General features: G+C 70.2%; 50 protein-coding genes, 3 tRNA genes and 1 pseudogene (1 of these 54 only partly in view). 31 read left to right on the forward strand and 23 right to left on the reverse strand.

Annotation, left to right across the window (positions count from 1 at the left end; translation table 11 throughout):
• From ACH47Z_RS14970 to ACH47Z_RS14980, 3 genes are all read right to left on the reverse strand, one after another.
• Positions 1-62 carry the start of an SCO family protein gene (locus ACH47Z_RS14970; RefSeq protein WP_399073649.1) on the reverse strand. 592 nt of this gene lie to the left of the window's left edge, so the window shows 62 of its 654 coding nt (coding positions 1-62); it begins with the start codon at positions 60-62; its stop codon lies beyond the left edge, outside the window.
• Between the two features lie 105 nt (positions 63-167).
• Positions 168-905 carry a YcnI family protein gene (locus ACH47Z_RS14975; RefSeq protein ID WP_399073650.1) on the reverse strand — a complete coding sequence of 246 codons (738 nt, stop codon included), beginning with the start codon at positions 903-905 and terminating at the stop codon, positions 168-170.
• Between the two features lie 116 nt (positions 906-1,021).
• Positions 1,022-1,870, reverse strand: a complete 849-nt coding sequence (locus ACH47Z_RS14980; protein WP_399073651.1) for a hypothetical protein — start codon at positions 1,868-1,870, stop codon at positions 1,022-1,024.
• Positions 1,871-2,136: 266 nt separating this feature from the next.
• Between ACH47Z_RS14980 and ACH47Z_RS14985 the strand changes: the two genes are divergently transcribed.
• Positions 2,137-2,586, forward strand: coding sequence for an ATP-binding protein (locus tag ACH47Z_RS14985; protein ID WP_399073652.1), 450 nt, complete (start codon positions 2,137-2,139; stop codon positions 2,584-2,586).
• A 28-nt stretch (positions 2,587-2,614) separates the two neighbouring features.
• On the opposite strand, the gene ACH47Z_RS14990 is transcribed toward ACH47Z_RS14985, so the two are convergent.
• The 3 genes from ACH47Z_RS14990 to ACH47Z_RS15000 form a co-directional block, all read right to left on the reverse strand.
• Complete coding sequence (locus ACH47Z_RS14990) at positions 2,615-3,985, reverse strand: PLP-dependent aminotransferase family protein (protein WP_399073653.1); 1,371 nt, start codon at positions 3,983-3,985, stop codon at positions 2,615-2,617.
• A 67-nt stretch (positions 3,986-4,052) separates the two neighbouring features.
• Positions 4,053-5,540 (reverse strand): aminopeptidase P family protein, encoded by a 1,488-nt coding sequence (locus ACH47Z_RS14995; protein ID WP_399073654.1) that lies wholly within the window; start codon positions 5,538-5,540, stop codon positions 4,053-4,055.
• 149 nt (positions 5,541-5,689) lie between these two features.
• Positions 5,690-7,072, reverse strand: coding sequence for a PP2C family protein-serine/threonine phosphatase (locus ACH47Z_RS15000; RefSeq protein WP_399073655.1), 1,383 nt, complete (start codon positions 7,070-7,072; stop codon positions 5,690-5,692).
• Between the two features lie 610 nt (positions 7,073-7,682).
• Between ACH47Z_RS15000 and ACH47Z_RS15005 the strand changes: the two genes are divergently transcribed.
• Positions 7,683-8,348 carry a bifunctional DNA primase/polymerase gene (locus ACH47Z_RS15005; protein WP_399073656.1) on the forward strand — a complete coding sequence of 222 codons (666 nt, stop codon included), beginning with the start codon at positions 7,683-7,685 and terminating at the stop codon, positions 8,346-8,348.
• 54 nt (positions 8,349-8,402) lie between these two features.
• Complete coding sequence (locus ACH47Z_RS15010) at positions 8,403-9,134, forward strand: hypothetical protein (protein ID WP_399073657.1); 732 nt, start codon at positions 8,403-8,405, stop codon at positions 9,132-9,134.
• Positions 9,135-9,378: 244 nt separating this feature from the next.
• Here ACH47Z_RS15010 and ACH47Z_RS15015 read toward each other — a convergent pair whose 3' ends face one another.
• From ACH47Z_RS15015 to ACH47Z_RS15025, 3 genes are all read right to left on the reverse strand, one after another.
• Positions 9,379-10,341, reverse strand: coding sequence for a DUF5926 family protein (locus ACH47Z_RS15015; RefSeq protein ID WP_399073658.1), 963 nt, complete (start codon positions 10,339-10,341; stop codon positions 9,379-9,381).
• A gap of 158 nt (positions 10,342-10,499) precedes the next feature.
• Positions 10,500-11,144, reverse strand: coding sequence for an ATP-binding protein (locus tag ACH47Z_RS15020; protein WP_399073659.1), 645 nt, complete (start codon positions 11,142-11,144; stop codon positions 10,500-10,502).
• 169 nt (positions 11,145-11,313) lie between these two features.
• Positions 11,314-12,153, reverse strand: coding sequence for a glycerophosphodiester phosphodiesterase (locus tag ACH47Z_RS15025; RefSeq protein ID WP_399073660.1), 840 nt, complete (start codon positions 12,151-12,153; stop codon positions 11,314-11,316).
• A gap of 260 nt (positions 12,154-12,413) precedes the next feature.
• On the opposite strand from ACH47Z_RS15025, the gene ACH47Z_RS15030 reads away from it, so the two are divergent.
• Both ACH47Z_RS15030 and ACH47Z_RS15035 read left to right on the forward strand, forming a co-directional pair.
• The gene (locus ACH47Z_RS15030; protein WP_399073661.1) at positions 12,414-13,946 is read left to right on the forward strand and encodes a S1C family serine protease; all 1,533 of its coding nucleotides are present in this window, start codon (positions 12,414-12,416) and stop codon (positions 13,944-13,946) included.
• A 117-nt stretch (positions 13,947-14,063) separates the two neighbouring features.
• Positions 14,064-14,148, forward strand: a tRNA-Ser gene (locus ACH47Z_RS15035).
• 59 nt (positions 14,149-14,207) lie between these two features.
• Here the strand turns inward: ACH47Z_RS15035 and ACH47Z_RS15040 are convergent.
• A complete protein-coding gene (locus ACH47Z_RS15040) occupies positions 14,208-15,080 on the reverse strand; it encodes a bifunctional DNA primase/polymerase (RefSeq protein WP_399073662.1) in 873 nt (290 codons plus the stop codon).
• Between the two features lie 358 nt (positions 15,081-15,438).
• Here ACH47Z_RS15040 and ACH47Z_RS15045 point away from each other — a divergent pair, with 358 nt between their 5' ends.
• The 7 genes and pseudogenes from ACH47Z_RS15045 (at position 15,439) to ACH47Z_RS15075 (ending at position 21,534) form a co-directional block, all read left to right on the forward strand.
• Positions 15,439-15,750, forward strand: coding sequence for a hypothetical protein (locus ACH47Z_RS15045; RefSeq protein ID WP_399073663.1), 312 nt, complete (start codon positions 15,439-15,441; stop codon positions 15,748-15,750).
• Between the two features lie 304 nt (positions 15,751-16,054).
• Positions 16,055-16,395, forward strand: a pseudogene (locus ACH47Z_RS15050) (acyl-CoA dehydrogenase family protein); the annotation flags it as partial.
• Positions 16,392-17,324, forward strand: a complete 933-nt coding sequence (locus ACH47Z_RS15055; RefSeq protein WP_399073664.1) for a bifunctional MaoC family dehydratase N-terminal/OB-fold nucleic acid binding domain-containing protein — start codon at positions 16,392-16,394, stop codon at positions 17,322-17,324. The pseudogene ACH47Z_RS15050 and the gene ACH47Z_RS15055, both read left to right, overlap by 4 nt.
• 50 nt (positions 17,325-17,374) lie before the next feature.
• Positions 17,375-17,794, forward strand: coding sequence for a MaoC family dehydratase (locus ACH47Z_RS15060; protein ID WP_399073665.1), 420 nt, complete (start codon positions 17,375-17,377; stop codon positions 17,792-17,794).
• A complete protein-coding gene (locus ACH47Z_RS15065) occupies positions 17,791-18,957 on the forward strand; it encodes a lipid-transfer protein (protein ID WP_399073666.1) in 1,167 nt (388 codons plus the stop codon). Before ACH47Z_RS15060 ends, ACH47Z_RS15065 begins: the two co-directional genes overlap by 4 nt.
• Before the next feature lie 156 nt (positions 18,958-19,113).
• Positions 19,114-19,707: a SigE family RNA polymerase sigma factor gene (locus ACH47Z_RS15070; RefSeq protein ID WP_399073667.1), complete on the forward strand. Its 594-nt coding sequence runs from the start codon at positions 19,114-19,116 to the stop codon at positions 19,705-19,707.
• Between the two features lie 171 nt (positions 19,708-19,878).
• Positions 19,879-21,534, forward strand: a complete 1,656-nt coding sequence (locus ACH47Z_RS15075; protein WP_399073668.1) for a long-chain fatty acid--CoA ligase — start codon at positions 19,879-19,881, stop codon at positions 21,532-21,534.
• 40 nt (positions 21,535-21,574) lie between these two features.
• Here the strand turns inward: ACH47Z_RS15075 and ACH47Z_RS15080 are convergent, their stop codons facing one another.
• Both ACH47Z_RS15080 and ACH47Z_RS15085 read right to left on the reverse strand, forming a co-directional pair.
• Positions 21,575-25,918, reverse strand: coding sequence for a PAS domain-containing protein (locus ACH47Z_RS15080; RefSeq protein ID WP_399073669.1), 4,344 nt, complete (start codon positions 25,916-25,918; stop codon positions 21,575-21,577).
• A 268-nt stretch (positions 25,919-26,186) separates the two neighbouring features.
• Entirely contained in the window at positions 26,187-26,666 is a 480-nt protein-coding gene (locus ACH47Z_RS15085; RefSeq protein ID WP_399073670.1) for an SSI family serine proteinase inhibitor, read from the reverse strand.
• 163 nt (positions 26,667-26,829) lie between these two features.
• Between ACH47Z_RS15085 and ACH47Z_RS15090 the strand changes: the two genes are divergently transcribed.
• Together ACH47Z_RS15090 and ACH47Z_RS15095 are read left to right on the forward strand one after the other, a co-directional pair.
• A tRNA-Ser gene (locus tag ACH47Z_RS15090) sits at positions 26,830-26,920 on the forward strand.
• A gap of 239 nt (positions 26,921-27,159) precedes the next feature.
• Positions 27,160-27,232, forward strand: a tRNA-Arg gene (locus tag ACH47Z_RS15095).
• A gap of 94 nt (positions 27,233-27,326) precedes the next feature.
• On the opposite strand, the gene ACH47Z_RS15100 is transcribed toward ACH47Z_RS15095, so the two are convergent.
• Positions 27,327-27,521: a DUF1918 domain-containing protein gene (locus ACH47Z_RS15100; protein ID WP_399073671.1), complete on the reverse strand. Its 195-nt coding sequence runs from the start codon at positions 27,519-27,521 to the stop codon at positions 27,327-27,329.
• A 444-nt stretch (positions 27,522-27,965) separates the two neighbouring features.
• Here ACH47Z_RS15100 and ACH47Z_RS15105 point away from each other — a divergent pair, with 444 nt between their 5' ends.
• Positions 27,966-28,289 carry a hypothetical protein gene (locus tag ACH47Z_RS15105; RefSeq protein ID WP_399073672.1) on the forward strand — a complete coding sequence of 108 codons (324 nt, stop codon included), beginning with the start codon at positions 27,966-27,968 and terminating at the stop codon, positions 28,287-28,289.
• Between the two features lie 224 nt (positions 28,290-28,513).
• Here the strand turns inward: ACH47Z_RS15105 and ACH47Z_RS15110 are convergent, their stop codons facing one another.
• The 3 genes from ACH47Z_RS15110 to ACH47Z_RS15120 all read right to left on the reverse strand — a co-directional run bounded on the left by ACH47Z_RS15110 (position 28,514) and on the right by ACH47Z_RS15120 (position 30,358).
• On the reverse strand, positions 28,514-29,350 hold the full coding sequence (locus tag ACH47Z_RS15110; RefSeq protein WP_399073673.1) for a protein kinase: 837 nt from the start codon (positions 29,348-29,350) through the stop codon (positions 28,514-28,516).
• A gap of 69 nt (positions 29,351-29,419) precedes the next feature.
• Positions 29,420-29,863, reverse strand: coding sequence for a glycine-rich domain-containing protein (locus ACH47Z_RS15115; protein WP_399073674.1), 444 nt, complete (start codon positions 29,861-29,863; stop codon positions 29,420-29,422).
• Between the two features lie 252 nt (positions 29,864-30,115).
• Positions 30,116-30,358, reverse strand: a complete 243-nt coding sequence (locus ACH47Z_RS15120; protein ID WP_399073739.1) for a hypothetical protein — start codon at positions 30,356-30,358, stop codon at positions 30,116-30,118.
• A 107-nt stretch (positions 30,359-30,465) separates the two neighbouring features.
• On the opposite strand from ACH47Z_RS15120, the gene ACH47Z_RS15125 reads away from it, so the two are divergent.
• Positions 30,466-31,212 carry an XRE family transcriptional regulator gene (locus tag ACH47Z_RS15125; RefSeq protein WP_399073740.1) on the forward strand — a complete coding sequence of 249 codons (747 nt, stop codon included), beginning with the start codon at positions 30,466-30,468 and terminating at the stop codon, positions 31,210-31,212.
• Between the two features lie 2 nt (positions 31,213-31,214).
• On the forward strand, positions 31,215-31,685 hold the full coding sequence (locus ACH47Z_RS15130; RefSeq protein WP_399073675.1) for an NUDIX domain-containing protein: 471 nt from the start codon (positions 31,215-31,217) through the stop codon (positions 31,683-31,685).
• 222 nt (positions 31,686-31,907) lie between these two features.
• On the opposite strand, the gene ACH47Z_RS15135 is transcribed toward ACH47Z_RS15130, so the two are convergent.
• Complete coding sequence (locus ACH47Z_RS15135; RefSeq protein ID WP_399073676.1) at positions 31,908-32,636, reverse strand: hypothetical protein; 729 nt, start codon at positions 32,634-32,636, stop codon at positions 31,908-31,910.
• A 1,135-nt stretch (positions 32,637-33,771) separates the two neighbouring features.
• On the opposite strand from ACH47Z_RS15135, the gene ACH47Z_RS15140 reads away from it, so the two are divergent.
• On the forward strand, positions 33,772-34,980 hold the full coding sequence (locus ACH47Z_RS15140) for an acyltransferase family protein (protein WP_399073677.1): 1,209 nt from the start codon (positions 33,772-33,774) through the stop codon (positions 34,978-34,980).
• Positions 34,981-35,163: 183 nt separating this feature from the next.
• Entirely contained in the window at positions 35,164-35,985 is an 822-nt protein-coding gene (locus ACH47Z_RS15145) for a transposase family protein (protein ID WP_399073678.1), read from the forward strand.
• Positions 35,986-36,716: 731 nt separating this feature from the next.
• On the opposite strand, the gene ACH47Z_RS15150 is transcribed toward ACH47Z_RS15145, so the two are convergent.
• The 3 genes from ACH47Z_RS15150 to ACH47Z_RS15160 form a co-directional block, all read right to left on the reverse strand.
• Complete coding sequence (locus ACH47Z_RS15150; protein WP_399073679.1) at positions 36,717-37,958, reverse strand: PP2C family protein-serine/threonine phosphatase; 1,242 nt, start codon at positions 37,956-37,958, stop codon at positions 36,717-36,719.
• 323 nt (positions 37,959-38,281) lie between these two features.
• Complete coding sequence (locus tag ACH47Z_RS15155) at positions 38,282-38,641, reverse strand: nuclear transport factor 2 family protein (RefSeq protein WP_399073680.1); 360 nt, start codon at positions 38,639-38,641, stop codon at positions 38,282-38,284.
• 25 nt (positions 38,642-38,666) lie between these two features.
• Positions 38,667-39,452, reverse strand: coding sequence for an SDR family oxidoreductase (locus tag ACH47Z_RS15160; RefSeq protein ID WP_399073681.1), 786 nt, complete (start codon positions 39,450-39,452; stop codon positions 38,667-38,669).
• A gap of 99 nt (positions 39,453-39,551) precedes the next feature.
• Between ACH47Z_RS15160 and ACH47Z_RS15165 the strand changes: the two genes are divergently transcribed.
• Both ACH47Z_RS15165 and ACH47Z_RS15170 read left to right on the forward strand, forming a co-directional pair.
• A complete protein-coding gene (locus ACH47Z_RS15165; RefSeq protein ID WP_399073682.1) occupies positions 39,552-40,070 on the forward strand; it encodes a winged helix-turn-helix transcriptional regulator in 519 nt (172 codons plus the stop codon).
• Between the two features lie 821 nt (positions 40,071-40,891).
• Complete coding sequence (locus tag ACH47Z_RS15170) at positions 40,892-41,314, forward strand: DUF6086 family protein (RefSeq protein ID WP_399073683.1); 423 nt, start codon at positions 40,892-40,894, stop codon at positions 41,312-41,314.
• A 20-nt stretch (positions 41,315-41,334) separates the two neighbouring features.
• Here ACH47Z_RS15170 and ACH47Z_RS15175 read toward each other — a convergent pair whose 3' ends face one another.
• Positions 41,335-41,529, reverse strand: a complete 195-nt coding sequence (locus tag ACH47Z_RS15175) for a hypothetical protein (RefSeq protein ID WP_399073684.1) — start codon at positions 41,527-41,529, stop codon at positions 41,335-41,337.
• Positions 41,530-41,803: 274 nt separating this feature from the next.
• Here ACH47Z_RS15175 and ACH47Z_RS15180 point away from each other — a divergent pair, with 274 nt between their 5' ends.
• On the forward strand, positions 41,804-43,333 hold the full coding sequence (locus ACH47Z_RS15180) for a hypothetical protein (RefSeq protein WP_399073685.1): 1,530 nt from the start codon (positions 41,804-41,806) through the stop codon (positions 43,331-43,333).
• 55 nt (positions 43,334-43,388) lie between these two features.
• Here ACH47Z_RS15180 and ACH47Z_RS15185 read toward each other — a convergent pair whose 3' ends face one another.
• Both ACH47Z_RS15185 and ACH47Z_RS15190 read right to left on the reverse strand, forming a co-directional pair.
• Entirely contained in the window at positions 43,389-44,423 is a 1,035-nt protein-coding gene (locus ACH47Z_RS15185) for a sphingomyelin phosphodiesterase (RefSeq protein WP_399073686.1), read from the reverse strand.
• 203 nt (positions 44,424-44,626) lie between these two features.
• Positions 44,627-45,118 carry a MarR family transcriptional regulator gene (locus ACH47Z_RS15190; protein WP_399073687.1) on the reverse strand — a complete coding sequence of 164 codons (492 nt, stop codon included), beginning with the start codon at positions 45,116-45,118 and terminating at the stop codon, positions 44,627-44,629.
• Positions 45,119-45,205: 87 nt separating this feature from the next.
• Here ACH47Z_RS15190 and ACH47Z_RS15195 point away from each other — a divergent pair, with 87 nt between their 5' ends.
• The 9 genes from ACH47Z_RS15195 to ACH47Z_RS15235 all read left to right on the forward strand — a co-directional run bounded on the left by ACH47Z_RS15195 (position 45,206) and on the right by ACH47Z_RS15235 (position 55,639).
• Positions 45,206-45,553, forward strand: a complete 348-nt coding sequence (locus ACH47Z_RS15195; protein ID WP_399073688.1) for an HGxxPAAW family protein — start codon at positions 45,206-45,208, stop codon at positions 45,551-45,553.
• A gap of 66 nt (positions 45,554-45,619) precedes the next feature.
• Positions 45,620-46,582 carry a Bro-N domain-containing protein gene (locus ACH47Z_RS15200; RefSeq protein ID WP_399073689.1) on the forward strand — a complete coding sequence of 321 codons (963 nt, stop codon included), beginning with the start codon at positions 45,620-45,622 and terminating at the stop codon, positions 46,580-46,582.
• 121 nt (positions 46,583-46,703) lie between these two features.
• Positions 46,704-47,576: a DUF2797 domain-containing protein gene (locus ACH47Z_RS15205; RefSeq protein WP_399073690.1), complete on the forward strand. Its 873-nt coding sequence runs from the start codon at positions 46,704-46,706 to the stop codon at positions 47,574-47,576.
• 87 nt (positions 47,577-47,663) lie between these two features.
• A complete protein-coding gene (locus ACH47Z_RS15210; RefSeq protein ID WP_399073691.1) occupies positions 47,664-48,029 on the forward strand; it encodes an antibiotic biosynthesis monooxygenase family protein in 366 nt (121 codons plus the stop codon).
• 100 nt (positions 48,030-48,129) lie between these two features.
• The gene (locus tag ACH47Z_RS15215) at positions 48,130-48,870 is read left to right on the forward strand and encodes a response regulator transcription factor (protein WP_399073692.1); all 741 of its coding nucleotides are present in this window, start codon (positions 48,130-48,132) and stop codon (positions 48,868-48,870) included.
• Positions 48,867-50,513, forward strand: coding sequence for a sensor histidine kinase (locus ACH47Z_RS15220; protein WP_399073693.1), 1,647 nt, complete (start codon positions 48,867-48,869; stop codon positions 50,511-50,513). Before ACH47Z_RS15215 ends, ACH47Z_RS15220 begins: the two co-directional genes overlap by 4 nt.
• A 14-nt stretch (positions 50,514-50,527) precedes the next feature.
• On the forward strand, positions 50,528-51,988 hold the full coding sequence (locus tag ACH47Z_RS15225; protein WP_399073694.1) for a glycosyltransferase: 1,461 nt from the start codon (positions 50,528-50,530) through the stop codon (positions 51,986-51,988).
• Positions 51,985-54,186, forward strand: a complete 2,202-nt coding sequence (locus ACH47Z_RS15230; RefSeq protein ID WP_399073695.1) for an ArnT family glycosyltransferase — start codon at positions 51,985-51,987, stop codon at positions 54,184-54,186. Before ACH47Z_RS15225 ends, ACH47Z_RS15230 begins: the two co-directional genes overlap by 4 nt.
• A 67-nt stretch (positions 54,187-54,253) precedes the next feature.
• Complete coding sequence (locus ACH47Z_RS15235) at positions 54,254-55,639, forward strand: MFS transporter (protein WP_399073696.1); 1,386 nt, start codon at positions 54,254-54,256, stop codon at positions 55,637-55,639.
• Positions 55,640-55,711: the final 72 nt, after the last annotated feature.

Below are 55,711 nucleotides of genomic sequence, written 5' to 3' on the forward strand. Positions count from 1 at the left end.
GCGGAGAGGCTCAGGGTGGCGGCGGCGAGCAGCGCGGCCGCGGCGAATGTCTTCTTGCGCATAGAAAAATGTCCCAGATGTGAGAACTCCGGTGCGCACCGGGGGCGTACGAGCGGGGTGTGAGAGTGCGTCTCGTACGACCCCGGTGCGCGGTCCGGAAGGGGAGGCTAGGCGGTCCGGCGGCGGCCCGCGAAGACGCCGTAGGCGACGCCCGCGGCGCCGACGACGATGCCGACGATGCCGAGCACGCGCGCGGTGGTGTCGGTGTCATGGGAGCCGGAGTCCGTGGCGGCGGCCGCGGTCTCGGTCTTGTCGGCGGTCTCCTTGGCGTTCGCCGTGCCGTGGTGGTCGTCGCTCGCGGCGGACAGCTGGAGCACGGGGGCCGGGTTCTCCGGCTCGTCCTGGCCCGCCTGCGGTGCCTCGATCCAGCGCACGACCTCCTTGTCGGAGTACGTCTGGAGCGCCTTGAACACCAGCTGGTCGGTGTTCTCGGGCAGGGCGCCGATGGAGAGCGGGAACTTCTGGAAGTAGCCGGGCTGGACGCCCTTGCCGTCGGCGGCGGTCCAGGTGACCTTGGTGACGGCCTCGTCGATCTTCTCGCCGTGCATGGTCAGCGGCTTGTCCAGCTTGACCTTAGTGACCTGCACGTTCCAGCCGGGGAGGGGCTGGGGCATGACCGAGGCGAGCGGGTGGTCGGCCGGGAAGGTGACCTCGAGCTTGGTGGTCGAGGCGTTGTCGCGTTCGTTGGGGACCTTGAAGTCGACGACCGCGTAGCCGCCCTTGGCCGCGGTGCCCTCCGGCTGTACGGAGACGTGCGCGAAGGCGGGGGCGGACAGCGCCAGGACGGCCGTACCCGCGACGGCGGTGGCGGCGGTGACCCGAGAGGCGATACGAGAAGCCTGCATGGCAGGAGCACTCCACTGTTGAGAGTTCCGGTGACGTTGAGAGGTGCGCGCACGCGCGCGTGCCGCGCGACGGCGGCCTCTTCACCAGGGGGATCTCTCTGGGGGCGCGCGTCGCGTCAGGCGGCGAGGAGGAAGGCGGTGGCGGGTGGGCCGCGCCGGATCACCGTGTGCTGGAGTGCGGTGGTGTGCGGGGCGGGTACATCGTTCCGGTCGGTACGACGGCCGCGCCGGGCGGGCTCGGCGGCGGGCAGCAGCCCGGCGCACAGGGCGGACGCCAGCGCGAGCGCCCCGCGCAGGGAGCGTACGAGCGCCCCCTCGGCGACACCGTGCGCCGACAGCTCGATCAGCCGTAGCAGGGCCAGATCGCCACGGCGCAGCAGCCAGCCGGCGGCGACGGCCGCGAGGACGTGGCCGAGCAGCATCGGCAGCGAGGGCAGCAGCCCGGCGGAGGAGCCGGTGATGTCGGCAGCGTGGGCCAGGGCGCCCCGGCCGGCGACGGGCCGGCCCGCACGGTCGATCAGATGCGCGTCGAGCAGCAGGTGGAAGGCGTGCCCGGGGGTGAGGCCGGTGGCGCTCGACCCGCACAGCAGCCGGGTGGCCTGCTCGACGAGCGAGGAACCCGTGACGCCGCTTGTGCCGGTGGCGTTCATCGACCCCATGGCCATGCCGCCGGAGGCCATCGTGGCCCCGTGCTGGCCCAGCCCGAACAGCGTGTGCAGCGCGGTCTGGCCGAGCGCGAGGAGCGCGGCGATGCCGGGCAGCGAGCGGGCCCGCCCGGCGAGCGGCACCACCACCAGCAGACAGCCGAGGAACCCCGCGCCGAGTGTCCACAGCGGCACGCCCGTGCAGGCGGCCAGGCTGTGTCCGCACGCGGCCAGCACGACGCAGACCGCGGCGAACACCGCGGCCCGCAGCATCCGGAGCCCAGCTCCGGGGTGCGCCGTGCGCGCGTGGGGGGCAGTCATGGCGGCCTCATCATCCCACTGCCCTTACCGGCGCCCTACGGCAGGGCAGGCCGTGCACAGGGGCCGTCCTACGGCAGGGCGCCGGTAAGGGCAGTGGAAGAGCGCCGGAGCCGGGCTATGGAAGGGTGCCCGAGGCGTCCCTCATACACCGATTCGTCCCGTGGCGCATCGGCTGTATGGGCGGTGTCACGTCAAGGGTGTGCTTACGGCCATGTATGGGCGGCAATACGTATCGGTATGTCGAGCCGCGGCCAGGAGGCTGGAGCATGAGCATCTGGTGGTCACTCCATCTGCGCCGCGAGGCAGCGAGCGTGCCGCTCGCCCGGCGGCTGCTGATCGGCACCATGGAGACGGCGGGCGTCGACCCCGAGATCTCCTACGACCTGTCCGTCGCCCTGACTGAGGCCTGCGCGAACGCCGTCGAGCACGGCGGGGGCGCCGCCCGCGACGGAGCGGTGGAGGCGTACCGGGTGACGGCGTACCTCGACGGCGAGAAGTGCCGTATCGAAGTGGCCGATTCGGGGCCGGGGTTCACCCGCGTCCACGACGTCCGCCACGCGCGCGTGGACGCCGAGAACGGCCGCGGCCTGTGTCTGATCCGGGAACTGGCCGATCACGTCCACATCGGTGCCAGGCCCGGCCGGGGCGGCGGCACGGTGGTCAGCTTCGACAAGATCCTCAAGTGGAAGAAGGATCCCTCGCTGCTCACCGCCTGACGGTCTCTCCTCGGTCGGTGGGCGCCCTTCAGCCCCCCAACACCTTCGCCAGCGCCTCCAGCGCCTCCGGATAAGCCCGTTCCCGGGGCGTGCCGTAGCCGACGACCAGGCCCTGGGGGCGGTCGGTCGCGCTCGGGGTGTGCCAGTGGTCGCTGAGGGAGCCCAGGGCCAGGCCCTCTGCCTCCGCGCGGGCCAGTGCTTCCGCCTCGTCGGGTACGTCGATCAGCGCGTGCAGCCCGGCCGCGATACCGCGTACGCCGCGGGCCGTGCCGAGGCGGTCCAGGAGTTGGTCGCGGCGGCGCCGGTAGCGCAGTCGGCACGCGCGTACGTGCCGGTCGTAGGCGTGGCTGTCGATCAGTTCGGCGAGTGCGAGCTGGCCGATGGTCTCGGTGTGGTGGTCGCTGTGCAGCTTGGCGTCGGCGACCGGGTCGACCAGGTGGGGCGGCAGCACCATCCAGCCGAGGCGCAGCCCGGGACCGAGCGTCTTGGAGGCGGTGCCCAGGTAGACCACGTGGCCCGGTGCCATGCCCTGGAGCGCGCCGACGGGCTGGCGGTCGTAGCGGAACTCGCCGTCGTAGTCGTCCTCGACGATCAGCCCGCCACGCGCGCGTGCCCAGTCGCCGAGCGCCCGCCGCCGCTCGGGGTGCAGGGTCACCCCGGTCGGGTACTGGTGCGCCGGGGTGACCACCACCGCGGCCGCGTCGCCCAGTTCCTCGGGACGCACCCCGCGCGCGTCGACCGGCACCGGGCGTACCGTGCCGCCGTTGTGCCGCACCACCTCCCGGTGGAACGGCAGCCCGGGGTCCTCCATGGCGACGGTGGCGCCGTCGAGCACGCGCGTGAGGAGCGCGAGGCCCTGGACGTACCCGGAGGTGATCACGATCCGCTCCGGGGGCGCGATGACCCCGCGGGCCCGGCCCAGGTAGCCCGACAGGGCCGTGCGCAGTTCGACGCGGCCGCGCGGGTCGCCGTAGTCGTACGCCAGGGAGGGCGCCGTCGCGATGGCGCGGCGCAGCGCCCGCAGCCAGGCCGCCGCCGGGAACGCGCCGACGTCCGGGCTGCCGGGGCGCAGGTCGAAACGCGGTGCACGCGCGTGTGCGGCGGCCTGCGGGCCCGAGGCGTCCAGGGCGGGCGGCAGTTCGGCGACCCGGGTGCCCGAGCCCTGCCGGGCCGTCAGATAGCCCTCGGCCACCAGTTGGTCGTACGCCGCCTTCGCCGTGCCCCGGGAGACGCCGAGGTCGGCCGCGAGGCGCCGGGTGGCCGGCAGCCGGGTGCCGGGCGTGAGCCGGCCGTCCCGGATGGCGTCCCTGAGCGCCCGCTCCAGTCCGATCCGCCGGCCGTCCCCCGCGTCGGTCTCCAGGTGCAGGTCCACACCCGCACCGGACCAGAAGTCGTCCATGAACACCCTCCCCCTAGGCATGCCAATGGCCGGGCACCTCCCCGGTACCCGGCCATTGAAGCGCAGATCAGCCCTTCAGCGAGGCCATCCACGCCTCGACCTCGTCGGACCGGCGCGGCAGCCCGGCCGAAAGGTTTCGGTTGCCGTCCTCCGTGACGAGGATGTCGTCCTCGATCCGGACGCCGATGCCCCGGTACTCCTCCGGCACCGTCAGGTCGTCGGCCTGGAAGTACAGGCCCGGCTCGACCGTCAGCACCATGCCCGGCTCCAGGACGCCCTCCACGTACGTCTCGGTGCGCGCGGCGGCGCAGTCGTGGACGTCCATGCCGAGCATGTGGCCGGTGCCGTGCAGGGTCCAGCGGCGCTGCAGGCCCAGCTCCAGGACGCGCTCGACCGGCCCCTCGACCAGGCCCCACTCGACGAGCTTCGTGGCGAGCACGTGCTGGGCGGCGTCGTGGAAGTCGCGGTACTTGGCGCCCGGCTTCACGGCCGCGATACCGGCGTCCTGGGCCTCGTACACGGCGTCGTAGACCTTCTTCTGGATCTCGCTGTACGTGCCGTTGACCGGCAGCGTGCGCGTGACGTCGGCGGTGTACAGCGTGTGCGTCTCCACGCCGGCGTCGAGCAGGAGCAGGTCGCCGGAGCGGACCGGGCCGTCGTTGCGGACCCAGTGCAGGGTGCAGGCGTGCGGGCCGGCGGCGCAGATGGAGCCGTAGCCGACGTCGTTGCCCTCCACGCGCGCGCGGAGGAAGAACGTGCCCTCGATGTAGCGCTCGGAGGTGGCCTCCGCCTTGTCGAGGACCTTGACGACGTCCTCGAAGCCGCGCACGGTCGAGTCGACGGCCTTCTGCAGCTCGCCGATCTCGAACGCGTCCTTGACCAGCCGGGCCTCGGAGAGGAAGACGCGCAGCTCCTCGTCGCGCTCGGCGGTGACCTTGTCGGTCAGGGCGGCCTCGATGCCGGCGTCGTGGCCACGCACGACGCGGACCGGACCGGTGGCCTCGCGGAGCTTGTCGGCCAGCTCGCGCACGTCGGCGGCCGGGATGCCGTAGAGCGCCTCGGACTCGGTGAGGGAGTGGCGGCGGCCGACCCACAGCTCGCCCTGGCCGGAGAGCCAGAACTCGCCGTTCTCACGGTCGGAGCGGGGCAGGAGGTAGATCGTCGCCTCGTGGCCGTCGTCCTTCGGCTCCAGCACCAGGACGCCGTCCTCGGTCTGGTTTCCGGTGAGGTACGCGTACTCGACGGAGGAGCGGAAGGCGTACTCGGTGTCGTTCGAGCGGGTCTTCAGGTTGCCCGCCGGGATCACCAGGCGCTCGCCCGGGAAGCGGGCGGAGAGCGCGGCGCGGCGGCGCGCGGTCTCGGCGGCCTGCGCGATCGGCTCCAGGCCACGCAGCTCCGTGTCGGCCCAGCCGGACTTCATGTTCTCGGCCAGCTCGTCGGAGACGCCCGGGTACAGGCCGTTCTTCCGCTGCTTGATGGGCTCCTCGGACTCAGTTTCCGGGCCCGCTGCGGTAGCAGCCTCATCGGGCACAGCCGGGTTGAGCTCGTCGGCCACGTGTTCCTCCTCGGTACGGCGTGTGATCTCCCCCGGGCCCGCGACGCTCACGCTTGTGGCCGAGCGGGGGGCCTCCATCATCGTACGGTCGTACCAGGAGCGGACCAGGGTCGGATGACCTGTTATGCCCGGTCATGCATTCCGGATGCTCAGTCGAAGCGGGCGGCCAGCAGCACCACGTCCTCCTCGCTGTCTGCCGCGTCCAGGCCGTCGGGCAGGACGGTGCGCAGGACGTGGTCCGCGACGACGCCGGGGTCGTGGCGCAGCGCGCGCGGGATGCTCGCGGCGGCCGTGTGCAGGCGGGCGAAGGCGCGGTCCATGGGGTCGCCGGTACGGTGCAGCAACCCGTCGGTGTAGAGCAGGACCGTCTCTCCTGCCTCGGCCTGGATCTCCACGCTGGGTGCCTCCCAGCAGGCGAGCATGCCGAGCGGGGCGGAGACGGAGGTCTCGGCGAACTCGGTGCGCCGCCCCCCGATCAGCAGCGGCGGGCTGTGGCCGGCGCCGGCCAGGGTGACCTTGCGCAGGGCGGGCTCGCAGTAGGCGAACAGGGCGGTGGCCGAGCGGGCCGGCTCGGTCAGCCGCAGCAGCAGCTCCAGGTCGGACAGGACGGCGACCGGGTCCTCGCCCTCCATGACGGCGTACGCGCGCAGGGAGGCGCGCAGCCGGCCCATGGCGGCGACCGCGCTCGGCCCGGAGCCGGTGACCGAGCCGACGGACAGGCCGAGGGCGGCGTCGGGCAGCGGCAGCGCGTCGTACCAGTCGCCGCCGCCGCGCGGGCCGGTGCGGTGCCGCGCGGCGAGTTGTACGCCGGCCACGCGGGGCAGCCGGGAGGGCAGCAGTTCCTCGGTGATGGTCGCCACGCGCGCGCGCGTCTGTTCCACCTCCAGCAGCCGGGCGAGGTGCTCGGTGGCGTGGCGGACGTAGAGGCCGGCGAGATGGCGCCGGCGCTTGTCGGGCTCGGCCGGTTCGTCGTAGAGCCAGACGGCGGCGCCGAGGCGGCCGGCGGAGTCGGTGGCGAGGGGGAGGGCGTAGCTGGCGGCGTAGCCGAGGCGGGCGGCCACCTCGCGGTGCCGGGGGTCGAGGCCGTCCTCGGCGAGCAGGTCGGGGTGGACGATCTCGGTGGCCGAGCCGGTGTCGTACGGCAGCGCGCCGCGCGGGACGGTCTCGATGTGGCCGAGCTCGGCGCGGCCGAGGCCGAGGCCGAGGGTGGTGCGGGGGCCGAGTCCGTCGGCGGGTTCGAGGACGACCAGGCCGCGGCGGGCGCCGACGAGGGCGGCTCCGGCGCGCAGCAGCTCGTGCAGCGCGGGGTCGAGTGCGTTCGTGCGGGACAGGCGCTCGGTGAGTTCGTGCAGGGTCGTGAGGTCCGAGACCCAGCCGGCCAGCCGGTCCTGGAGGAGGGTGCCAGGGGCGGGGGTGTTCGGCGCGGGGACGGGAGCGGCGTCCGGGGTGGGGGGAGTGGGCGCGACAGTGTGTGCGGGCGTCGGAACCGTTGGATCGATTCCGGCCACTTTCGGAGGGTGAGGAGCGTTCATGGCGTCCGGCCTTCAGACCGGTGCGTATTGCTCAAAAGCATCGCAAACCCCCATGGCATTCTGCGCCGCTAGCAGTGCCTCCACATGTACACGCACTCGTGAGGGGATGTCCAGCATTGTCCTGCGGGGATTCCTGGTGTCCGTGGGGCGGACGAGGTTTTTCCCGAACCCCTTGCCTTACCGCCAAGTTGGCTGAAAACTGCCTCAGGTATCGGTTCATTGCGGTCGACTGGCCTTGCTCCACGGAGCGTCACAGCGGTCGTGATGGGTACGTACTCGGTGAAGGCCAGGGGTGGTTGGGGACCACCCGGAACCTGGCGACGGACCCGGGCGTCATAGCCACCGACGGCCGAGCCCCATCCTCCCTGGCGGAGGCGGAGAGCAATACGCGCGACGGCAAAACGCCATACTTCGCCACCCCCGCGCCGCACCCGTGCTCATGACCGACGCACTAGGGACGCGGACGCGACCCATGCTCGACCCCTTGGGGATCCCCCTGCCGTGCGCGGGGGTGTGATGCGCCAACAGGTACGCACAGTGAAGTGATCGACACATGATGTGATGTGGACCACGGTGTTGCCAGCGGTGCAACGGAAAGGAACGAGCGCTCATGCGCGAGATCCTCGGAAGGCGACGCAGGCTCCTGTCCAGGCGGAACGACGGGAGGCCTGAGCTGATCGACGCGGCCCTGACCTTCGCGACCGAGTGGCAGTGGCCCGTACTCCCGGGAGTGGCCCCGGACCCGCAGGGGCGGGCCCGCTGCGCCTGCCCCGACCCGGAGTGCACGGTGCCCGGAGCGCACCCCTTCGACCCCGGCCTCCTCGCGGCCACCACCGACGCCCGCATGGTGCGCTGGTGGTGGACCAACCGGCCGGGTGCGCCGATCGTCCTCGCCACCGGAGGCAAGGCCCCCTGCGCCGTCAGCCTGCCGGCGCTCGCCGCCTCCCGTGCCCTGGCCCTGCTCGACCGGCGGGGCATGCGCCTCGGACCGGTGATCGCCGCGCCCACCCGCTGGGCCCTGCTCGTCAAGCCGTACTCCATGGAGCAGTTGGGCGAACTGCTCTACGCCAAGGACTTCGTCCCCGGCTCCCTGCGCTTCCACGGCGAGGGCGGCTATCTCGCCCTGCCCCCGTCCGGGACCGGCCAGGGCGCCGTCCGCTGGGAGCGGGCCCCGCTGCCGGGCTCGGCCGCGCCCTGGGTGCCCGATGTGGAGGCCGTGGTCGACGCCGTGGTCGACGCCCTCACTCGTACGGGTGTGAGCGCGCCCGAGTTGTAAGGGTGTCCGGCGCGGGCGAGGCGGACGGCCTCGCTCGCTCGTTATCTTCCGCTCATGCTGCCCCTTTCCGGTGGACACGGCCGTCGAATTCCCGGGCGACCACGGCGTCACGGCCGCCGCCCGCCCCGGCGTGGCGGGCCCGACGCCCGCACGCTCCGTCTGCTCGCCCTCACGGGGGTCGTGACGGCCGCGGTCATGCTGCCGCTGGCCGTGGCGTCCGCCGGACAGGTGGGCGAGGCGGCCCGGCACACGGCGGCCGAAAAGCTACGGGAGGCCGTACGGGCCTCAGGACAGGCCTTCGGGCACGAGGAAGCCGTACGACCGTCAGGCCGCGATGACGCGGTACGACCCTCAGGGCAGGGCGATGCGAAGGTGCCCTCGCCCGGCGTCCCTCCCCGGGTGCTCGGGCTCGGTCTGGCCACCGCCGCCCGCTGCGGTCCCGCGCTCAACTCGCCCGACGGCATCGAGGCGCAGACCTGTGTGCTGACCCAGGGCGGGGACACCTGGGCGCGCACCTACTACCGCAACGCCACCGGCGAGTCGCTGGACTCGGTGCTCAGCCTGATGGGCCCGGGCGGCCACAGTGTGCAGATGCGCTGTGTCACCGGCGCCGACGACGAGCCCGCCACCTGTGACACGCCCCGCGAGCCCAGCCGGGGCGGAGCGGACACCTACACGGCCGTCAGCGAGTTCGCGAAGCACGGGGCCGACGGCGCCCTGCTGCTGCGCTCGGGCAGCGATCCGGCGGATGCCTCGGGCAACTTCGGTGATCCGCACGGGAGTTGAAGCTGCGGCCCGGAATGTCCTGGAGTTGCGCGGACATGGAAAGACCCGGTTGCTGGCGACGGGGGATGCACCAGCAACCGGGATACCTGAACGGTAACAAGAGATCGGCGGTTCGCAAATTCCGGCTCGGGCATTCGGCCACCGATTTCCCTGCGACAACGGGGAGTTGTGACAGGAGTCACCTGTTCCGGGGGCCGCTTCACGGCTGACCGACCGGTCAGCCGTGACACGCGCGCGGAGTACGTCAGCTGAGCGTGACCTGCCGGTTGGTCAGGCCGCCGCGGGCCCGGCGCTCGTCCGCCGTGAGCGGTTCGGTGACGGCGAGGGCGGCGGCGAGCCGCTCGGCGAACTCGGCGGCCGGCTTCTCCACGTCCTCCGCCGACACACCGCTCGGCAGGTCCCAGACCGGCACCGTAAGCCCGTGAGCACGGAAGGAGCCCACGAGCCGGGTCCCCTCGCCCAGGCTCGAGCGGCCCGCCGCGTGCAGCCGCGCGAGAGCGTCCAGAAGCTGCTCCTCCGGGTGCGGCATCACCCAGCGCAGGTGGTTCTTCTCCGGGGTCTCGCACCAGTACGCCGCGTCCACGCCGGCCAGCTTCGCCGTCGGGATGGCGGCGGCGTTGGCCCGCTCCAGGGAGGCGGTCACCTCCGGGGTGGCGTTCGCCGCGTCCGGCACCCAGAACTCGAAGCCGCTGTGCACGACCGGCTCGAACGGCGCCTCGGGGTCGAGCAGGTCCTGCAGCCGGGGCCCGCCGGCCGGGGCGCGGCGGCCCTGCACGGGCGTGCCCGGCTGCGTCTCGAGCGCACGCACGAGCGTGTCGGCGAGATCGCGGCTGATGTCGCCGGACGCCGTGTCGTTCTGCAGGCCGATCAGGACCGAGCCGTCGTCGCGGCGCAGCGCCGGCCAGGCCATCGGCAGCACCGTGGCGAGCGTGACCGACGGAACGCCCTCGGGCAGGCCGTCCTTGAGGGTCAGCTCGACCGTCGCGGCCGGCACCAGCTCGCGCAGCGCCACCCAGTCGCCCTCGCCTGTCAGGCCCTCGAACGGGCGGTGCACCAGCTCGGTCACCGCGTGCGCGGCGGCCCGGCCGTGGCACGCCTTGTAGCGCCGGCCGCTGCCGCACGGGCAGGGCTCGCGGGCGCCGACAACCGGGATCTCTCCGTCCGTGATCTGTGGCTTGGCCTTCGTCTGGGGTCGCTTCTTGGCCATCGTGGGTTTCTCCCGGTTACGGCTCTTCTCGTACGAGCGCGAGCCTAGCCGTTCTGGCCATCACCGACGGGAACCTGTGGACAACGCACGCGCGATCGAGGCCGGTGGTGTGAACCTGTGGACGACTCGGGGGACCTGACGGACCGGAAGCCGGTGGGTCAGTCCAGGTCCTCGAAGGCGTCCGCGAAGTCCAGGCCGGTCATGTCCATGGTGGCGAGCGCGGGGGCTGTGACGCGCGTAGCGAAAGCGTCGTGGCGGCACCCGGCATCGGGATCGTGGACGTCCTCGTGGACCACCACCCAGACCGTCACCTCGCCCCGGACGTCGTCCCGGACGCCCCAGTCGTCGGCGAGGGCCGTGATGATGTTCAGCCCGCGGCCGCCGTGCGCGGTCACCGACGGGGTGGCCGGCGCCGGGCGGGTCGGACCGCCGCCGTCCGTCACCTCCACGATGAGCCGCCCGTGCGGATCGACCCGCCACGCGGCGCGCACGTCACCGTCCCCGGCCGGCACGTCGCCCAGGGGCCGCCCGTGTTTGCAGGCATTGCTCAACAGTTCGGAAAGGATCAGTACGGCATCGTCGATGACCGACTCCGACACGCCACCGCTGCGCAGCTGCGCGCGCATCCGGTGCCTCGCCTTCCCCACGCCCGCAGGGCCATGGGGCACGGCCATGCTCGACGACGTGGGCACCTCCTGTGCCACCACCAACGCCACCCCCGAGACCTCCTTTGCCCCACGCCACGGTGTGGATGCCCCCTGGACCTGTACCGGAAACCGGCCAATCCCCTTCCGGTGACGCATTCGTAACGCCCTGTACGAAACGAACGCGCCGGAGCACTCCCTGTGACGAAGGTCCTCTTGTTCGGTCGTCGTGTGGCTGAATTCCGTCGTTTGCGGCCGAGACCGGAGGCTTCCGCAGCCGCACAGCCCGGTCAAGAGGTCCGCACAGCTCTTTACCGGCCTCTTGAGGTCACATGCGGCTCAGCTGCTCACGCACCGCGCGCGGGCGGTTGGTGATGATCGCGTCGATGCCCAGCTCCACGCAGAGATCGACGTCCCCGGGCTCGTTCACCGTCCACACGTGCACCTGGTGGCCGTTCCGTTTCAGCCGCTCCACGTACGCGGGGTTGTTGCGCACGATGCGGATCGAGGGACCCGCGATCCGCACGCCCGCGGGCAGCCGTCCGTCACGCAGCCGCGGTGTGAGGAACTGCACCAGATAGACCGTCGGCAGCGTCGGCGCGGCGGCACGCACGCGATGCAGCGAGCGCGCCGAGAAGCTCATGATCCGCACCGGGGACTCGGCGGCGGAGGCCGGCGCGTCCAGCCCGAACCGTTTCAGCAGCGCCAGCAGCCGCTCCTCGACCTGGCCGGCCCAGCGCGTGGGGTGCTTGGTCTCGATGGCCAGCTCCACCCGCCGCCCGGCGTCCGAGATCAGCTCCAGCAGCCGTTCCAGGGTGAGCACGGAGGTCTCCTCGCGGTCCTCCGGGCGGTGCTCCCAGTCGGGCTCCTCGTTGTCGGAGGCTCGCCCGCGCCAGGCCTCGCGCGTCTTCCAGGAGCCGAAGTCGAGGGCGGCGAGGTCGGCCAGTTCCAGGGCCGAGACGGCGCCGCGGCCGTTGGAGGTGCGGTTCACCCGCCGGTCGTGGACGCAGACCAGATGGCCGTCGGCGGTGAGCCGTACGTCGCACTCGAGGGCGTCGGCGCCGTCCTCGATCGCCTTCCGGTAGGCGGCCAGGGTGTGTTCGGGCGCGTCCTCGGAGGCGCCCCGGTGGGCGACGACCTGGATGGAGCGGTGTGGTGCGTGGGTCACCGCGACATGGTGCCACCGCCAGGTGACGTGCGGGGCGGCATCGGCGCCCTCTATGCCGACTTATGTAACTTTTGCCAAGAAAGCCCCATGTAAAGACTGGCCATGGACCCACAGCCACCGCTTATGGTGCTCTGACGGCCCGTGGGAAAAGCTGACTCCATACAAACGGAACAGTGAACACTGACCACAGCACCACGCAGAGCTGCCGAGCGTGAATGAGTGCGACCGACAACAACAGCCGTGGATCGAGGAGAAGAGCTGTGAGCACCGAGAACGAGGGCAACGAGGTACCCCAGGCCCCGTCCGCACCTCCCGTGCCGGTGGCCTCTCCCGCCGCTTCCCCCCAGGGCCCCGCCCCTGACGGGAACGCGCCGACCACTCCCCTCCCGCCGGTACCCGGAGCCGCACCCGCGGTCCCGGCCGCCGACGCGAACGCGAGCCACCCCTCCGGCCCGGCCCCCGACGGCACCTGGCCGCCCCCGCAGCCGCCCACCCCGCCGCACGGCGCGGGCGCGCCCTACGGGGACGGTGCGCCCTACGGCGACGGCGCGTCGTACGGGGACGGCGGCGCGGCCGGTTACGGCACCCCGGCCGGCCCCGGCGGCCCCGGCGGCCCCGCAGGCCCCACGGGTCCCGTCTGGGGAGCGTCGTACCAGCAGCCCGCCCCCAGGCCCCGCGGCCGCGGCGGACTCCTCGCGGCGGTCCTGGTGGCCGCGCTGGTCGCGGGCGGCCTCGGTGGCGGCCTCGGCTACACCCTGGCCAAGAACCACGACGACACCGGCTCCACCACCGTCTCCGCCTCCGACAGCGGCGCCGCCCAGGTCAGGCGGGCACCCGGCACGATCGCCAACGTGGCCGCCAAGGCGCTGCCCAGCACGGTCACCATCGAGGCCGAGGGCAGCAACGGCGACGGCGGCACGGGCACGGGCTTCGTCTTCGACACCCAGGGCCACATCATCACCAACAACCACGTGGTGGCGGACGCCCTGAACGGCGGCAAGCTGACCGCGACGTTCCCCAACGGCCGCAAGTACGACGCCGAGGTCGTCGGTCACGCCCAGGGCTACGACGTGGCGGTCATCAAGCTCAAGAACCCGCCGTCCGACCTCAAGCCGCTCGCCCTCGGCGACAGCGACCGGGTGGCCGTCGGCGACGAGACGATCGCCATCGGCGCCCCCTTCGGCCTGTCCAACACCGTGACGACCGGCATCATCAGCGCCAAGAACCGCCCGGTGGCCTCCAGCGACGGCAGCTCCACCGGCAAGCCGTCGTACCTGAGCGCCCTGCAGACCGACGCGTCGATCAACCCCGGCAACTCCGGCGGTCCGCTGCTCGACGCCTCCGGCGCGGTCATCGGCATCAACTCGGCGATCCAGTCGACCAGCAGCGGCGGCTTCGGCTCCGGCCAGTCCGGCTCGATCGGCCTGGGCTTCGCCATTCCGATCGACCAGGCCAAGTTCGTCGCGCAGCAACTGATCCAGACCGGCAAGCCGGTGTACGCCAAGATCGGCGCCTCCGTCTCCACGGGGGACTCCACCGACGGCGCGAAGATCACCGACCAGGGCACGGCCGGCTCCGCCGCGGTCGAGTCGGGCGGCCCGGCCGACAAGGCGGGTCTCAAGCCCGGAGACGTGATCACCAAGCTCGACGACATGGTGATCGACAGCGGCCCGACCCTGATCGGCGAGATCTGGACCCACAAGCCCGGCGACAAGGTGACGATCACCTACAAGCGCGGCGGCCAGGAACACACGACGGACCTGACCCTGGGCTCCCGGGTGGGCGACAACTGACCCAGGCCGACGGCCACGCACGCGTACCCCTCCGGACGCCCGGTACGGACCACTCCACCCGCCGAACGCCCGATCCCGGTACGCTGTACCCGCTCCGTCCCAGGTGGGCGCGAGTGAGGTGGGTTGCCCGAGCGGCCTAAGGGAACGGTCTTGAAAACCGTCGTGGCGCGAGTCACCGTGGGTTCAAATCCCACACCCACCGCAGCAGTTGGCCAAGGGGCGCCTCCCGTACGGGAGGCGCCCCTTGCGCGTTTTACGACGTCACGGCCGGTGGCCCGTCATCCGGGCCGCCGAGGCGATCGTCGCGCGGGCCTCGTGTTCGGTCAGGCCGGTGGTGCGGGCCGCTTCGGTCAGGGGGTCGGCCAGGGTGGGGCCGAGGCCGTTCTCGTAGGCGCGGCAGGCCGCCCAGAACAGGCGGGTGTTGCGCTGGCCCTCGTGGGCGCAGAGGACGAACTGGACCAGGCCGCGGCCGTGGTCGCCGGGGGCGGGCGGGGCCGGGTGCGGGATGCGGGGCGGGGGCAGGAGGAGGCGCAGGAGGGACGGCGGGCAGGGGGCCGGGGCGAGGTCGCCGGTGCCGGGGGCCGTTGTGTAGACGCCGTGGTCGGTGCGTGAGCCGGGGCCCACGAGGTAGCCGCCGGCGCCCCGGATGTCGATGCCGGGGGCGAGTCGGCCGGCCGAGTTCGGGACGACGACGTCCGGTGGGCCGGTGAGCCACAGATGGCGGCCGCCGCTCGGGGTCCGGACGACCACCGTCTCCGGGATGGTGAACAGATGGCGCAGGGCCAGCTCGCGCAGAGCGGCCGAGGAGTCCGTGCCGCACTTGGTGTCCAGGTCGACACCGATCAGGTGGTACGGGGGCAGCCCGCAGGCGATGCCGTAGCCGGTGGCCCAGGGCGCGGCGGCGAACAGCTCGCGGATGCGGACGGGGTCGGTCGAGGCGTCGTACACGCCGTGGCCGAAGCGGCCGCAGGCGCCGTGGCAGCGTGGTCCGGCCGGGTCGGGGTCGTCGCGGTGGGGGGAGGGAAGGGCCGGGAGCTTCGTCCGGGACAGGGGGATGACGGCCAGGCCGCGTTCGGCGGCTGACAGCGCGTGTGCGAGGGCCAGCGTCGTGGCCTGCCGGTCGGTGGTGGCCATGACTCCATGTTCGTACGTATGTTCGAGAAAGGGAAGAGGGTGCATTCGACACGCCGAGGGGGTGGGACAGCGGGGTGGATGTGCGACGGAACCTTTCAGCTCTTGTGTCGCTTGAGGGGTGAAAGTTCCTTCTCGCGCCTCCTGTGGGGAGAGGTGGCAAAAGGTGGCGATAAAGGTTTATCGACTTGTCATCACGCTTGCGTGCGAATCAGGGCTTCCCGGTTGGTTCGCCGGGGATTCGGTGGGCAACTCTTGATTCGCGACGTCGTCCACGAAGTCGAGGCGGTCGGCCAACTGCCTTGACATCACCTGTAGTTCACGTACTTCCGGCCCTAGGGCCGCCTTCTGGAGGAACAAGATGGCAAGCATCCGTACCGCCCGCGTTGTCGCCGCCGTTGCCGCTCTCCCGCTCGCTGCCGCCCTGTTCGGCGGTGTCGCCGCCGCGGACAACGGCGCGATCGCGGGTGACGGATCGAACGCCGGCGTGGCCAGCGTGGTCGGCAGCGGTGTCGGCGGCGACAACAACGGGAACTCGTCCACCACCCAGCAGAACGCCGTCGGCAGCGGCGCCTCGAACCAGAGCAACACCTCCCAGGTCAACGACTCCTGGGGCACCGCCGTCCAGCAGGGGAACGGGAACCTGGCCATCCACTTCACCAACCTGTGGTGAGCCCGGGGCGAGGCCCCTCCCGGTGAGGGCCCTCGTGGGGTGCTTCGGGGTCGTAACACGTCACGCGGCAGCACTTCGGTGCCGCCGCGTCGGCGTTTTTCCGGCCGCGCGGGGGAGGCGGAGGAGTTGTCGACCTTGACAGTCCCGCTGATCTGACGGACAGTCAGAAATCTTCCCAGTAAGGTCCGCGAGGCCGGGAGGGCCCGCCGTGCACCTCGCCCCCACCGAACGACAGCAGCGCCTGCGCGCCTGCTTCTGGACCGAGCGCTCGGCCGACGCGCCGGGCTTCTCCTGGACGTCGATCGCCCGTACACCCGATCCAGTGAATCCGTGCCGCCGGATCGATGAGCTGTGGGTGCGTCTCCGGGCGGCCGAGACGCATACCGACCGGAGGCAAACCAGCTGGTCAGCCAGCATTTGGTGGCCGACATGGGGGCGGGCCGGCCGGCTCCCGGTGAGGCGAGCGGCGTGAAATCCGCGGGAACGGAATCGACTGTCGCGACGTATCGCATGTGTCGGGGGATCACCGGCGGGGCGGGACTCAACACGTTCGGGGGCGGGGTGAGCGAGGTGCAGCGGGAGATCGTCGCGACGACGCGGCTCGGGATGGCACGGACGGCGAGGACAGAAAGGGGGCGGCGGTGAGCGCGAGGGGCGTGGAGGCCGATGAACTGGGCGCGCGGCTCAAGGTGTACGAGGGGCGGCCGGCCGCTGTAGCCGGCGTGGGCAAGGACCCGGTCAACCTGCCCATGATCCGGCACTGGTGCGAGGCGATGGGCGACACCAACCCGGCGTACGAGGGCCCGGACGCCATCGCCCCGCCCACCATGCTCCAGGCCTGGACGATGGGCGGCCTGTCGGGACACACGGGACGCACGGGCGCGTACGACGAGCTGCTCGGCCTGCTCGACGAGGCGGGCTGCACCTCGGTGGTCGCGACCGACTGTGAGCAGGAGTATCTGCGCCCGCTGCGGCCGGGCGACGAGGTCGTCTTCGACACGCTGATCGAGTCGGTGTCGGAGCGGAAGACGACGAAGCTGGGCGCGGGGTACTTCGTCACCACCCGGACGGATGTCCGTGCCGCCGGCGAGCTGGTGGGTACGCACCGCTTCCGCATCCTCAAGTACGCCCCCGCGCGCCGCACCCCGCCCGCTCCACGCCCCCGGCGGCCCCGCCCGGTGGTCAACCGGGACAACGCGGGCTTCTGGGAGGGCGTGGCCGAGCACCGGCTGCTGATCCAGCGCTGCACGGACTGCGGCACTCTGCGGCACCCCTGGCTGCCGGGCTGCAACGCCTGCGGCTGCCTGGAGTGGGACACGGTCGAGGCGAGCGGCGAGGGCACGGTCTACTCGTACGTGGTCATGCACCACCCGCCCTTCCCGGCGTTCGAGCCGCCTTTCGCGGTCGGTCTGGTCGAACTCGCCGAGGGCGTGCGGATGGTGAGCAGCGTGGTCGGGGTGCCGTACGACAAGGTGCGCATCGGGCTGGCGGTCCGGGTGGAGTTCCGCACGTACGAGGACGACGAAGGCACGCTGGTCCTGCCGGTGTTCCGGGTCGTCGAGGGTGACGGCTGACATGGACTTCACGCCCGCTGAAGCCCAGGTGCCGGGGGAGTTGATCACACATGGAGAGTGAGATCGCGCCGGTGCTCCGGGTCGGTGCCGAGCTGCCGCCGTTGGAGATCCCGGTTACGCGCACGCTGATCGTGGCGGGGGCGATCGCGTCCCGGGACTACCAGGACGTGCACCACGACGCGGAGCTGGCCCGGCGGAAGGGCTCGCCGGACGTCTTCATGAACATCCTGACGACGAACGGTCTCGTCGGCAGATACATCACGGACCACTTCGGGCCGACGGCGGTGCTCCGCAGGGTCGCCATCCGGCTCGGGGCACCCAACTATCCGGGGGACACGATGGTGCTGACGGGCACGATCGAGGAGGTCGACGGCGACTCGGTGACCGTGCGGGTGGTCGGCGCCAACAGCATCGGCCGGCATGTGACCGGGACGGTGACGGTCACCGTCCCCCGCGGGGGCGCGTCATGAGCGGGCGGCCCGAAGGCGCCCTGGGCGGCCGCGCGGCGATCGCCGGGATCGGGGCCACCGAGTTCTCCAAGGACTCCGGGCGCAGTGAGCTGCGGCTGGCCGTGGAGGCGGTGCGGGCGGCGCTGGACGACGCGGGGCTGGCGCCGGCCGACGTGGACGGGATGGTGACGTTCACGATGGACACCAACCCGGAGATCACCGTGGCCCAGGCCTGCGGGATGGGCGAGCTGTCGTTCTTCTCGCGGGTCCACTACGGCGGCGGCGCGGCCTGCGCGACCGTCCTGCAGGCGGCGCTCGCGGTGGCGACGGGCGTGGCGGAGGTGGTGGTCTGCTACCGCGCCTTCAACGAGCGGTCGGGCCGCAGATTCGGCGCGGGCGTCGGCCACCGGGAGCCGTCGGCCGAGGGTGCGGCGCTCGGCTGGGTGCTGCCGTTCGGGCTGCTCACCCCGGCCTCGTGGGTGGCGATGGCGGCCCAGCGGTATCTGCACGCGTACGGGCTGACGCCGGAGGTGTTCGGGCATGTGGCCGTGGTGGACCGCGCGTACGCGGCGACCAACCCGGCGGCGTACTTCCACGGCCGCCCGATCACCCTCGCCGAGCATGCCGCCTCCCGCTGGATCGTGGAGCCGCTGCGGCTGCTGGACTGCTGCCAGGAGACCGACGGCGGGCAGGCGGTCGTCGTCACCTCGGTGGAGCGGGCCCGGGATCTGCGGCATCCCCCGGCCGTGATCGCGGCGGCCGCGCAGGGTGCCGGGCGGGCGCAGGAGCAGATGACCAGCTTCTACCGGGACGATCTGACCGGCCTGCCGGAGATGGGCGTGGTGGCCCGCCGGCTGTGGCGGACCAGCGGCCTGGGCCCGGCCGACATCGACGTGGGGATCCTGTACGACCACTTCACGCCGTTCGTGCTGATGCAGCTGGAGGAGTTCGGGTTCTGCGGCAGAGGGGAGGCGGCGGGCTTCGCGGCCGAGGAGCGGCTGCCGCTCAACACCCACGGGGGCCAGCTGGGGGAGGCCTATCTGCACGGGATGAACGGCATAGCGGAGGCGGTACGCCAGCTGCGCGGCACGGCGGTGAACCAGATACCGGGAGCCTCCCGGACCCTGGTGACGGCCGGTACCGGAGTACCGACATCGGGGCTGATCCTGACGACGGACGGTTGAGGCCGCCCCGGGTCTCAGGGTCGAACCCTAGTCGGGGCGTACCCGTACTCCACCTCCAGGAGGTGGAGCCTGCCCCACCCCTACAACCTGAGGGGGACGTCGCTTCGGGACCTGCGGGCGATCCGGTGGGGCGGGTCCCGCTCCTAGCGTGGAGCCATGACCACACCCGTCTGCACCAGCGCCTCGGCCGCCGCCGCACCGGCGGGGCGGGCCCTCCCCCACTCCCGGGTGCGCCCGAGCGGCGCGGCCCCCGCCTACTCGTCGTTCGCGTCGTACGTCAGGGCCCGCCAGCCGGTGCTGCTGCGCACCGCGCGCTCGCTGACCGCGAACCCGAGCGACGCCGAGGACCTGCTGCAGACCGCGCTGGCCAAGACCTATGTGGCCTGGGATCGGATCGAGGACCAGCGCGCGCTGGACGGCTATGTGCGCCGGGCGCTGCTGAACACCCGGACCTCGCAGTGGCGCAAGCGCAGGGTGGACGAGTTCTCCTGCGACGAGCTGCCGGAGCCGGAGCCGGTGCCCGGCGACGACGACCCGGCCGAGCGGCAGGCGCTGCACGACGCCATGTGGCGGGCGATCACGAAGCTGCCGGCGCGGCAGCGGGCGATGGTCGTCCTGCGGTACTACGAGGACCTCAGCGAGGCCCAGACCGCCGAGGTGCTCGGCGTGTCGGTGGGCACGGTGAAGTCGGCGGTGTCGCGAGCCCTCGGCAAGCTCCGCGAGGACCCTGAGCTGGACCTGGTCCGTTAGCGGTCACACGCGCCTTCCAGCGGGCCTTCCAGCGGGCCTTCCACCGCGCCTTCCGTCGACTCCCCGTCGGCTTGGTGATGCACCCCCTAGTGACATACCGCGCGGTATGTGAGCAGAATCTGCCCCAACCCTTTCTGCCGCACAGGGCAACGCCGCCCCGGGAGGACCGCCGTGCTGAGCACCATGCAGGACGTACCGCTGACCGTCACCCGCATCCTCGAGCACGGGGTCAGGGTGCACGGACGGTCCCGGATCACCACCTGGACCGGGGACGCCGAGCCGCAGCGGCGCAGTTTCGCCGAGGCGGGCGTGCGCGCCGTACAGCTGGCGAACGCCCTGCGGGACGAACTCGGCGTCCGGGGCGACGACCGGGTGGCAACTCTCATGTGGAACAACGCCGAGCATGTCGAGGCGTACTTCGCGATCCCCTCCATGGGCGCGGTGCTGCACACGCTCAATCTGCGACTGCCCGCCGAGCAGCTGGTGTGGATCGTCAACCACGCCGCCGACAAGGTCGTCATCGTCAACGGCTCGCTGATCCCGCTGCTCGCGCCGCTGCTGCCCAAGCTGCCGACCGTCGAGCACGTCGTCGTCTCCGGCCCCGGTGACCGTTCCCCGCTCGCCGGTGCCACCGCGCGGGTGCACGAGTACGAGGAGCTGATCGCGGACCGGCCGACGGCGTACGACTGGCCGGAGCTGGACGAACGCCAGGCCGCCGCCATGTGCTACACCTCCGGCACCACGGGCGACCCCAAGGGCGTGGTGTACAGCCACCGTTCGATCTACCTGCACTCCATGCAGGTCAACATGACCCAGTCGATGGGCCTGACCGACCAGGACACCTCGCTCGTCGTGGTCCCCCAGTTCCACGTCAACGCCTGGGGCCTGCCGCACGCCACCTTCATGACCGGCGTGAACCTGCTGATGCCGGACCGGTTCCTGCAGCCCGCGCCGCTCGCCGAGATGATCGAGCGGGAGCGGCCGACGCACGCCGCCGCCGTCCCCACCATCTGGCAGGGCCTGCTCGCCGAGCTGACCGCCCGCCCCCGGGACGTCTCCACCCTCACCCAGGTCACCATCGGCGGCTCCGCCTGTCCGCCCTCCCTCATGGCGGCCTTCGACCGGCTCGGCATGCGGGTCTGCCACGCCTGGGGCATGACGGAGACCTCCCCGCTCGGCACGGTCTCCAGGCCCCCGGCCCACGCGGTCGGCACCGAGGAGGAGTTCGCCTACCGCCTCACCCAGGGCCGCTTCCCGGCCGGCGTCGAGGCCCGCCTCACCGGCCCCGGCGGCGAGCGCCTGCCCTGGGACGGCGAGTCGGCGGGCGAGCTGGAGGTGCGCGGCAACTGGATCGCCGGCGCCTACTACAACGGCCCCGACGCCGATCCCCTCCGCCCCGCCGACAAGTTCAGCGAGGACGGCTGGCTGAAGACCGGCGACGTCGGCACCATCTCCCCCGAGGGCTTCCTCACCCTCACCGACCGCGCCAAGGACGTCATCAAGTCCGGCGGCGAGTGGATCTCCTCGGTGGAGCTGGAGAACGCGCTGATGTCCCACCCGGACGTCGCCGAGGCCGCCGTGGTCGCCGTACCCGACGACAAGTGGGGCGAGCGCCCGCTGGCCACGGTCGTCCTCCGGGAGGGCGCCACCGCCGACTTCGAGACCCTGCGCGCCTTCCTCGCCGAGGAGGGCCGTATCGCCAGGTGGCAGCTGCCCGAGCGCTGGACGATCGTGGCGTCGGTGCCGAAGACGAGCGTGGGCAAGTTCGACAAGAAGGTGCTGCGCAGGCAGTACGCCGACGGACAGCTGGACGTGACCCAGCTGTAGTACCGGCGGACCTACGGCACCAACTGACCGGGATACCGGGTCAGTTGGTGCCGATCCGCGCCAGCAGATCCACGATCCGGCTCTGTACCTCGCCGCTCGTGGACCGCTCCGCGAGGAACAGGACCGTCTCGCCCGAGGCCAGCCGGGGCAGGTCGGCCTGGTCGACGGCGGCGGTGTAGACGACCAGCGGGGTGCGGTTGAGCTGGCCGTTCGCGCGCAGCCAGTCGATGATCCCGGTGTTCCCGACCTGCCGCCGGTGCACCTGCATCAGGTCCATCACCACGAGGTTCGGCCGGAACTGCCCCGCCAGCGTCACCGCGTCGTTGTCGCTCGCGGCCCGCGCCACCTGCATCCCGCGCCGCTCCAGCGTCGCGGTCAGCGCCAGCGCGATCTCCGCGTGCTCCTCGATCAGCAGCACCCGCGGCGGATGCTGCTCGCTGTCACGCGGCGCCAGCGCCTTCAGCAGCACGGCCGGATCGGCGCCGTACGCCGCCTCGCGCGTCGCCTGCCCGAGCCCGGCCGTGACCAGCACCGGCACCTCGGCGGCCACGGCGGCCTGGCGCAGCGACTGCAGGGCCGTCCGCGTGATGGGCCCGGTCAGCGGGTCCACGAACAGCGCGGCGGGGAACGCCGCGATCTGCGCGTCGACCTCCTCACGGGAGTGCACGATCACCGGCCGGTAGCCACGGTCGCTCAGCGCCTGCTGGGTCGTCACGTCCGGCGCGGGCCACACCAGCAGCCGGCGCGGGTTGTCCAGCGGCTCCGGGGGCAGCTCGTCGTCCATCGGCTGCGGACGCGGCGGGTCCGCGACCTCCACGGCCCCGCCGGGACCGTCGAGCGGCTCGGGCCCCTCGGCGGCGTCGGCGTCCGGGGCGCCTATGGCGTACGACCGTCCGGCGCCCTCGGTACCGGGCGTGCCCGGCGTCCCCGGGGCGAGCCGGGGCTGACCGCCGAGCGACGGCTGCGGCACGGCCGGCTGCGCGGGCGCCGCCTCGGCCGCCGGATGCGGCCGGGCCGCCTGCTCCGTCGACGGCGACGGCGACGGCGACGGCGACGGCTGCGGCTCCGGGCGGGTGGCCGGATCCGGGGGCGTGCCCAGCTTGCGCCGGCGCCCGGAACCGCCCGGTGCGTGCGGCGGCGGGGTCGCCGTCGGCTGCTGCACCTGCGCGGCCTGGCGCGCGAACGGCACGCCCTGCCCGAGCGTACGGACGCTGATCGCCCGCCCCTGCGTGGAGTTCGGGTCGACCGCGCCCCCCTCGGCGGGCAACGGCAGCGCGGCCCGCGCCGCGGGGGGTACGGGGGCCACGGGGGTGCCCGCACCGGAGGTGTCGTCGGCACCGGGCCACTGCTGCGGAACGGTGGCGGTGGCGGCGGCCGTCACGGGCGCGGCCTGGGGTGCCTGAGCGGCCGGTACGGCACCGGTCCGGGCCTGTCCGCCACCGGCCTCGGCGGGCAGCGGCTGCGCGGCCGGGGTCCCGCCGGGCGGGGTCGCGGCCGACGCCGCCGGGAGCGGCTGGGCCTGGGCGGGCAGCGGCTGACCGGGGGCCACCGGCTGGGCCGCGGCGCCCTGCGCCGGAGCCACCGGCTGGGCGGGAGCGGCCTGCGGGGTCGCCGGGGGACCGGCCTGGACGGGGATGCCCTGCCCGGCCGTACCCTGCGCCGGAATGCCCTGAACCGGCGTGCCCTGACCGGGAGTCGGCGTCCCCGCCGGGCTCGGGACGGGCTGCCCGGGTGCGGCCGGCACTGCCTGAGCGGGCGTCACCTGCGCCGGAACGGGTTGGGGCTGAACGGGTTGGGGCTGAGCCGGAACGGGCAGGCCGGCGGCGGCCTGTACCGGAACCGGCTGCGCGGCCTCCGCCGGCAGGGCCACGGCACGGCGGCGCCGGCCGGTCGGTGCGCTGGTGGGATGCGGCTGCGGCGGGGTGTGGTCCGCGTCCTGGCCGAGCGGTACGGCATCGTGCCGGCCGTCGTCACCGTCCGCGCCCTCGACGGGCGCCGGAAGCTGCGGGGGCACGTGCGGCCGCGCCGCGTGATCGCTCGCCGAGTCCGCGGACTCCGGCGAGCGGTCGGCCTCGGCCGGCGGCAGGGCGAAGACCGTACGCGGGCCGGCCGCCTCCTGCGTCGCGGCACGCTCCGCCGCGGCGGCCAGCGCACGCCGGCGCCGCCCGGTCGGCTGCGCGTCGTCCTCCGCACCGGACGCCTGCTGCTCGGCGCCGGCCGCGGGCAGCGCGGGCAGCGCGGGCGGCAGGGCGGCCTGCGCCACGCCCGAGTCGGGGCGGACGGGCACGCCCTGCGGGGGCACCGCGGCGGCGCCGAGTCCCGTACCGGAGGCGGCCGCCCCCGCGGCATGCTCGGCCGCGGTCACCACGGCACCCTCGCTCACGCCCGTGTCGGCGCCGCCCTCGGCGGGCCGCCCACGGCGCCGCCCGGTACCGCCGGACGCGGTCTCCGCGCCCTCGGCCTGCACCACGCCGGTCTCCTCGGCGGGCGCGCCGGCACGCCGGCGGCGCCGCCCGGTCGGCGCGGGCGCCTCCGCCTCACCGGTCTCGCCCGCGCCGGGCACGTCACTCCCCAGGAAGGCGTCCGTGGAGGCCCGTCGGCCCCGCCGCCGTCCGCCCGCGGCACCTCCACCGTCACTGTCACCGTCGGCGGATTCCAGCGCGGCCGGAGCCTGCGCGGCGACCGCCCCGGCGCCACCCCCGAGCGGCACCTCCAGCACGTACGCGCTGCCGCTCATACCCGGCACCTCGTGCGTCTGGAGCACCCCGCCATGAGCCCGTACGATCCCGCGCACGATCGGCTCGTGCACCGGGTCTCCCCCGGCGTACGGCCCGCGCACCTCGATCCGTACGACCTCGCCGCGCTGCGCGGCGGCGACCACGACCGTGTTGTCCAGGTAGCCGCCCGCGGAGACGGGCGAGTTGCCGGTGGCGTCGACACCGGCCACGTCCGCCACGAGGTGGGCGAGCGCGGTGGCGAGCCGCTGCGGGTCGACCTCGGCCTCGATGGGCGGCGCGTGTACGGCGAACTGCACCCGCCCGGGGCCGATCAGCTCGACCGCACCGTCCACACCGGCGGCGACGACGGCGTCCAGCATCACCTTCGTACGGGTGATGTCCTCGGCGCCGGCGTCCAGCCGCTGATAGCCGAGGACGTTGTCGATGAGGGTCGTGATCCGCGCGTACCCGGCGGAGAGGTGGTGCAGCACCTGGTTGGCCTCGGGCCACAGCTGCCCCGCGTCGTCCGCCGCCAGCGCGGACAGCTCCCGCCGCAGCTCGTCCAGCGGCCCGCGCAGCGACTGCCCGAGCAGGGTGAGCAGCTGCTCGTGCCGCGCGGAGAGGGCCTCGTACCGGTCCTTCTCCCGCTCGGCGAGCGTGGCGTACCGCTCCTCGCCGGCCGCCACCTCCTCGGCGAGCTTCTCGCGCAGCTCCGTGAGCTCGGTCTCGTGCTCCTCGCGCAGCTCCTCGACCTCGGTGACGTGCTGCTGGCGCAGCGCGGTCAGATCGGAGGCGTGCTCCTCGGAGAGCCGCTCCAGCTCCTGCGCGTGCGCCTTCTCCTGCGTCTCCTTCTCCTCGGCCAGGGCCTCGTACGGCCGCCGGTCGGTGAAGGTCATCACGGCGCCGACGAGCTGGTCCCCGTCGCGCACCGGCGCGGTGGTGAGGTCGACGGAGACCTTTTGCTCTCCCTTGGACCACAGCACCTGCCCGCGCACCCGGTGCTTGCGCCCGGAACGCAGGGTGTCGGCGAGCGGCGACTCGTCGTACGGGAAGGGGGAGCCGTCGGCGCGCGAGTGCAGCACGAGGGTGTGCAGCTCCTTGCCGCCCAGCTCACCGGCCCGGTATCCCAGTATCTGGGCGGCGGCCGGGTTGACGAGCACGATCCGCCCGTCGGTGTCGGTGCCGACGACACCCTCCGCGGCCGCGCGGAGGATCATCTCGGTCTGCCGCTGCGAGCGGGCCAGCTCCGCCTCGGTGTCCACGGTCCCGGACAGGTCCCGTACGACGATCATCAGCAGCTCGTCGCCGGTGTAGCCGTAACCGTCGTACGCCTGCTGCCCGTTCTCCAGGTTGGTGCTGGTGACCTCGACCGGGAACGAGGACCCGTTGGTTCGCCGGGCGATCATCCGGGTCGGCTTGGTCCGCCCATGGGGATCCATGTGATCGGGCCGCCGCATGGATCCGGGGATGAGCCGCGAGTCGAACTCCGGCAGCAGATCGAGCAGCCCGCGCCCGACGAGCGCGGTGCCCGGCGCCTCGAAGGCCTCCAGCGCGATGGTGTTCGCGTTGACGACGGTTCCGTTGGCGTTGACCAGGACCAACGCGTCCGGCAGCGCGTCGAGTATGGCTGCGAGGCGAGCAGCGCCTCGGGATGGCCTGCTGCTCACGAGACGCCTTCCTCCCTGTTACCGCACCTTGCCGACCGCTCGGGCCATCTTGCCAACCGGCCCGCGACGTGTCACGCGAGGGAGTCTAAGGGCATGCGTTGCGCTCGCGACGCCGGATGAGAGGGAGGTCCCACGAGGAAGTGACACCGAACCCGTGACCGAACCGATGGCTGAACCATGGCCGAACCCGTGACCGACCGCCGACCACGGCTCCGGCTCCGGGTCCGGCTCCGCGAGACCTTCGCGGGACCTTTACGGGAGGGGCGATTCAGCCGAGCTTCGGCAGCAGCGGCACCATCCGGTCCCACCGCCCGGTCTCGCACCCGTTGCTGCGGTCGTACCCGGCGTCGACGGGCCGCCCGGCCCAGGTGCCCGTGACATGGGCGGTGGCCGGTCCGCCGTAGAGCATCGTGCAGTCGCTCCCGGGGGCCACCGGGGCGAAGGTGTCCCGCCCCCACTGTGTCTGCCCGTCCAGCGTCCGGCAGGCCCCGGCCGGGTCCGGATGACTTCCGCCGTCCGGATGACAGAACAGCTCGTACGTCCCGTCCTTCCCGGGGCCGGCGTGCGCCACGACGACGGTGAGGTGATCACCGGCCCGGTCCTCGGGCCGCGCGGGCGGGGGCATGGCGGGCGCCGCGACGGCGGGTACGGCGGTGAGGGCGCTGAGGGCGGTGAGGGAGGCCAGGGCGGAGACGGCGGCGCACGCCGGGCCCAGCCGGGAGGGGACCAGCCGAGAGAGAAGGACCATGCCCTCCCCAACGCTCCCGCCCGCAGGACGTTGCGCCCCGCCGGGGAAGCCCTTTGCCCTGCGGGCCTGGTGCCTAGTACCGTGGAGGCCGATTGGTGACAGGGCACTCGGCTGTGTCATCATCTGCACGCACCACTCGCGCGCTCGCGTGAGCGGTTGTGCTGGAGGCGTCGCCTAGTCCGGTCTATGGCGCCGCACTGCTAATGCGGTTTGGGCCTTAAAGCCCATCGAGGGTTCAAATCCCTCCGCCTCCGCACCGATCCCGAAGCCCCGGTCCACTGGACCGGGGCTTCGGTGTTTCCGTGATCAGGACTCCGACGGCCGCGGACCGGAAGCCCGCCCCGCCGCCCTCCGACCCCCCTCGTTCGACGTTTCCGCAGGTCAGATGGGGTGCGGGAATCGGATTTCACATGACGGCGGCAGTCATGTAATGTTCTTCCTGTCGCCGGGACGGGTCGAAAGGAACGGAACGGAGACAAGAACAAAAGAACAAGCACTCGTAGCTTAACGGATAGAGCATCTGACTACGGATCAGAAGGTTGCAGGTTCGAATCCTGCCGAGTGCACAACAGTTCAGAGGCCCTGTGGAGTGATCCACAGGGCCTCTGGCTTTTGCCTTGACGGCAGTGTTTGACGGCAACCGCTGGGTTGGAGTGCTGCCTAGTCGTCGGATCCGAAGGGACGGACAACAGTGTCCGGGCCTGGACTCATCAGCGTCTCGTGCCCGTCTTCGAAACGGACCCGGTAGGGAGGTCCCCCATGCGCCCCGAGCACCTCGATGATCTCTGCGGTGCGATCGTGCTGCCCCACGATCCGACCGTGGACAAGAATCCTGTCACCAACACTGGCCTGCACGCTGCCACCCTTCTGTCGCGCTGTCCTCCACTGCCCTTCCCGCAAATCGCTGAGTCGGAACGAGGGACGCCGTCAGTTCGACCTAACCGGTGAGTGTGGGCTCGATCATCGGCCATGCGGGGGCCGAGGAACGCTTCCAGGAGTGCGGAGGGGTCGGCGGCCAGGTGGGCGGTGGTGTCGGCGATGCGGGCCGCGCCCGCGTCCGGTACGTACGGGGTGCGGATGCGGGTGAAGCCGGGCTGTGACTGGTGGTTCATGGAGGCAACGCCGACATAGGCCGGATCTTGGAGATTGATCGGGTTGGCGTCAGGCCAGTCCCGGATCTCCTCACCGAGGGCTGCGACCGCAGCTTCGGCAGTCTTCTGCGCGAAGCTCAGGCCCACGGGGCACACGTCGCGGATGAAGGTGGGGATTGCGTCGCCGGTGGACTTCTGGGTGGCGAGGATGACGAGGAACCCCACCGAGCGGCCCTTCTTCACCAGGTCCTCGACGAGCCGGGCGTTCTCGGCGGCGAGCGCGGCGAGCTTCTTGGTCTTCGGGTCGCTGCCCTTGTGGTCGCGGAAGTACGTGTGGGCTTCGTCGATGATCAGCACGACCAACGGCCAGTCCTCGGACGGGCCGACGTCCCACATGGACTTCACCCCGAGCACCTTGCGCACCCACGCCGATCGCGCGCGCCGGAGTTCCACGAGGTTCTGGAACAGCTTGTTGGCCTGCTCCAAGTCATCACCGACGAAGGCGAACATGCGCTGTACCCAGTCGGCGTAGTCGCCCTCGTACGCGGTGGACACCTTGCCGTCGGCGCAGGCGAACTGCACCGCGGGCGAGGGCGCCCAGTCCGACAGAAGTTGGTTGATCAGGCTGGTCTTGCCGGTCCTGATCAGGACTTCCGCGACCGGACCACCCGGAATGCTGTCCAGGCTGAGGGGTGGTCCGGTCTTTGTGTGGTTGGTCTTCGCTGTGGGGCCGTCGGGATCGCGGGCGCTTCGAACTCAGCTCAGGGCCTTGCCGACCTCGTAGATCGTGGGCCTGTCTTCGGGCGCCGGGCTAAGCATGGCGTCGATCAGTTCGCCCAACTCACCACGCACCCTCACGGGGCGCCGCTTGCCGCTCGCCACTGCCCTTCTCTGCTCGAGGCGCGGTGCATCGTCGGGATACTCGACGGCCCGCCAGCCCGTGGCGGAGATGAGCAGGGACGCGCCGAGCGCGTAGATGTCGGCTTTCTGTGTGGGCTCGGCCTCTCCGGTCGAGAGCACACTGCGCGCGATCTCTGGTGCCTCGTAGTGGACGAGGCAGCCGCGGAACGGGAAGTCGTACCCCTCGGGCACGTGCCCACCGCGCGCCAAGGCAAGGTCGATCAGGTGCGTCCGTTCCGGCCCGATGATGAAATGCGCAGGCTGCACGTCGCCGTGGGCCCAGCCCTGGGCGTGCAGTTCGGCCAGCGCCTCCGCGCAACCCAGGGCCACGCTGGTGTGCGGTTCGATGCGCGAGTCCGGCGTACGGCAGGGCTCCCACAGCTGGTAGAGGTCCGGTCCTTCCCGCCACGGCTGGAAATTCCAGGTACCGCCCTCCCATTCGCCGTACGCGAAGTCATGGAAGCCGAGGCGGTGCAGCACGGCGCCTTCGCGTGCGGGTGCGAGCGCCGTCCAGGGCTGGGCAGGCCAGTCGGCCGTTTCCTCGATGGGGTAGCCGACCTTCACGGCGTAGTGGCCCCGATGGCTCTCGACCTCCCAGACCATGGAGCCCCGGCGATTGAGGACCAGGCGCTGAGTCGTGGGCATGAGTGCGTCGAGCACGACGATCGGCAGGTCAGGGGGTGTCCCGGACAACGTCTGTTCTCCTTCCGGGCGACGCGGCCGACCTGCGTCGAGGCCGGCCGCGTCGCTGGTGTCGTGTCGCTACGCTTGGCCGTATGGACGGCCGCAGTCCGAGTCGCACTGCGCGAGGTTCGTGCCGTCCACGGTCCACAGGTCGTCGAAGACCATGAACCTGGCCGCCTTCATCGAGTGCGCGGACGCGGCGACCTTCTCCGGGTCACGCGCCCCTCCGCCCGGCTTGGGGTTGTGGTGGAGGAAGCGACCGGCGAACCGCTCGCACAGTTCGGCGTACTCTTTCGTGTGCAGGATGAGCGCGTGCAGTCCGAGGTCCACGTCGTCCGACGGGACCATGGGGACGGTGGCGGTCGCTGCAGTGACCACGAAGGCCACGGCCTGGTCCGCGATCCGTTCGGCGCGCTCACGCGGCTGTCCGTTGTGGACGACCACGAAGTGGGCGAGGCTGTCGAACAGTTCCTCACCAGCCACCGTGCGACCGGTCCTCTGGTCGTTCGCCGTTGCCGTCATGCGAATACTCCTTGAGTGTCGCTGTGCTCTGGCACTTACGCCCGCATCGGTCGCCGAGGCGTGGACCAGGACGACCGAGTGTGGGATGGAAGGCCGGCCCCGAACGGGGACGGGGGAGCCAAGGAAGGTGGCACCCCGTTCGAGGCCAGCCGGTCTACTGGCGGATACCGAGGGCCATGCCGATCACCAGGCCACACGAGCTGCTGATCACGATGATGAAGAGAACCCCCGCGTACCGGCCGATGACGCGCATCACAGGCCGTCCCGGCTGCTGCCGTTGCGGATGGCCAGGCGGGCGCTCAGTTCCTCCCGCGCGGTCAGGGCCACCACGTTGTCCGGCAGGGCGTCCCACTCGATGCCGCCGCCGACGGGCCGTATCTGCACCCTGGTGCCGACCTCACCCATGACGACGCCGATACGTCCACTGGCGGTGTCTTTCGCCAGTTCGCCGATGCCTGGTCTGGTCTGCTGGTTGCTCGCCATGCGGACGAGCATCCTGCCGCCCATCAGGACGTCAGAACCTCGGACAAACACCACTTCGGGACGTCCCGCGTCGGGTAGAACGTCCCTAGTGCCGTCCCCGAGTGATGGGAGAGATTGGGATGCCGAACGAGAGGCTACGCGCCGCCCTGGCGGCCGGCGGATGGACGTACGCCGCCCTCGCGGACAAGGTCGAAGTCGATCCCAAGTCCGTCGAGCGATGGGTGAATTTGGGGCGTACGCCGCGTCGTGCCACGGCCATGCTGGCTGCGGAAACACTAGGAGAAGACGTGCATGCTCTATGGCCATCGCTCAGGCAGGCGCGCCCTGCCCGTGCTGTCAGTCCGGAACTCGTGGCGCTCTACGACCAGCGGGCGGACGTTCCCGTCTCCGCGTTCGTTGACCTGCTGACCCAAGCTCGCGAGCACATCGACGTGCTCGTGTACGCCGCCGTCTTCCTGCACGAGGCATACCCGCGGCTCAACGAGCTGTTGCGGGAGCGCGCTGCCGACGGGTGTGTGGTCCGTCTCGCGGTTGGCGATCCGGACAGTACGAATGTCCAACAGCGAGGCCAGGAAGAGAGGTTCGGCCACGGGATCGAGTCCCGTTGCCGACTCGCCCTCATGCACTATCGCCCTCTTGCCGGGGTACCTGGCATCGAGGTGCGGACCCATGCCACCACGCTCTACAACTCGATCTATCGGGCGGACGATCAGGTGATGGTCAACGCCCACGTCTGGGGTGTGAACGCCTACGGTGCACCCGTGTGGCATCTTCGGCGCAGCGGAGCGGGCGGCATGTTCGACACCTACGCCAGCAGCTTCGACGCGGTGTGGGAGACCGCGACACCGGTAAGCGAAGAAGGGTGACCATGACACGGACCGAGTACTACGACGACCCGGCGGCCCCGGAGCCGAACAGCATGGTGGTCGCCGCGTCCGCCGTGGTTACCGACGACGAAGGCCGCGTGCTCCTTCAGCGCCGACGGGACAACGATCTCTGGGCACTCCCTGGTGGCGGCATGGAGATGACCGACTCACTTCCGGGAACGGCCGTCCGCGAGGTGAAGGAGGAAACGGGCCTGGACGTAGAGATCACCGGGCTTGTGGGCACGTACACCGACCCTCGCCACGTCATCGCCTACTCGGACGGTGAGGTGCGCAGGCAGTTCAACGTCTGCTTCACCGCCCGGGTGGTCGGCGGCCGGCTCGCGATCTCGGACGAGTCCACGGAGCTGCGGTTCGTGCAGCCGGAGGAGATCGATCAACTGCCGATGCACCACACGCAGCGGCTCCGGATCCGCCACTTCCTGGAGCACCGCGAGCGGCCCTATCTCGGCTGATTGAACTGCGACACCCGCTTTAGGAGTTCGTTCTCTACCCGGTCGGGCTAGGGCCCGCCTCGTGCACTGATGCCACACGCGGCTGCTGAATGCCGCCGCCGTCCGTGCTCGTTGATGTCAGCGGTGGATGTCAGCGAAACAGTTCCGGCAGCGGGCAGGCCTCCAAAGGCTCATCCGGGCCGGTCGTCGACTAACCGGGGGGAGGTGTGCCTCGTACGCACCTCAGGCAGATCCAGCAAGAAAGGATCGGACGAGCTCTTCTTGCGCCCTTACACGACTCAGCACCTCTTCTGTGACCTTTTGCAAATCTTCATTCTTGATCACCGCACCTGATCGCAGTATTGCCTTCTTAATGATCCCGGCCGGATTCGGGCCGATGAGATTTTCTCGCAGATTAGCCAAACTCTGGGCCGTGCAGAACCGCACTGGGACCTTAGCTGCGAGTTCCAGGTCGCCAATCTTTTCTGCGAGAGTCTTTTGAGGTGCGCCGCCGACTATGAGGACAAAAGCGAGCGGGGGTGACGTGGTCAGGTTGCTTTTAACGTCCTCAACATATTGCAGTAGCGCTCGCCGGTCATCTGAAGGGAGGGTGTATGGACGGCCGGAAGACTTAGCCTCCAAGAGAAAAGTAAAGGGCGATGCAGGATCTGCACTGATGCATACAAGATCTACCGTGGATTCTCCTGTCCGGGTCGAAACAACATAGAATCCGAGAGACTGAATAAGTAGGGCAAGTTGTTGCTCGAATACTTTCTCCACCTTTCTGTCTCCGTAGCGCGCTTTTACGGCATCTGCTCGGGTCGCCAGAAGTTGCAATTCTGGAAGTCGTAGCGAGGAGAACGCTCCGCTTTCATGTGCCTCACTCCAGGGGCGCATCGGCCAGCGATAGATGGCCTCTTGCAGATGCAGCGTATAGGAGAGCATCTTCCGAATAAGGAATGCTGCTTCCATTCCTAGACTGCACTCACCTTGAGAATCGACTACCCCTTGAAAGGCGTGGTAGACACCCAGGGAGGAGGTTGCCAGGATTCCTTCGTATGCGTCGATATGAGCCTCTCCCGCAACGTCTCCCCTGCGTAGAAGATAGAGCCCACCTGAAGCTTGAAGAACTCCGACAAAATTAGTCAATAGCTCTCGTCCATTCGACATCCGTCGACCCTGCGCCATTCTTAAGCGATGCGTATTCCCGGGGCGAGCAGCCAGCAATTTCGAGAGCTCTTTGCGGATCCGTTTGAATGATTCGGTGCGCAGTGTACGAATAGAAGTCACCGACGATCATCAAAAGCCTATTGAGTGCCAAACGCTGGTCGTATGAATGTAGTTTCGTGCATGTTGCGCACTTGTATTCGACCGGGTCGGAATCGAAGCCGTAATCTCCGTCAAGCATTCTCACCAATAGGGCGTAAAATACTCTTGTCACGGATAGGAGATCGTCGGTTCCAGTGAAACCTCTGAGTTCCGCGTAGGGCGAGCTGAGCGCCATTGCTTTACCGGGTTCCAAAGAAGCGAATTTCTCTGTAACTCGCGACACGTTTCCCCCTCCTGCAGCTCTTCAACCCCCGCCTGTCTCAAGGCTAGTTGATACCCAAATCCGGCGCAGGGAATCTAGGAGGTCGGCGGAGTCTCAATGAGGTTTTCTCAGTGAAATTGCCGTGAGGAGGTGTGAGCGGGTGGTCGGCGCCGAAGCGAGGCACGCGGACAGGGCGTGAAGCCTCTGATAGGACAGGTCGGCCAAGATCATGTGTCCGTGCAACCAGAGGCTTCACGTTGATCACCTACGCTGCAACGCTTGATGTCCCGCGCCGCATCGTCGAGTTCCTCGCCCGTCTCCCGCCCGCCCATCGCCGACAGCTCGGCATCGGGTGAACGTCGTCAAGGCCCGCTTCTCAGCTTGAGTGCACACTTCCACAATGCTCGACTTCCCCGTCCCGCGACGCCCGGCGCCAGATAGGGCACCCGGCTGTCCCTGTGCGTTGGTCCGGACGGGGGAAGCTTGCCCCGTGGTTGGCGCGCTGGATCCGGCTGCGGCAACCGGCGGTGTGGGATTGCGGCCTGCCGATCAGTACGGGGAAGGACGCTGGCGGACATGGAGATCACTCCTCCCAGCCTGTCGGAACAGCGGCGTGGCAGGGGTCGCTTGGACTCGCTAACCGGGCTTCGATTCCTCGCCGCGATACTGGTCGTCCTTGGCCACTCCACCCGCGAGCTCGCTCACCTGCCCGTGGTGAGCAGCTTCTTCGGCCTGAGCGGAGTGGGGGTCACCTTCTTCTTCTTGTTGTCCGGGTTCGTGCTCACCTGGTCGTACCGCGACGAGCTGCCGACCCGAACCTTCTACCTGAACAGGTTCGCGCGGATCTACCCGCTGCACGTAGTGACCTGGCTGATCGCCGCAGTTTTGATGATTCTTGTGGGCCCGGGATGGCGCACGGGCGCCGCACTCAGCTCCCTCCTCCTGGTCCAGGCCTGGATCCCGGACCCCGCTTACTACTTCGCGATGAACGGGCCCAGTTGGTCGCTGTCGTGCGAGGCATTCTTTTACGCCGTGTTCCCGCCTACGGTTCGCCACCTGGCCAGGTGCGGGCGCCGTCGGCTGCACCTGCTGTTGATCGGGTTCGCGGCGGTCGACGTGCCGTTCACCCTGGCGATGGATGTGCTGCTCCCATCGGACGCCAAGGTGGCCGTCCTGTACACCGACCCGCTGTACCGGCTCGGCGAGTTCCTGGTGGGGGTCGGCCTCGGCCTGGCGATGCGTGACGGATGGCGACCGTCGGTGAGTCTGAGGGGTGCCCTCTGGTTGGCCGGCGGCGCATACAGCGCGGTGGGGGTGGTGGAGGTGGCGCTCGAGTATCGGATCGGCGTCTTCGGCCGCTTTCCAGTGCACGGACTGCCCGTGGATCTCGCCAGCCTCTTCGTGGAACCCGCCTTTGCACTGCTGATCGCGACCGCCGCCGCGGCCGACCTGTCCGGCGCCCGGACGGTGCTGTGTTCCCGGCCCTTGGTCCGCCTCGGCCAGTGGTCCTTCGCCCTGTACCTCAGCCACCATCTACTGATCGATGCCCTCAAGTCGGTCGCCCCCGAGCGACGGCCGTGGCCGGTGTCGATCGGACTCGAGCTGGTGATCCTGGCCGCCATGATCGGACTTTCCGGGGTGCTGTACGTCTGGGTCGAACGGCCGGCGGAGGCCAGGCTGCGGCGCCGGGCGGCAGGCAGGTCCGCTGGGGGTGGCGCGGCCGTTGCTGTGCCACGCCAACATCGACAGCCGACGACGGCGTCAACGCACGCGAGCAGGGAGTAGCCGTCACCTGAAGCTCAACCCTGATGTCGGCATTCCTGCTCGGTTGCTGATCTGCTAAAGCGGTTTGAATCTGCCCGTCTGCGGCGAGAACGGACACCGGGTCGTCCGCCCGTGGGTAGACGCAAAGGCCCTGGTAGGAACAGGCCTGACAAGATCAAGTTCCGGAACGCCAGAGGCTCCACGTTGGTCACCTATACTGCCACGCTCGATGTCCCGCGCCACGTGGTGGAGTACCTGTCCCGGCTGCTGGCCGCGCAACGACGCCGGATCGGCACCCCGAAGGGCTCTCGGGCTCTGGGAACCTTCCGCCAGGCCGTGCTGGTGCTGCGCTGGTTCCGCGACCGCGGCTGCGTGCACTGCCTGGCCCGGGATGCCGGCATCTCGCAGGCCACCGGCTACCGCTACCTGCACGAAGGCATCGACGTCCTGGCCGCCCAAGCCCCATATCTGCACGAGGTGTTGGAACGCTGCCGAGGTGAGGGGATGAGCCACGTGATCCTGGACGGCACCCTGATCGAGACCGACCGCCTTGCCAGGACAGTGCTGAGCGCGAAGGGCAAGGAGATCGACGCCTGGTACTCCGGCAAGCACAAGTGCTTCGGCGGCAACGTGCAGTTCCTCGCCGCTCCAGACGGCACCCCGCTGTGGACGTCCGACGTCGAGCCCGGCTCCACCCACGATCTCACCGCCGCCCGCGTCCATGTCCTGCCCGCGCTGTACACGGCGGCCCGCGAGGGCCTGCCCACCCTCGCCGATTCCGGCTACAAGGGCGCCGGCATCGGCATCCACGTCCCGGTCAAGAAGCCCGCCGGGCAGAGCGCCGACCACCTCCACGCCGACACCCGCACCTACAACGCGCTCTTGTGTGGCGTCCGCTCCCTGGGCGAGCGAACCGCCGCTGAGCTCAAGGAGCGCTGGCGGGCGCTGAAGTACGTCACGCTCAGCCCCAGTCGGATCGGCGACATCGCACGCGCCGCCCTTGTCCTCAATGGGCACTGGAAATGATCTCGCTGAGAAAACCTCAATGACTGGGTCAAGGCTGTGGGGGCCGCTCATCGGTTGAGAACGGCGCCCCGTGCAGGCGTTGCGTGACGCTGCCCCTCGCTGCGAACTACGGGCGGGGCGGCCGCTGATGTGTCCTGAGCTGGTCACGGGGTCCTTGGCGGCCGAAGCGGGGCAACTGAGCCCCGCACGGTTGCTGTACTTCTCTGCTGTACCGCAGCGTTCTAGCCCAGTGGTTCCTCAACTTACGTTCGGGGATTGGGGCCTGCGGCGGTATCCAACGCGCTGTTCCTGACCATGGAGATGCGGTCGGCAGCTGTTGTGCCTGTCGTCGTCGGCCGCCCTCGGACGGCCCACACACGGCCCAGGGGCACCCCAGCTAGAGCTGGCATCCGCCGCCGCGAAACCCCTTCGGCGTGCCTTGGAGTCCGGCAGAATGCCCGCTATGGATCAGGGTGGCTCAGGCCGCCTAGGTACCGATGGCATGACCGACACGGAGTGCTGACAGGAAGCATCGCTCTGCCACTCGCGACTACAGCGCAGGTGGCAGAGGAGCGAGCGACGCCCGCGAGCTGCTTTACCGAACCCGGCGGACTCCGCCGCTCACTCGCCGAGTATTGCACCGACAATTCGACGAAACATGGAGCCGGGCCGGTCCTGGCATCGTCGGCGCGCAGGGGGCGTCGTCCAACGGGCGGCGCTGTCTGGTGTGGACTTGGTTGGCGTCGAGGTGTTCAGTCAAGAGCCGCGAGGTGGTCGGCGGCGCCTCCGCGCCACTCGATCATGAAAAGGGTGGCGTCGTCGCTGGTGTGCCCGTCTCGTTCCCTCTTCAGCAGGTGGGAGAGCCGTCGCAGATCCGCCCGGACTCCCTCTGACGGCTCCTCCCCCAGGCGGTTGACGCAGCGGGTGAGGCGTTCTTCGCCGAAGAGCTCCCCGCCAGTGACGTGCTCCTCGATGATGCCGTCGGTGTAGTACAGCACGCGGTCGCCTCGCTGGAGGGTGTGCTCTCCGATCCGGGGTACCTCGCCGCCGAAGCCGACGGGCAGCGTCGTCGCGCTCTCCAGTTGCTGTACCACCCGGCCGTCGCGGATCAGCAACGGGGCAGGGTGGCCCGCGTTGACCAGCTTCATCTCACCGGTGGCGATGTTGAGGTGCATCAGCTGCGCCGTGACGAAGTGGTCGGGGCCGAACTGCCGGGAGATGGCATCGTCCATGAACGCGTACTTCTCGGCCAGGTCGATGAACATGCGCCGGGCGTGCCGGTAGGCGCCGATGGCCACGGTCGCCATCGTGGCGGCGTCCAGGCCGTGGCCCATCGCGTCGATCAGGGCGGCATGCAGGATGTCGTCGTTGAGGGCGTAGTCGAAGCTGTCGCCGGCCACGCGGTAGGCGGGCTCCAGGATGCCGGCCACCTCGACCTGCGGCACGGACATCGACAGTGGCGGCAGCAGGCTCCACTGGATCTCCGCGGCCACGTTCATCGGCTCCCGGCGCCGGGCCTGGAAGAACTGGTCGGTGTAGGCGTTCTTGGTGACTAGCAAGTCGGCGACCAGGCCAGCGAGCCTGCGTAGCAGGCGCCGGTCGTCGGCGCCGACGGCATCCAGGGTGAGGGCCATCACGCCCACCTGGTCGCTTCCGTCCAGCAGCGGGAGGTACATCCGGACGCTGTGGGCCTGTGGTACCTCGACGACCCGCCCGCGCAAGAAGGCCCGGCCGGCGGGGGAGTCCATTACCGGCTGGGGCTGGCTGACGTGCAGTTTTCTGCCCGGCAGTGGCACCAGCAGCTCCTGCGCGTAGTCCTGGAGCAGGATGGAGACCTCACGGCCCCCGATCCTGGCCACTTCCTCCGCGATCAGCGGGGCGATCAGCTGCGGCGGCAAATGCGGCGCTCTGTCCAGCAGTACGCCGAGCAGCCGCTCGCCGAAACCCTCCGAGCGGTCCTCCGGGATCTCCTCGCCCATGGCCTGGTTAACCATCTCCTGCCTGCCCTCACCTCGGTCACCACCTGTGCACAACGTGACCTGGGATCTCGCCCGAGCGGCTTATTACGCCATGCGCGGCATGTCGGCCCAATCGCCGCCTCTGATGGGGATCTTTGAATCTCCTCACCCTGTGCTGAGGATGGCCCCGGAGTTGCTCGCCTTGATTCCTCAGGCGTGCAAGTGCTGACCTGCGGGTTGCCGAACTTGAGGGCTGGCTCTTGGGCAGGTGGCTGGGCGGGCACGAGGGCTGGGACGGGGCGGTCCGGGGGTGGGTGGGGTCTCTCTCGAGGGCGGGAACAGGTGGTGTGGGAGCGGGTTCAGGGTTCGATGGCGAGGTGTTCGATGAGGTCGTCGCGCAGCGTGAACCGATAGCGGAGATCGATGATGCCACCGGGGAAGTTGCCTTCGAGGTGGTGTGTGGCGACGTAGTGGGCCGTGTCGATCTGCTGGGCGTTCGTGAGGTGGATGGTGTAGGTGAATTCGGTGGCTGATCGGTCCAGCCACCGCTCGATCGCGGCGCTTCCCTGGTAGGTGTTGCCGTCGTCGATCACTGTGGCGTCGTCGGTGAACGTCGTGACCGCGGTTGCGGTGTCGTGGACGCGGTGCGCTGTGAGGTAGCGGGTGATCACCGCGGGCAGGTCGTCCGGGGTGATGGTCCGGGGCTGGTTGTCGTGCATGACGCTCCTGATGGTGGTGGCGGGTTCAGACGGTGGGGGTGGTGCCGCCGTCGATGACGTATTCGGCGCCGACGATGGCCGAGGCGCGGTCGGAGACGAGGAAGGCGACGAGTTCGGCGACTTCCTCGGGCCGGTTGGGACGACCGAGCGGGATGCCTCCCAGGGAGTCCATGAGCCGGCCCAGCGCCGCTTCCTGGCTGATGCCGGCCTCGTGGGCGATCCGGGTGACGAGGTTGTCGGCGGCCGAGGTCTGGACGAAGCCGGGCGAGACGGTGTTGACGCGGACGCCGTGCGGGGCGACCTGGTTGGCCAGGCCCTTGCTGTAGGTGGTCAGGGCGGCCTTGGCGGCGGCGTAGGCCAGGGTGCCGTTCCACAGCGGCATGCGGCGCTGGATCGAGGTGACGTGCACGACCGCGCCCTTGCCCGTGGCGATCATGTGCGGGAGGAGTGCGCGGTCCAGGCGGACGGCGGCCAGCAGGTTCGTGTTCAGTTCCCTTGCCCAGTCGTCCTCGCCGAGCGCGGCGAATCCTCCCGCTGGTGCCTCGGAGCCGCCGAGGGTGTTGACCAGGATGTCGACGCCTCCCATGCGGGCGTCCACCTCGGAGGCAACGTGGGCGGCGCCCTGGGCGGTGGACAGGTCGGCGGTGATGAACGTCTTCTCCTCGACGTCGTCGGGGCGGCTGCGGGCGGTGACCAGCACGGTCGCGCCGGCCTCGGCGAGCCGTCGGGCGATCGCGGCTCCGGTGCCCTTGGTGCCGCCGGTGACCAGAGCGCGTCGGCCTTCGAGGGATTCGCTGATGGATGTGGTCACGTTGTGCTCCGTTCCCGGGCGCGGGTATACGAGGCGCCGCTCCCGTCTCGACTGCTAAAATAGAAGCTACTAACTTCGACATTAGCAGTAACTGAGGGGATGGTCGCCGTGGCGAGCCGCATCAGGCTGGAGGACCGGGAGTGCCCGCTGTCCACGACGGTGGAACACGTCGGCGAGTGGTGGACACTGCTGATCCTCCACGACGCCTTCGACGGCTACACCCGCTTCGACCAGTTCCAGGAGAGCCTGGGCATCTCCTCCAGCATGCTCACCACCCGGCTGAAGACCCTGGTCGCCGACGGTCTGCTGGAGCGCCGGCCCTACCAGACCAGCCCCGTCCGGCACGAGTACGTCCTGACCGAACTCGGGCGCTCCCTGCGCCCGGTGATCGTCGCCCTCGCCGCGTGGGGCAACTCCCGCCTCACGCCGACGGAGCGCAGCATGATCCTCGTCGACGCGCACACCGGCGAGGAAGCCGAGCCCGTCGTCGTCGACGCCAAAACCGGCCGCCGACTCGACGACAGCGCCGCCTACGTCTTCACCGCAGGCCCCGCAGCCAGCGACGCGATGCGCAGCCGCTACGCGGCACGGCCGACCATTCCCGCGGAAGAGGCGTAAGTCCGCCCGGAAGAGCCTCGTACAGCCTTGAGTAGGGCCGCGAGCACGGGCTGCACCTGACCAGGGCTGCACCTGACCAGCCTCGCGGCACCGGCTTGTCGCCGGCGTGATACCTGCCAACCCTCCCCAGTCGTTGAGAACTGGATCAAGTGAGGTGAGGAGCAACACCGGTCGTTTCCAAGAATCCCCATCACCTCGGGTGATCATCGACCTTGGCGACGTGACCTTCTGCGATGCGGTCGGAGCCAGCTTGCGCACATTACAGAGCGGTCGCGGAGCCGACCGCCCCAGCCACGACGTGTTCTGACCTCATGCCCCGTGTGCCCGCCCGGAGGAGCGAAGCGACGACGGGTGCCTGAACCCGTAGAGAAAGTTGCAACTCTCAGCCGGGCTGGGCCTGCGGTACTGCGCACCCTGCGAGTCAGCGCTAGCCGGTGCGCCGTTCAGAGTTGACGGCAACGCTGACGGCAACGATGGCACACAGAGGCCGTTGATCACGACCATCAGCGATCAGCCGGAAGGAAGGCAGAGCCCCCGCCCAACCGCCTGCCTGATCCTACGGATCAGAAGGTTGCAGGTTCGAATCCTGCCGAGTGCACACAGACCAGAGGCCCCGGAGTGATCCGGGGCCTCTGGCGTTTCAGAGGCGTACGGCAGCGACGCCGGCCGCGAAGAGCGGATCTCCGCGCGCGGGGACCAGGGCTTGATCCGGTGCCGCCGGGGCGTCGAGCGGACTCCGGCCCGGCCGGCATCGGTATGGCCGCAGCCCTCATTGCCACCGTAATCAGCCGAAGGGTGCCGCGCTGAGCCAGTACTTCGATATGGGCGACGAGACCCTGTGGAACCCGTCCCATGGGGCTTCCCGTCTTTTCCGGCGTCAAGTCGCGGTCTTCGAAGCGGAGCTGGAAATCCCATCGGGCATCGGACCGATGGAGAACGACGAGTGCCAGATCGATCCGGACGCCTTCGAGATCTTCGTCAACGCCCTTTTGGCGCAGCACCGAAGAACGAGCCATGCCATAGTGCTCGCGCTTTCCGACGGCTTCACCGCCACCGTGCTGGTTCTTGCGGAGCGTGCCGGGATCAGGGTGGACTGGGCCGGGCTCGGAGCCAACGAGCACGGCCCGTTCCGAGACGTACAGGTCTCCGCCGTCACAGGGATGTCCGCCCCGCCCGAGGGGCGAGCCTGGGGCGCAGGGCTGCGCGAGAAGGCACGGGAGCTCGGGCGGTGCATGCCTCGCTGACCGGAGCGGCGCTCCGTGGATCAGATGTGCTGATCCGGATTCGCGGGCTGGTAGAAGTTCCAGCTGCCCTCGCCGTGATGCTGCCCGTCGGGCGAGCTGGAGGACGGGCAGGCGCCGTTGTCCGGTCGGCCGTTCCACCAAAGAGAACAGCAGTGATTGCAGAACCTCCAGTTGTTCTGGAAGGCCGTGACGTTGTCGTCGAGCGGAATGGGCATGGTGACCTCTTTTCGGCGCAGTGTTACGCGAAAAAGTCGCGTCCTTTCTCGACGTAGATTAGTCGGCGTGTGGTATTTGCCCGCCGCATATGCTGTGCGTGTCGACGGTCTTTGATTTCCGTGCACGGGAGCCAGACCTGGCTGCAATGATTCTCATTGCCATTTGGTTGCCCCGCCCGGCATGCATTTCGGGGAGTGAAGGGGCTGGTGACGGGGGCTGTGATCCCTGTGCGCTATGGTGCCTCGTTTTTGTCGCGCACCTATGGGGGGTTTGATGCGGCGAACCACAGCAGCCGCGAGCGCCGTCACCGTGCTCGTGCCGCTTCTCCTGGCCGGCGCTTCGACGGCGTCGGCCGCAGGCAACGGCTCACTCACCGTCACGACGTTGGACCGCAGCGGCAAGCCGGTCTACGCCCAGGTGGCGGTCTACAACACCAGGACGAACGACTTCCGCTACATCGACAGCAACAAGGCGACGTCGCTGCCCAACGGCAGCTACGAGCTGGTCACGTCCTTCCGGGACGCCGGGGACGAACGCGCCACCGTCGGCGGCCACAACGTGACGGTCTCCGGGGCCACGAAGACCACGTTCGACGCCCGGCAGGGCCGCCCGGTCAACGTCTCGCTCAGCCCGAACCCGGGCAGCGGATACGACCACACGGTCAGCGCGTACGTCTGCGCCGCAGACAACGGCCCGGCGAACATGGGCATGTCGGCGGAGGCGGGTGAGCTGTATGTCATCCCGTCGAGCAGCAAGGCGTACGAGCTGTCCTACGGCACCACGTACCAGCCGACGTCGGAGACCGGCGGGAGCTTCTGGGTGGCGTCCGCCACGCACCGGGGCGGTGTGCCGTCCGGGGTGTCCGCGACGCTGAAGCAGTCCGGGCTGACCGCCCTCAAGGTGTCCGCCCGTTCAGGTCCCGACAGCGGACAGGCGGACTTCTCGTTCGACTACTCGTCGGCGAGCGGCGACGCCTGCTCGTGGGGCCCGACCTCGCTCCAGTTCCAGCGTGACCTGCCCAACTCCTTCACCGCCCACCTCCCGGCCGGTCAATGGGCGGTGAGCCAGCAGGGCAACGACTTCATCTTCGACGGCTTCCACAGCTACGCGGCCGGCCAGACCACCTCGCTGACCCTCGGCCACGCGGTCTGGGGGCCCGGCGGGCGGCTGCCCAACACCTGGTACCACCAGCTGTACTTCGGGAACATCAACCCGTTCTCCGACCCGACCCTTCCGGCGGGCGGGACGCTGGCCTCCGGCACCGTGAAGCTGACCCACGCGGGCAAGACGCTGTACTCGCACACCTACAGCCCGTCGAACGAGATCGACGCGCACCCGGTGATCCCCGGTGCGGGCTGGTACACGCTCACTCAGACCGGTCACCGCAGCCTGCCGTCCGGCTCGCTGTCGACCACCTCCAGCCTCACCCTGCACTTCTACGCGGACCCCGACAAGAACGAGCAGATCCGGGACTACATCACCCGGTTCTGGCCCAACGCGCTCGACAGCAGGAACCAGGCGGCCCCCGGCTCGACCACGACCGTCGTCCTGGGCATGCAGCGCACCGGCACGGACGACAGCACGATCCAGCAGCTGTCCGACAGCGTGAAGTCCGTGCAGGCCTGGTACACCACCGACAACGGCACCACCTGGCACGCCACCGCCGCCAAGCTGTCCGGCGGCAAGTGGACCATCGCCGTCCACAACCCGGCCTCCGGCCGCGTCGGCCTGCGCTCGACGGTCACCGACACCCACGGCGACAGCGCGACGACCACGGTGTACAACGCGTACGCCGTGAGCTGAGGCACCTCGCTCGAAGGCCCCGGGATCCGCCGCGATCCGGGGCCTTCGGCATGTTCTAGTCCAACTGGAAGCTCGCCTCGACCGGGTAGTGGTCGCTGGGGGCGTTCGTGTCGGTCCGGCCGGTGGTCCAGCCGGACTGGGGATCGAAGTCGACCTTGACGGTGGACATCGCGGCCGGGGCCGGGCGGTCCGTCGCGTTCAGGTAGCCGATGTAGTCGAGGTCGTCCCGGTAGTCCTTGGGGAAGGACTCGATGCCGGACATGTCCTGGCACCAGGCGGACACCGGGCAGTCCATCGTCCGCAGGCTCTGGCCCGGGTCGGCGGCCGGGGTGCCGAGGACGCCGTTCACCGCGCTCTGGGCGTTGGCGTAGTCGCCGCGCGCCTGACCGCCGTAGTACTCCACGTTCATGTCACCGCCGATCAGCACCGGACCGCTCGAGCCGGCGATGCCGTCCACCCACGAGCGGATCTCGCGGAGCTGGGCGAGCCGGGTGGACTGGGTGGTGTCGGTGGAGGTGTCGGACTCGTCGGCCTGGAGGTGGGTGCCGACCACCCAGCTCTTCACCCCGCCCTTGTCGATCTGCGCCAGCGCCGCGCCCTTGTTGGCGTGGTAGTCCCAGGTGCCGTAGGTGGAGTTGCTGAAGACGTGGGCGTACTGGGCGGTGATCGGGTATTTGGAGAGGATCATCGTGCCGCCGTTGATGACGAACAGCGAGTTGGAACAGTCACCGCTGATGCCCGTCCAGCCGCCGCCGGAACAGGTCTGGCCGACGACCGGGGTGTGGTACGGGTACAGGTCGGCGAGCTTGCCGACGATGTCGGCGGTGGAGCTGTTGTTGAAGTCCTCGTCGAGCACCACCACGTCCGCGCTGTGCGCGCGGACGATCGACTCGATGGCCGGGGTGCGCTGGGCCGCCTTCTCGTTCTGGGTGCTGTCGACGATCGGGGTGGCGAGGTCGACGTTCCAGGCGAACACCGACAGGCTGGTGCCGGTGGCCGCGCTCGCGGCGGGGGCGGGGTAGCCGACGGCGCCGAGGAGCAGGGCCGCCGCCGCGGTGGTGACGGCGGTGGCGGTACGACGCGAGACCATGCGCTCTCCTGGTGAGGTGGGCGGGTACATGACAGCGCGACAGACTCTAGGTGGTCGCCGGTGCGGCCGACAGAACATCGACACGAACAGTGGTGGATCGGTCCGTGGAGAAAAGGTGTCTGTACAAGTTCACCTAGCGGCGGGCTGATCTGACCGGCCGGCTCCGGTTGACCGTCCGAGCTGTGTGCACAGCTTCAGTGTCTTCAGCACTCCTCGTCCGGGTCGTTCCGGTTCAGCTTCTCCAGGTACTCGTGCGCCAGGCCCGTGGCCCGAGTGAACCAGTCGGTGATGACCGCGAGTTCCTCCGGGGTGTAGTCGGAGAACAGATCCGTCAGTCGTCTGTAGTGGCCCGCGTACACCGCCGCGACGCGCGCGACGGCGTCCGGTACGGCGGCCACCCTGACCCGGCGGCGGTCGGTGGGGTCGGGGCGGCGGGTGACGTAGCCGGCGCGTTCGAGGCGGTTGAGGATGCCGGTCACCGCGCCGGTGGTGACGTGGGCCCGGGCGGCCAGGTCACCGGCCGTCAGCAGGTCGTCGCCGGCCTCCAGGACGAAGGCGAAGCAGGTCAGATCGGTGACGTTCAGACCCAGCCGCCGGGCCAGCTCCTGCTGTCCGATCAGGTGGGCGGCGATGAGGTGGTCCATCGCCGACAGCGCCTGAGCCGGTGTGGCGGGCGGTCGCGGCGTGCCGTGCATCTTTCGGAATCCCTTAGCTCGTGAGATATTCGGTGATGTAACTTCTTAGTTCGTGAGAGAGTCTGAGGCTCGTCTCTGGAGGCGGCTATGAGTCTGTACGACGAGGGTCACACGATCGCCGGCTGGACCGGCTTCGGCATCGCGACCGCGGGGGGTGCGGTGGTGGGGCTGGGGGTGTGTGCGGCCTCGCCGGCGGTGGCCGGGGGCGGGCTGGCCGTGGTCGCCGTGAGTGTTCTGGTGACCTGGGTCCTGCATCTGTCGGGCTGGGGGAAGTCGCCGGGGGTGCGGGATCGGGGGGAGTGGGGGATGCGGGTGCGGGATGTGCGGGCGCGGGAGGGACATCCGGGCTGCGTGAGCTGTCGGTTGGCGGGGAGGGGGCGGCGGGTTTCTGGGATGGTTCCTGCCGAATCGATACCTCTGTCCCCTATCGAGTGAACGTGCGTTCTGTGGACGGCAGTTGGTGATCGGCATCCCTAGCTTCGGAGGTGGAGGTGATGCTCGATGTACGAGCAGAACGAGACTCCGCCGGAGCAGTCGGCGGGGCGGGAACAGGATGCGATCGACGTCAACGACTTCGTGTTCGCGGCTACGGGGGCGCGGGTGCGGAGGATCACTCTGCCGAGTGGGGAGCACTGGTTCCCGGCTGTGGATGTGGCCCTCCATCTCGGGTACGCAAACACACGGCAAGCTCTGTTGTGGCACGTTGCGCCAGATTGCACGAAGCGCCTCAGCGAGATTGCACACGGCGTCTGTGGACCAACCACTTTGCGCAAACTTGCAGGTCACAGGCTTCAGCGTTCGATGAAGCTGGTGAACTTGAAAGGGATCATCCAGCTCGTCAACGGCTGCACCAAGCCCAAGTGCGCGCCCTTCAAGGCATGGGTCAGTGAGGTCATCGAGACCATCCAGCGCGACGGTTCCTACTCCCTCGACCCCGCCCCCGTGCAACCCGCCCCCGACGGCCGCACCGCCTACCTCATGCCTCAAGAGGTCGCCGACGCGATCGTCCGGCTGGAGGAGCGGAACATCCAGGCGGACGAGGCACAGGCGGTCACGCAGTTCGAGCGGATCGAGCAGATGCGATGCCTCAACGAGCAGCTCGGCGGCCAACTCAGCCGCACCAACGACTTCCTCGGCCGCATCGCCGACACCCTCGACCTCATCGCCGACCGGCTGCGGCCCTCCACCCTGGCGCCGCCCCCGCCGACGATGACCCCTCAGCAGCTCCTGGCCACCTGGCGGGCCAAGAACCTCGTCGTCACCGATGACGTGCACGCCGTCGCCACCTGTCTCGCCCCGGCGCTGTTGCGCGGGCCGGTGCATTGCCGGCTGGAGGACGTCGCGGACCGTACCGGACTCACCCTCGACCGGGTCCATGACTGTGTGCGCATGCTGATCAAGCGTGGCTGCATGCGGCAGACGGGGCTCGCGGAAGGCGGGACGCCGGTGTACGTGCTGCCGTAGCACACGCACGCAAACAGGCCCGAAGTCGCAAAACGGAGTTGCGGCTTCGGGCCCTTGCGTACCCTACGCCCTCCTTCCGCCCCGACCCCACTGTCAGACCCACCCCCTACCCTCAAGAGTGATGGCACAGGTTTGGAAGTGCACCGGACTGCGCTGGTCGTCGGACGGTCCCGTGCTGGTCTGGGACGGCGGGCGGCGCAGTGCGCTGCCGTGGGGGAAGCGGGTCGCCTTCGCTGTGCTGGAGGGGGGTGTGCGCAGGTGTGTCGGGGCGCGGGGGAACGGGTGTCCGGTGCAGGCGGCCGTGTCGGCGAGGAGTACGGGCGCCCGGTGCGAGGAGTGTGCGCGGCTGGATCGGGCGCATTCCGTGGCCGCCGACACGATCGCCGACGATCCTCGGCCGTACCGGGTGTACCTGGCGTGGTTCGGGCCCGGGATGGTCAAGGTCGGCATCACCGCCGTCGAGCGCGAGAGCGCGCGGCTGCTCGAGCAGGGTGCCGTCTGTTTCAGCTGGCTCGGCACCGGTCCGCTGATGGCCGCCCGGCGTACCGAGGAGCTGCTCAGGGCCGCGCTGAAGGTGCCGGACCGGATTCCGTACGTCGAGAAGCGGGCGGTGCGGTCCGCGCTGCCCGCGACAGAGGTGGAACGGGCCCTGGAGGTGCGGGAGTTGCATGCCAGGGCCGTGGCGCTCCCGGCCTGGCCGGAGTCTCTTCGCCCCGCCGAGTGCCGGGTCGTCGATCACGCCGGCACGTTCGGGCTCGACCGGGCCCCGGCCGCCTTCGGTGACGTCGTGGAGCTGGTGCCGGGCGGAGCCGTGGGCGGGGAGCTGGTCGCGGCCGCCGGGCCCGATCTGCATCTGGCGGTCGAGGGACACGGGGTCGTCGTGCTCGACACCCGGCTGATGGCCGGGTGGGAGCTGGTGCCGTCCGATGTCCCCGGAGGCCGACTCACCCTTCCCGTACGGGAGTTCCGGCGCGAGCCCGAGGGTCTCTTCTGACACGACCGTAAAGAAATGGATCCCGGACGGATCCCCTTCGGCAAGGTCTCTGGACTCCCAACAGGCCCGTCGCCGACGGTTGTTGTCATGAGCGATCAGCGGAACGACCCTGTCCTGCCCACTCCCGCCCACGAACCCCCCTACTACGCCGTCGTCTTCACCTCCCTCCGCCGCCCCGGCGAAGACCCCGGTGAATACCAGCGCACCGCCACCCGTCTCTCCCGCCTCGTCCGTGACATCCCCGGCTTCCTCGGTGAGGACTTCGCCCATAGCCCAGGCCCGGGCGGACTCGCCATCTCCGTGGCCTACTTCCGGGATCTCGACGGGATCCAGCGGTGGCGGGAGCACCCCGAGCATCTCGAGGCCAAGCGGCGCGGACGGGAGCGGTGGTACGAGCGGTACGTGATCCACATCGCCCGGGTCGAGCACGCGCACGCCTTCACCCCCGCGTGAGCGCTTCCCAGGTGCCGCCTGAGAGCCGCCTGTGAGTTTCTCAGGGAAATCACAGATTGCAGAAAGCCTCTTCTCAGAGGATCCCGACATGGTGTCCAGCATGACCACGACCTCGCCCCGGGGGCGCACCGAACTGCTGAGGCCGGACGGGAGCCCCGTCCGAGTGCTTGTGGTGGACGACGAGCTGTCGATCACCGAACTGCTGAACATGGCCCTTCGTTACGAGGGCTGGCAGATCAGGAGTGCGGGGGACGGGCAGGGTGCGATACAGACCGCCCGGGAGTTCCGTCCGGACGCCGTCGTCCTGGACATGATGCTGCCGGACATGGACGGGCTCACCGTGCTGGGGCGGCTGCGGCGGGAACTGCCCGACGTGCCCGTCCTGTTCCTGACCGCCAAGGACGCCGTCGAGGACCGTATCGCCGGGCTCACCGCGGGCGGGGACGACTACGTCACCAAACCGTTCAGCCTGGAGGAGGTCGTGGCCCGGCTGCGGGGGCTCATTCGCCGGTCCGGGGCTGCCGACCGGCGGTCGGACTCCGTGCTCGTCGTGGGTGACCTGACCCTGGACGAGGACAGTCACGAGGTGTCGCGGGCCGGAGAGAACATCCACCTCACGGCCACCGAGTTCGAGCTGCTGCGCTTCCTCATGCGCAATCCTCGGCGTGTGCTCAGCAAGGCGCAGATCCTGGACCGTGTGTGGTCGTACGACTTCGGCGGACAGGCCAATGTGGTCGAGCTCTATATCTCGTATCTGCGGCGGAAGATCGACGCGGGCCGCGAGCCGATGATCCACACGCGGCGCGGGGCCGGTTATCTGATCAAGCCCGCCACCTCATGAGCGGGCGACGGCGGACGGGTCCGCAGCGGCGGCAGAAACGACGACCGGGGCAGCCGCGCACCCTACGGACCCGGCTCGTCGTCGCGTCGGTGCTGCTGATCGCGGTGGTGTGCGCGGTGATCGGCACGGTGACCACGCTCGCACTGCGGTCGCATCTGTACGACCAGCTGGACCAGCAGCTCATCGAGGCCTCCGCGCGCGCGGCCGGCGGATTCGGACCGGCGCCGGACGGGATGAAGAACGGGGTCACGCCCCCGGACCAGCAGGGCAAGCGCGGCGCCTTCAAGGAGACCGACCTCGGCGAGTTCGTCGCCCGGGGTCCGCAGCCCAGCGGCACCATCGCCGCCAAGGTCGAGAACGGCGTCATCACCGAGGCCAGGGTCGGCCACAAGTCCAAGGACGACAACAACGTCCCGCAGATGAACGCCAAGGCGCTGAACGCGACCCAGACCAAGGCGCTCGCCTCCGTCGCGAAGGACGGCGAGATCCACAGCACCGAGATCCCCGACCTCGGCGACTACCAGGTGAGGTACGTCGACGGCAACAACGGCACGTTCTACGTCGCCCTGCCGACCGCCGAGGCCGACGGCACGATCAACACCCTGATCCTGGTCGAGATCAGTGTCACCGCCGCCGGACTCATCGCCGCCTCTCTCGCCGGCACCGTCATCGTCGGCGTCGCCACCCGCCCCCTGCGCAAGGTCGCCAACACCGCCACCCGGGTCTCCGAACTCCCGCTGCACACCGGCGAGGTGAACCTCAGCGAGCGGGTCCCGGAGTCCGAGTGCGACCCGCACACCGAGGTCGGCCAGGTCGGTGCCGCGCTCAACCGCATGCTGGATCACGTGCACGGCGCCCTGCACGCCCGGCAGCAGAGCGAGATGCGGGTACGGCAGTTCGTCGCCGACGCCAGCCATGAGCTGCGCACGCCGCTCGCCTCCATCCGCGGGTACGCGGAACTCACCAGACGCGGACGCGAACAGGTGGGCCCCGACACCCGGCACGCGCTCGGGAGGATCGAGTCCGAGGCGGGGCGGATGACCCTCCTCGTCGAGGATCTCCTCCTCCTCGCCCGGCTGGACGCCGGACGTCCGCTGCAGTTCGAGCAGACCGATCTCATTCCGCTCGTGGTGGACACCGTCAGCGACTCCCGCGCGGCCGGCATGGACCACAACTGGCGTCTCGACCTGCCCGACGAGCCCGCCCTGGTGTCCGCGGACGCGGCCCGCGTCCAGCAGGTGCTGGTCAACCTGCTGGGCAACGCCCGTAAGCACACGCCACCGGGGACGACCGTCACCGCGCGCGTGCAGCGGCGCGGGCCGTGGATGTGCGTCGACGTCGAGGACAACGGGCAGGGGATTCCGGCCGAGTTGCTGCCGCACGTCTTCGAGCGGTTCGCGCGGGGCGACTCCGCGCGCTCGCGCTCCACCGGGTCCACCGGGCTCGGGCTCGCCATCGTGCAGGCCGTCGCGACCGCGCACGGCGGTGCCGTGACCGTCGACAGCGTTCCGGGGCGGACGGTGTTCACCGTGCATCTGCCCGCCCTCACTCCCGTCGTCCCCCGGCCGGCTCCCGAAACCGACTGGCAATCGCACTCACAGGCACAGCACAGCGCCACCACACGGGTGCAACAGGGGGCCTGACGAGAGTCGGTCCCATGCGAACCGACTCTTCTCCCGGCACTCTGCCGGCGCGGGAGCACCTCCCGGCCGGAAACGCCGGTACGCCTGTCCTGGACGTAGTGATCCCCGTCTACAACGAGGAGAAGGACCTCCAGCCCGCCGTCCGCAGACTGCACGCGCACCTCACGCGCACCTTCCCGTACGCGTTCCGCATCACCATCGCGGACAACGCGTCCACGGACACCACTCCGCAGGTGGCCGCGCGGCTGGAGCAGGAGATCCCCGAGGTCACCAACTTCCGTCTGGAGCAGAAGGGCCGGGGGCGGGCGCTCAGGACCGTCTGGTCCGCCTCCGAGGCGCCGATCCTCGCCTACATGGACGTCGACCTGTCCACCGACCTCAACGCCCTGCTGCCGCTGGTGGCGCCGCTTATCTCCGGCCACTCGGACCTCGCCATCGGCTCCCGGCTCGCCCGCGCCTCGCGCGTCGTGCGCGGTCCCAAGCGGGAGTTCATCAGCCGGGCCTACAACCTGATCCTGCGCGGCTCGCTCCAGGCCCGCTTCTCCGACGCGCAGTGCGGCTTCAAGGCCATCCGGAGGGACGTGGCCCAGGTGCTGCTGCCGCTCGTGGAGGACACCGGCTGGTTCTTCGACACCGAGATGCTGGTGCTCGCCGAGCGGGCGGGGCTCAGGATCCACGAGGTGCCGGTCGACTGGGTCGACGACCCGGACTCGACCGTGCACATCGTGCAGACCGCGACCGACGACCTCAAGGGCGTCTGGCGGATCGGCAAGGCCCTGGCCACCGGCTCGCTGCCGCTGGACCGGCTCACCCGCCCCTTCGGTGACGACCCGCGCGACCGGGACATCCAGGACGTGCCGAAGGGCCTGGCCCGTCAGCTCGTCGGCTTCTGCGTGGTCGGCGGCCTGTCCACCCTCTTCTACCTGGTGCTCTACAGCCTCTTCCGGCAGTTCTCCGGCTCCCAGATCGCCAACGCGCTCGCCCTGCTGGTCTCCGCGATCGCCAACACGGCCGCCAACCGCCGGCTCACCTTCGGGGTGCGCGGCCGGGGCGGCGCCGTACGGCACCAGGCGCAGGGCCTGGTCGTCTTCGGCATCGGTCTCGCCCTGACCAGCGGCTCCCTGGCCGCCCTGAACGCGGCCAGCTCCAGCCCGGCGCACTCCACCGAGCTGGCGGTGCTCATCGCCGCCAACCTCGCCGCGACCGTGCTGCGCTTCCTGCTGTTCCGCGCCTGGGTCTTCCCGGACCGGGACGACTCCGGCACGGCCACGGCGTCCACCACCCCGCCGTACGGCACGCCCGCCCCGTACGCGCCGCTGCCGCAGCGAACCGTGCCGCACCAGCAGTCGTACGACCCCTGTCAGACGACCACCCAGGTCCGCGCCGGTGAAGCCGCGGACGGCAGCTGGAGGGACGCCACCATGCGGTTGCAGCCGGTGCGCCCTCACGACACCGATCCGGGGGATCCCCGATGACCAGCCACTACGACCAGCAGGGCAGTACGACCGTGTGGGGTCCGCCCCCGGCCGCTCCCCCGCACCACGCCCACCGGGCCGGTGATCCGAAGCAGCCCTTCGTACGGAGACTGTGGCGCGGCCGGCCCGAGGACCCGCGCTGGGCGCGCCCGGCCCTGTTCGGCCTGCTGGCCGCCACCTTCGTCCTCTACCTGTACAACCTCAGCGCCTCCGGCTACGCCAACTCCTTCTACTCGGCGGCCGTGCAGGCGGGCAGCACATCCTGGAAGGCGTTCTTCTTCGGCTCGCTGGACGCGGGCAACGCGATCACCGTGGACAAGCCGTCGGCCTTCCTGTGGCCGATGGAGCTGTCGGTCCGGATCTTCGGCCTGAACTCGTGGGCGATCCTGACGCCCGAGGTCCTCATGGGCGTCGGCACGGTCGCGGTCGTGTACGCGGCCGTACGGCGCCGGTTCAGCCCGGTGGCCGGTCTGGTCGCGGGCGCGGTCCTCGCGCTCACCCCGGTCGCGGCGCTGATGTTCCGGTTCAACAACCCGGACGCGATGCTGGCCCTGCTGATGTCGCTGGCCTGCTACTTCGTCGTACGGGCGGTGGAGGACGGCCGGACCAGGTGGCTGGTGTGGGCCGGGACCGCGATCGGTTTCGCGTTCCTCGCCAAGACGCTCCAGGCGTTCCTGATCCTGCCGCCCCTGGCGATCGTGTACGCGCTGTGCGCCCCGGTCTCGCTGAAGAAGCGGTTCGGTCAGCTGGCCGCCGCCACCCTCGCGCTGGTCGTGGCCGGCGGCTGGTGGGTCGCGATCGTCGAGCTGTGGCCGGCCTCCTCCCGCCCCTACATCGGCGGTTCGCAGAACAACAGCTTCCTGGAGCTGACCTTCGGCTACAACGGCCTCGGCCGGATCAACGGCGACGAGACCGGCAGCGTCGGCGGCGGGGGCGGCGGCAACGGCTCCGGCCGCTGGGGCGCCACCGGCTGGGACCGGATGTTCAACTCCGAGATCGGCAGCCAGATCTCCTGGCTGCTCCCGGCCGCGCTGATCCTGCTGGTCGGCGGTCTGGTGGCCACCCTCCCCCACTCTCGACTTCGCTCGAGCGGGGGGACCCCCATGCCCAGGCGCACGTCCGTCACCCGGGCCTCGTTCCTGGTGTGGGGCGGCTCGCTGCTGATCACCATGGTGGTCTTCAGCTACATGGCGGGCATCTTCCACCAGTACTACACCGTGGCCCTCGCCCCCTACCTCGCGGCCGTGACCGGCATGGGCGCCGGGCTGCTGTGGGAGAAGCGGAAGGAGCTGTGGGCGTCCATCACCCTCGCCGCCTCCGTGGTCGCGGCGGCGGCCTGGGGGTACGTCCTGCTCAACCGCACCGCCAGCTACCTCCCCTGGCTGAAGTGGCTGGTCCTGATCGGCGGTCTGGCGGCCGCGCTGGGCCTGGTCTTCGCCGGCCGGATCTCCCGGCAGCTGGCCCTCGGGGCGGCGGCGGTCGGCCTGGTGGCCGCGCTCGCCGGTCCTACGGCGTACACCCTGAGCACGGTGAACTCCGCGCACACCGGCTCCATCCCGACGGCCGGTCCGGCGGGCGCGAGCATGATGGGCTTCGGCGGCGGCCGGGGGCCCGGTGGTGGCAAGGGCGGCGGTATGCGTGGCGGCTTCGGCGGCGGGATGCCGGGCCGGCAGAACGGTCAGGGTCAGCAGAACGGCAACGGATTCCCGGGCGGCGGTGGCATGCCGGGCCAGAACGGCAACACCCAGGGCCGACAGAACGGCAACGGCTTCCCGGGCGGCAGCCGGATGGGCGAGGCAGGAGGTAGGGGCGGCGGCGCCGGCGGCCTGCTGAACGGCGCGAACGTCTCGTCCGCCGCCAAGAAGCTGCTGGAGACGGACGCCTCGAAGTACACCTGGGTCGCCGCGTCCATCGGCTCCCAGAACGCGGCCAGCTACCAGCTCGCCACCGGTGACCCGGTGATGGCGATCGGCGGCTTCAACGGCACCGACCCGTCCCCGACGCCGGCGCAGTTCAAGACGTACGTGGAGGACGGAAAGATCCACTACTTCATCGCGGGCGGCGGTATGGGCGGTGGCATGGGCGGCAGCAGCAGCGGCACCGCCTCCCAGATCAGCTCGTGGGTCCAGAGCACCTTCAAGAAGGTGACGGTCGGTTCGGCCACCTTCTACGACCTCACGCAGAAGAAGAGCGGCTGACCGGCGGAGTCCGGCCGGCGGGAAAACCTGTCGTACACCGTATAGTGACTGCTATACGGTGTACGACATGTCTGTGTCCCAAGGCCACCCCCAGCGCTGGGTGATCCTCGGCGTGATCTGTCTCGCCCAGCTCACCGTGCTGCTCGACAACACCGTCCTGAACGTGGCCATCCCCTCGCTCACCCGCGAGCTGCACGCGGCCACCTCGGACATCCAGTGGATGATCAACGCGTACTCCCTGGTGCAGTCCGGCCTCCTGCTCACCGCCGGCAGCGCGGCCGACCGCTACGGCCGCAAGAAGATGCTGATGGCCGGGCTCGCCCTGTTCGGCATCGGTTCGCTGGTGGCCGGACTCGCGGGCTCCACCGGCCAGTTGATCGCCGCGCGGGCCGGTATGGGCATCGGCGGCGCACTGCTGCTCACCACCACGCTGGCCGTCGCCATGCAGATCTTCACGCCCGAGGAGCAGCCGAAGGCGATCGGCATCTGGAGCGCGGTCAACGCGCTGGGCTTCGCGGGCGGGCCGCTGATCGGCGGCTTCGTTCTCGACCACTTCTGGTGGGGCGCGATCTTCCTGATCAACATCCCGGTCGCGGCCCTCGGCCTCGTCGCGGTGCTGGCGCTCGTACCGGAGTCCAAGAGCCCCCGGGGCGACCGTCCCGATCTGCCCGGCGCCGTGCTGTCCACGCTCGGCATGGCCTCGCTCGTCCTCGCGATCATCTCCGGGCCCCGGCACGGCTGGACCTCACCGCTCGTGCTGGGCGCGGCCGGGGTGGCGGTCGTGCTGCTCGGCTGCTTCGCGTGGTGGGAGAGCCGGGTGGCCGAGCCGATGCTCGATCTGCACTTCTTCCGGGACCGGCGGTTCACCGGGGCCGTGACCGGGGCGGTGCTCATCACCTTCGGGATGGGCGGGGCGCTGTTCCTGCTGACGCAGCACCTTCAGTTCGTGCTCGGGTACGGCCCGTTGGAGGCCGGCCTGCGGACCGCTCCGCTGGCGTTGACCGTCGTCGCGCTCAACTTCACCGGGCTGTCGGCGAAGTGGTCCGCGCGGATGGGGACGCCGGTGTCCATGGCGCTGGGGATGGTGCTGATGTCCTGCGGACTGGTGGCCATCGCGGTGTCGGACTCCGGGGGATACGTCGGGACGCTGCTCGGGTTGCTGCTCATCGGCGCGGGGTGCGCGATCGCCAACCCTGCGATGGCGCACGCCATCATGAGTGCGATTCCTCCGGAGAAGGCGGGAGTGGGGGCCGGTGTCAACGGCACCCTTGCCGAGTTCGGCAACGGGCTTGGGGTGGCCGTACTGGGTGCTGTCCTCAGCTCTTCCGTTGCCTCGGGGGAGTCGTTGTCCGACAGCCTCGGGGCCGGGCAGTTGGTGGGGGCCGTTGCTGTGCTCGTCGGGGGGTTTGTGGCGGCGGGGCTTTTGAAGCGGGCGGAGCGGAAGTTCGCCTGAGAGCTCGGGGTCATGGGTGGTCGTGCGGCTGCCGGTCGTGTGTGGTTGATCGCGCCCACGCGGCGGAGCCGC

It is taken from the genome of Streptomyces sp. NPDC020192, assembly GCF_044388685.1.
Lineage (GTDB): Bacteria > Actinomycetota > Actinomycetes > Streptomycetales > Streptomycetaceae > Streptomyces.

Coding starts and splice junctions, on each gene's coding strand:
- ACH47Z_RS14975 (WP_399073650.1), bottom strand. CDS start 905: ATGCAGGCTTCTCGTATCGCCTCTCGGGTCACCGCCGCCACCGCCGTC.
- ACH47Z_RS14980 (WP_399073651.1), bottom strand. CDS start 1,870: ATGACTGCCCCCCACGCGCGCACGGCGCACCCCGGAGCTGGGCTCCGG.
- ACH47Z_RS14985 (WP_399073652.1), top strand. CDS start 2,137: ATGAGCATCTGGTGGTCACTCCATCTGCGCCGCGAGGCAGCGAGCGTG.
- ACH47Z_RS14990 (WP_399073653.1), bottom strand. CDS start 3,985: ATGGACGACTTCTGGTCCGGTGCGGGTGTGGACCTGCACCTGGAGACC.
- ACH47Z_RS15000 (WP_399073655.1), bottom strand. CDS start 7,072: ATGAACGCTCCTCACCCTCCGAAAGTGGCCGGAATCGATCCAACGGTT.
- ACH47Z_RS15005 (WP_399073656.1), top strand. CDS start 7,683: ATGCGCGAGATCCTCGGAAGGCGACGCAGGCTCCTGTCCAGGCGGAAC.
- ACH47Z_RS15010 (WP_399073657.1), top strand. CDS start 8,403: ATGCTGCCCCTTTCCGGTGGACACGGCCGTCGAATTCCCGGGCGACCA.
- ACH47Z_RS15015 (WP_399073658.1), bottom strand. CDS start 10,341: ATGGCCAAGAAGCGACCCCAGACGAAGGCCAAGCCACAGATCACGGAC.
- ACH47Z_RS15020 (WP_399073659.1), bottom strand. CDS start 11,144: ATGCGTCACCGGAAGGGGATTGGCCGGTTTCCGGTACAGGTCCAGGGG.
- ACH47Z_RS15040 (WP_399073662.1), bottom strand. CDS start 15,080: ATGGCCACCACCGACCGGCAGGCCACGACGCTGGCCCTCGCACACGCG.
- ACH47Z_RS15045 (WP_399073663.1), top strand. CDS start 15,439: ATGGCAAGCATCCGTACCGCCCGCGTTGTCGCCGCCGTTGCCGCTCTC.
- ACH47Z_RS15060 (WP_399073665.1), top strand. CDS start 17,375: ATGGAGAGTGAGATCGCGCCGGTGCTCCGGGTCGGTGCCGAGCTGCCG.
- ACH47Z_RS15065 (WP_399073666.1), top strand. CDS start 17,791: ATGAGCGGGCGGCCCGAAGGCGCCCTGGGCGGCCGCGCGGCGATCGCC.
- ACH47Z_RS15070 (WP_399073667.1), top strand. CDS start 19,114: ATGACCACACCCGTCTGCACCAGCGCCTCGGCCGCCGCCGCACCGGCG.
- ACH47Z_RS15085 (WP_399073670.1), bottom strand. CDS start 26,666: ATGGTCCTTCTCTCTCGGCTGGTCCCCTCCCGGCTGGGCCCGGCGTGC.
- ACH47Z_RS15105 (WP_399073672.1), top strand. CDS start 27,966: ATGACGAGGAACCCCACCGAGCGGCCCTTCTTCACCAGGTCCTCGACG.
- ACH47Z_RS15115 (WP_399073674.1), bottom strand. CDS start 29,863: ATGACGGCAACGGCGAACGACCAGAGGACCGGTCGCACGGTGGCTGGT.
- ACH47Z_RS15120 (WP_399073739.1), bottom strand. CDS start 30,358: ATGCTCGTCCGCATGGCGAGCAACCAGCAGACCAGACCAGGCATCGGC.
- ACH47Z_RS15125 (WP_399073740.1), top strand. CDS start 30,466: ATGCCGAACGAGAGGCTACGCGCCGCCCTGGCGGCCGGCGGATGGACG.
- ACH47Z_RS15130 (WP_399073675.1), top strand. CDS start 31,215: ATGACACGGACCGAGTACTACGACGACCCGGCGGCCCCGGAGCCGAAC.
- ACH47Z_RS15135 (WP_399073676.1), bottom strand. CDS start 32,636: ATGGAAGCAGCATTCCTTATTCGGAAGATGCTCTCCTATACGCTGCAT.
- ACH47Z_RS15140 (WP_399073677.1), top strand. CDS start 33,772: ATGGAGATCACTCCTCCCAGCCTGTCGGAACAGCGGCGTGGCAGGGGT.
- ACH47Z_RS15150 (WP_399073679.1), bottom strand. CDS start 37,958: ATGGTTAACCAGGCCATGGGCGAGGAGATCCCGGAGGACCGCTCGGAG.
- ACH47Z_RS15155 (WP_399073680.1), bottom strand. CDS start 38,641: ATGCACGACAACCAGCCCCGGACCATCACCCCGGACGACCTGCCCGCG.
- ACH47Z_RS15165 (WP_399073682.1), top strand. CDS start 39,552: ATGGTCGCCGTGGCGAGCCGCATCAGGCTGGAGGACCGGGAGTGCCCG.
- ACH47Z_RS15170 (WP_399073683.1), top strand. CDS start 40,892: ATGGGCGACGAGACCCTGTGGAACCCGTCCCATGGGGCTTCCCGTCTT.
- ACH47Z_RS15175 (WP_399073684.1), bottom strand. CDS start 41,529: ATGCCCATTCCGCTCGACGACAACGTCACGGCCTTCCAGAACAACTGG.
- ACH47Z_RS15180 (WP_399073685.1), top strand. CDS start 41,804: ATGCGGCGAACCACAGCAGCCGCGAGCGCCGTCACCGTGCTCGTGCCG.
- ACH47Z_RS15185 (WP_399073686.1), bottom strand. CDS start 44,423: ATGGTCTCGCGTCGTACCGCCACCGCCGTCACCACCGCGGCGGCGGCC.
- ACH47Z_RS15190 (WP_399073687.1), bottom strand. CDS start 45,118: ATGCACGGCACGCCGCGACCGCCCGCCACACCGGCTCAGGCGCTGTCG.
- ACH47Z_RS15195 (WP_399073688.1), top strand. CDS start 45,206: ATGAGTCTGTACGACGAGGGTCACACGATCGCCGGCTGGACCGGCTTC.
- ACH47Z_RS15200 (WP_399073689.1), top strand. CDS start 45,620: ATGTACGAGCAGAACGAGACTCCGCCGGAGCAGTCGGCGGGGCGGGAA.
- ACH47Z_RS15205 (WP_399073690.1), top strand. CDS start 46,704: ATGGCACAGGTTTGGAAGTGCACCGGACTGCGCTGGTCGTCGGACGGT.
- ACH47Z_RS15210 (WP_399073691.1), top strand. CDS start 47,664: ATGAGCGATCAGCGGAACGACCCTGTCCTGCCCACTCCCGCCCACGAA.
- ACH47Z_RS15215 (WP_399073692.1), top strand. CDS start 48,130: ATGACCACGACCTCGCCCCGGGGGCGCACCGAACTGCTGAGGCCGGAC.
- ACH47Z_RS15220 (WP_399073693.1), top strand. CDS start 48,867: ATGAGCGGGCGACGGCGGACGGGTCCGCAGCGGCGGCAGAAACGACGA.
- ACH47Z_RS15225 (WP_399073694.1), top strand. CDS start 50,528: ATGCGAACCGACTCTTCTCCCGGCACTCTGCCGGCGCGGGAGCACCTC.
- ACH47Z_RS15230 (WP_399073695.1), top strand. CDS start 51,985: ATGACCAGCCACTACGACCAGCAGGGCAGTACGACCGTGTGGGGTCCG.
- ACH47Z_RS15235 (WP_399073696.1), top strand. CDS start 54,254: ATGTCTGTGTCCCAAGGCCACCCCCAGCGCTGGGTGATCCTCGGCGTG.